General features: G+C 53.3%; 51 protein-coding genes and 1 other RNA gene (1 of these 52 only partly in view). 33 read left to right on the top strand and 19 right to left on the bottom strand.

Annotated features, from left to right (window positions below; translation table 11 throughout):
- The first annotated feature begins 34 nt into the window (after positions 1-34).
- The 5 genes from ssrS (at position 35) to ABD035_RS08905 (ending at position 3,694) form a co-directional block, all read left to right on the top strand.
- A non-coding RNA gene (ssrS, locus tag ABD035_RS08925) (6S RNA) lies at positions 35-218 on the top strand.
- 119 nt (positions 219-337) lie between these two features.
- Positions 338-925, top strand: coding sequence for a 5-formyltetrahydrofolate cyclo-ligase (locus ABD035_RS08920; protein WP_343869470.1), 588 nt, complete (start codon positions 338-340; stop codon positions 923-925).
- A 256-nt stretch (positions 926-1,181) separates the two neighbouring features.
- Complete coding sequence (gene mscS / locus ABD035_RS08915; protein WP_212715124.1) at positions 1,182-2,051, top strand: small-conductance mechanosensitive channel MscS; 870 nt, start codon at positions 1,182-1,184, stop codon at positions 2,049-2,051.
- A gap of 147 nt (positions 2,052-2,198) precedes the next feature.
- Entirely contained in the window at positions 2,199-2,828 is a 630-nt protein-coding gene (locus ABD035_RS08910) for a LysE family transporter (protein ID WP_343869468.1), read from the top strand.
- Between the two features lie 98 nt (positions 2,829-2,926).
- Positions 2,927-3,694, top strand: coding sequence for an oxidative stress defense protein (locus tag ABD035_RS08905; RefSeq protein ID WP_343869466.1), 768 nt, complete (start codon positions 2,927-2,929; stop codon positions 3,692-3,694).
- A gap of 8 nt (positions 3,695-3,702) precedes the next feature.
- Here ABD035_RS08905 and ABD035_RS08900 read toward each other — a convergent pair whose 3' ends face one another.
- Positions 3,703-4,629, bottom strand: coding sequence for a LysR family transcriptional regulator ArgP (locus ABD035_RS08900; RefSeq protein WP_212715121.1), 927 nt, complete (start codon positions 4,627-4,629; stop codon positions 3,703-3,705).
- A gap of 188 nt (positions 4,630-4,817) precedes the next feature.
- Here ABD035_RS08900 and rpiA point away from each other — a divergent pair, with 188 nt between their 5' ends.
- The gene (rpiA, locus tag ABD035_RS08895; RefSeq protein ID WP_212715120.1) at positions 4,818-5,483 is read left to right on the top strand and encodes a ribose-5-phosphate isomerase RpiA; all 666 of its coding nucleotides are present in this window, start codon (positions 4,818-4,820) and stop codon (positions 5,481-5,483) included.
- 236 nt (positions 5,484-5,719) lie between these two features.
- Positions 5,720-6,958, top strand: a complete 1,239-nt coding sequence (gene serA / locus ABD035_RS08890; protein WP_212715119.1) for a phosphoglycerate dehydrogenase — start codon at positions 5,720-5,722, stop codon at positions 6,956-6,958.
- An 870-nt stretch (positions 6,959-7,828) separates the two neighbouring features.
- Here serA and fbaA read toward each other — a convergent pair.
- From fbaA to ABD035_RS08850, 8 genes are all read right to left on the bottom strand, one after another.
- On the bottom strand, positions 7,829-8,908 hold the full coding sequence (gene fbaA, locus ABD035_RS08885) for a class II fructose-bisphosphate aldolase (RefSeq protein WP_212715030.1): 1,080 nt from the start codon (positions 8,906-8,908) through the stop codon (positions 7,829-7,831).
- Between the two features lie 92 nt (positions 8,909-9,000).
- Positions 9,001-10,164 carry a phosphoglycerate kinase gene (gene pgk / locus ABD035_RS08880; RefSeq protein ID WP_212715031.1) on the bottom strand — a complete coding sequence of 388 codons (1,164 nt, stop codon included), beginning with the start codon at positions 10,162-10,164 and terminating at the stop codon, positions 9,001-9,003.
- Between the two features lie 49 nt (positions 10,165-10,213).
- Complete coding sequence (gene epd, locus ABD035_RS08875; protein ID WP_212715061.1) at positions 10,214-11,233, bottom strand: erythrose-4-phosphate dehydrogenase; 1,020 nt, start codon at positions 11,231-11,233, stop codon at positions 10,214-10,216.
- Between the two features lie 322 nt (positions 11,234-11,555).
- On the bottom strand, positions 11,556-13,547 hold the full coding sequence (tkt, locus tag ABD035_RS08870) for a transketolase (protein WP_343869461.1): 1,992 nt from the start codon (positions 13,545-13,547) through the stop codon (positions 11,556-11,558).
- Positions 13,548-13,907: 360 nt separating this feature from the next.
- A complete protein-coding gene (locus tag ABD035_RS08865) occupies positions 13,908-14,315 on the bottom strand; it encodes a YidB family protein (RefSeq protein WP_212715033.1) in 408 nt (135 codons plus the stop codon).
- 63 nt (positions 14,316-14,378) lie between these two features.
- Positions 14,379-15,299, bottom strand: a complete 921-nt coding sequence (gene speB / locus ABD035_RS08860; RefSeq protein WP_343869458.1) for an agmatinase — start codon at positions 15,297-15,299, stop codon at positions 14,379-14,381.
- Positions 15,300-15,495: 196 nt separating this feature from the next.
- Positions 15,496-17,472, bottom strand: coding sequence for a biosynthetic arginine decarboxylase (gene speA / locus ABD035_RS08855; RefSeq protein ID WP_212715035.1), 1,977 nt, complete (start codon positions 17,470-17,472; stop codon positions 15,496-15,498).
- Positions 17,465-17,686, bottom strand: a complete 222-nt coding sequence (locus ABD035_RS08850; protein ID WP_343869456.1) for a hypothetical protein — start codon at positions 17,684-17,686, stop codon at positions 17,465-17,467. The genes speA and ABD035_RS08850 overlap by 8 nt, the downstream gene beginning before the upstream one ends.
- A 612-nt stretch (positions 17,687-18,298) precedes the next feature.
- Here ABD035_RS08850 and metK point away from each other — a divergent pair.
- The 8 genes from metK (at position 18,299) to ABD035_RS08810 (ending at position 25,418) form a co-directional block, all read left to right on the top strand.
- Positions 18,299-19,450, top strand: a complete 1,152-nt coding sequence (gene metK, locus ABD035_RS08845; protein WP_025902738.1) for a methionine adenosyltransferase — start codon at positions 18,299-18,301, stop codon at positions 19,448-19,450.
- Positions 19,451-19,888: 438 nt separating this feature from the next.
- Positions 19,889-21,286: a sugar porter family MFS transporter gene (locus tag ABD035_RS08840; protein WP_343869451.1), complete on the top strand. Its 1,398-nt coding sequence runs from the start codon at positions 19,889-19,891 to the stop codon at positions 21,284-21,286.
- 102 nt (positions 21,287-21,388) lie between these two features.
- The gene (locus ABD035_RS08835) at positions 21,389-21,886 is read left to right on the top strand and encodes a SprT family zinc-dependent metalloprotease (RefSeq protein ID WP_343869449.1); all 498 of its coding nucleotides are present in this window, start codon (positions 21,389-21,391) and stop codon (positions 21,884-21,886) included.
- A gap of 189 nt (positions 21,887-22,075) precedes the next feature.
- On the top strand, positions 22,076-22,807 hold the full coding sequence (gene rsmE, locus ABD035_RS08830; protein ID WP_212715038.1) for a 16S rRNA (uracil(1498)-N(3))-methyltransferase: 732 nt from the start codon (positions 22,076-22,078) through the stop codon (positions 22,805-22,807).
- 101 nt (positions 22,808-22,908) lie between these two features.
- Positions 22,909-23,856 carry a glutathione synthase gene (gene gshB, locus ABD035_RS08825; protein ID WP_212715039.1) on the top strand — a complete coding sequence of 316 codons (948 nt, stop codon included), beginning with the start codon at positions 22,909-22,911 and terminating at the stop codon, positions 23,854-23,856.
- Between the two features lie 70 nt (positions 23,857-23,926).
- The gene (locus tag ABD035_RS08820; protein WP_343869446.1) at positions 23,927-24,490 is read left to right on the top strand and encodes a YqgE/AlgH family protein; all 564 of its coding nucleotides are present in this window, start codon (positions 23,927-23,929) and stop codon (positions 24,488-24,490) included.
- Complete coding sequence (gene ruvX / locus ABD035_RS08815) at positions 24,490-24,912, top strand: Holliday junction resolvase RuvX (RefSeq protein WP_212715041.1); 423 nt, start codon at positions 24,490-24,492, stop codon at positions 24,910-24,912. Before ABD035_RS08820 ends, ruvX begins: the two co-directional genes overlap by 1 nt.
- Before the next feature lie 122 nt (positions 24,913-25,034).
- Positions 25,035-25,418 (top strand): protease inhibitor I42 family protein, encoded by a 384-nt coding sequence (locus ABD035_RS08810; protein WP_343869442.1) that lies wholly within the window; start codon positions 25,035-25,037, stop codon positions 25,416-25,418.
- Between the two features lie 51 nt (positions 25,419-25,469).
- Here ABD035_RS08810 and ABD035_RS08805 read toward each other — a convergent pair whose 3' ends face one another.
- Positions 25,470-26,468: a type IV pilus twitching motility protein PilT gene (locus tag ABD035_RS08805; RefSeq protein ID WP_343869439.1), complete on the bottom strand. Its 999-nt coding sequence runs from the start codon at positions 26,466-26,468 to the stop codon at positions 25,470-25,472.
- 13 nt (positions 26,469-26,481) lie between these two features.
- On the opposite strand from ABD035_RS08805, the gene ABD035_RS08800 reads away from it, so the two are divergent.
- Genes ABD035_RS08800 through hemW form a run of 4 tightly spaced genes read left to right on the top strand, consistent with a single transcriptional unit; the run spans position 26,482 to position 29,500 of the window.
- Complete coding sequence (locus tag ABD035_RS08800; protein WP_212715044.1) at positions 26,482-27,186, top strand: YggS family pyridoxal phosphate-dependent enzyme; 705 nt, start codon at positions 26,482-26,484, stop codon at positions 27,184-27,186.
- 12 nt (positions 27,187-27,198) lie between these two features.
- Positions 27,199-27,753, top strand: coding sequence for a YggT family protein (locus ABD035_RS08795; RefSeq protein WP_212715045.1), 555 nt, complete (start codon positions 27,199-27,201; stop codon positions 27,751-27,753).
- Between the two features lie 21 nt (positions 27,754-27,774).
- On the top strand, positions 27,775-28,368 hold the full coding sequence (gene rdgB, locus ABD035_RS08790; protein WP_343869436.1) for an RdgB/HAM1 family non-canonical purine NTP pyrophosphatase: 594 nt from the start codon (positions 27,775-27,777) through the stop codon (positions 28,366-28,368).
- Entirely contained in the window at positions 28,361-29,500 is a 1,140-nt protein-coding gene (gene hemW / locus ABD035_RS08785) for a radical SAM family heme chaperone HemW (RefSeq protein ID WP_343869434.1), read from the top strand. Before rdgB ends, hemW begins: the two co-directional genes overlap by 8 nt.
- A 49-nt stretch (positions 29,501-29,549) precedes the next feature.
- Here hemW and ABD035_RS08780 read toward each other — a convergent pair whose 3' ends face one another.
- The 3 genes from ABD035_RS08780 to trmB form a co-directional block, all read right to left on the bottom strand.
- On the bottom strand, positions 29,550-30,275 hold the full coding sequence (locus tag ABD035_RS08780) for a DUF2884 family protein (protein WP_212715048.1): 726 nt from the start codon (positions 30,273-30,275) through the stop codon (positions 29,550-29,552).
- 69 nt (positions 30,276-30,344) lie between these two features.
- The gene (locus ABD035_RS08775) at positions 30,345-30,689 is read right to left on the bottom strand and encodes a YggL family protein (protein WP_343869431.1); all 345 of its coding nucleotides are present in this window, start codon (positions 30,687-30,689) and stop codon (positions 30,345-30,347) included.
- Complete coding sequence (gene trmB, locus ABD035_RS08770; RefSeq protein WP_212715050.1) at positions 30,689-31,408, bottom strand: tRNA (guanosine(46)-N7)-methyltransferase TrmB; 720 nt, start codon at positions 31,406-31,408, stop codon at positions 30,689-30,691. Before trmB ends, ABD035_RS08775 begins: the two co-directional genes overlap by 1 nt.
- 159 nt (positions 31,409-31,567) lie before the next feature.
- Between trmB and mutY the strand changes: the two genes are divergently transcribed.
- From mutY to mltC, 3 genes are read left to right on the top strand one after another with little or no spacing between them, the layout of a single operon-like run.
- Positions 31,568-32,656: an A/G-specific adenine glycosylase gene (gene mutY, locus ABD035_RS08765; RefSeq protein ID WP_343869428.1), complete on the top strand. Its 1,089-nt coding sequence runs from the start codon at positions 31,568-31,570 to the stop codon at positions 32,654-32,656.
- Positions 32,653-32,925, top strand: a complete 273-nt coding sequence (locus ABD035_RS08760; RefSeq protein ID WP_343869426.1) for an oxidative damage protection protein — start codon at positions 32,653-32,655, stop codon at positions 32,923-32,925. The genes mutY and ABD035_RS08760 overlap by 4 nt, the downstream gene beginning before the upstream one ends.
- 53 nt (positions 32,926-32,978) lie before the next feature.
- Positions 32,979-34,055, top strand: a complete 1,077-nt coding sequence (mltC, locus tag ABD035_RS08755; RefSeq protein ID WP_343869424.1) for a membrane-bound lytic murein transglycosylase MltC — start codon at positions 32,979-32,981, stop codon at positions 34,053-34,055.
- A gap of 39 nt (positions 34,056-34,094) precedes the next feature.
- On the opposite strand, the gene ABD035_RS08750 is transcribed toward mltC, so the two are convergent.
- Together ABD035_RS08750 and ABD035_RS08745 are read right to left on the bottom strand one after the other, a co-directional pair.
- Positions 34,095-36,254, bottom strand: coding sequence for an ornithine decarboxylase (locus ABD035_RS08750; protein WP_343869422.1), 2,160 nt, complete (start codon positions 36,252-36,254; stop codon positions 34,095-34,097).
- Between the two features lie 575 nt (positions 36,255-36,829).
- Positions 36,830-38,242, bottom strand: coding sequence for an aminotransferase-like domain-containing protein (locus tag ABD035_RS08745; RefSeq protein WP_212715055.1), 1,413 nt, complete (start codon positions 38,240-38,242; stop codon positions 36,830-36,832).
- Between the two features lie 178 nt (positions 38,243-38,420).
- On the opposite strand from ABD035_RS08745, the gene ABD035_RS08740 reads away from it, so the two are divergent.
- The 3 genes from ABD035_RS08740 to ABD035_RS08730 all read left to right on the top strand — a co-directional run bounded on the left by ABD035_RS08740 (position 38,421) and on the right by ABD035_RS08730 (position 40,319).
- Positions 38,421-38,585, top strand: a complete 165-nt coding sequence (locus tag ABD035_RS08740) for a DUF1127 domain-containing protein (protein ID WP_249213662.1) — start codon at positions 38,421-38,423, stop codon at positions 38,583-38,585.
- Between the two features lie 402 nt (positions 38,586-38,987).
- Complete coding sequence (acuI, locus tag ABD035_RS08735; RefSeq protein ID WP_212715056.1) at positions 38,988-39,992, top strand: acrylyl-CoA reductase (NADPH); 1,005 nt, start codon at positions 38,988-38,990, stop codon at positions 39,990-39,992.
- Between the two features lie 30 nt (positions 39,993-40,022).
- Positions 40,023-40,319, top strand: a complete 297-nt coding sequence (locus ABD035_RS08730; RefSeq protein ID WP_212715057.1) for an Rdx family protein — start codon at positions 40,023-40,025, stop codon at positions 40,317-40,319.
- A gap of 16 nt (positions 40,320-40,335) precedes the next feature.
- On the opposite strand, the gene ABD035_RS08725 is transcribed toward ABD035_RS08730, so the two are convergent.
- The 3 genes from ABD035_RS08725 to ABD035_RS08715 form a co-directional block, all read right to left on the bottom strand.
- A complete protein-coding gene (locus ABD035_RS08725; protein ID WP_343869418.1) occupies positions 40,336-40,836 on the bottom strand; it encodes a PadR family transcriptional regulator in 501 nt (166 codons plus the stop codon).
- A 45-nt stretch (positions 40,837-40,881) separates the two neighbouring features.
- Complete coding sequence (locus tag ABD035_RS08720; RefSeq protein ID WP_212715058.1) at positions 40,882-41,679, bottom strand: siderophore-interacting protein; 798 nt, start codon at positions 41,677-41,679, stop codon at positions 40,882-40,884.
- 276 nt (positions 41,680-41,955) lie between these two features.
- Entirely contained in the window at positions 41,956-42,357 is a 402-nt protein-coding gene (locus ABD035_RS08715) for a winged helix-turn-helix transcriptional regulator (RefSeq protein ID WP_343869415.1), read from the bottom strand.
- Positions 42,358-42,450: 93 nt separating this feature from the next.
- On the opposite strand from ABD035_RS08715, the gene ABD035_RS08710 reads away from it, so the two are divergent.
- From ABD035_RS08710 to ABD035_RS08700, 3 genes are all read left to right on the top strand, one after another.
- Complete coding sequence (locus tag ABD035_RS08710; RefSeq protein ID WP_343869412.1) at positions 42,451-43,305, top strand: SDR family oxidoreductase; 855 nt, start codon at positions 42,451-42,453, stop codon at positions 43,303-43,305.
- Between the two features lie 188 nt (positions 43,306-43,493).
- The gene (gene treF / locus ABD035_RS08705) at positions 43,494-45,128 is read left to right on the top strand and encodes an alpha,alpha-trehalase TreF (protein ID WP_425579717.1); all 1,635 of its coding nucleotides are present in this window, start codon (positions 43,494-43,496) and stop codon (positions 45,126-45,128) included.
- A 1,409-nt stretch (positions 45,129-46,537) separates the two neighbouring features.
- Entirely contained in the window at positions 46,538-47,440 is a 903-nt protein-coding gene (locus tag ABD035_RS08700) for a pyridoxal-phosphate dependent enzyme (RefSeq protein WP_343869410.1), read from the top strand.
- A gap of 339 nt (positions 47,441-47,779) precedes the next feature.
- Here the strand turns inward: ABD035_RS08700 and ABD035_RS08695 are convergent, their stop codons facing one another.
- Complete coding sequence (locus tag ABD035_RS08695) at positions 47,780-48,214, bottom strand: hypothetical protein (protein WP_343869407.1); 435 nt, start codon at positions 48,212-48,214, stop codon at positions 47,780-47,782.
- Between the two features lie 311 nt (positions 48,215-48,525).
- Here ABD035_RS08695 and nirB point away from each other — a divergent pair, with 311 nt between their 5' ends.
- From nirB to ABD035_RS08675, 5 genes are all read left to right on the top strand, one after another.
- Complete coding sequence (nirB, locus tag ABD035_RS08690) at positions 48,526-51,066, top strand: nitrite reductase large subunit NirB (protein WP_343869405.1); 2,541 nt, start codon at positions 48,526-48,528, stop codon at positions 51,064-51,066.
- On the top strand, positions 51,066-51,440 hold the full coding sequence (nirD, locus tag ABD035_RS08685; RefSeq protein WP_343869402.1) for a nitrite reductase small subunit NirD: 375 nt from the start codon (positions 51,066-51,068) through the stop codon (positions 51,438-51,440). Before nirB ends, nirD begins: the two co-directional genes overlap by 1 nt.
- A 126-nt stretch (positions 51,441-51,566) precedes the next feature.
- Positions 51,567-51,962: an SAM-dependent methyltransferase gene (locus ABD035_RS17655; RefSeq protein ID WP_425579716.1), complete on the top strand. Its 396-nt coding sequence runs from the start codon at positions 51,567-51,569 to the stop codon at positions 51,960-51,962.
- A 605-nt stretch (positions 51,963-52,567) separates the two neighbouring features.
- Complete coding sequence (locus tag ABD035_RS08680) at positions 52,568-53,959, top strand: NarK family nitrate/nitrite MFS transporter (RefSeq protein WP_343869400.1); 1,392 nt, start codon at positions 52,568-52,570, stop codon at positions 53,957-53,959.
- 87 nt (positions 53,960-54,046) lie between these two features.
- Positions 54,047-57,671, top strand: partial view of a nitrate reductase subunit alpha gene (locus tag ABD035_RS08675; protein ID WP_343869398.1) — the 5' portion only. It continues 116 nt past the right edge of the window; 3,625 of the gene's 3,741 nt are visible here — the first part of the coding sequence; it begins with the start codon at positions 54,047-54,049; the stop codon falls past the right edge of the window.

The following is a 57,671-nucleotide window of genomic DNA, read 5'->3' as shown; positions in this document are numbered from 1 at the left end:
TATGGATCCTGTGCTACAATTTCCATGAAGTAAATTTTCTCTGGGATGTTTGCGAGCGGGCCAGTCCCCTGAGCCGATATTTCATACCAACAGAATGTGGCGCTTCATTTTTTGTGTGCATGCCCGGTTCGTCCGGGAAGCCTGATAATAATGACGGCATGTTCACCTTGAACCAAGGGTTCAAGGGTTACAGCCTGCAGCGGCATCCCGGAGATCTCCCCTTACGACGTTCCTGTCCTTCCGGACACTTCTTCCCTGAGTCATCCCGTTTCTGCCTTCCGGTATCCTCATCTTCTGTGTCAGAATATCCGTTATCCTTACTTTTTACGGAAATGCCGTGACTTACTCTCAGTCTGAACGACAACAGATCCGTGCACAGATACGCCGCCAGCGCCAGGCTCTCAGCCCGCAGCAACAGCAACTGGCCGCACAACAGGTGGCGGAACGCGCCCTTTCCTTTCCTTTATTAGCGCAGGCGAGGAACGTTGCTCTGTTTCTTTCTTTCGACGGCGAACTGGATACCCGGCCCCTGATCGCCCGGTTATGGCAACGCGGACAGCAGGTTTATCTGCCGGTATTGCATCCTTTTTCGCAGGGGCAGTTGCTGTTTATCCGTTATCTTCCCGATACACCACTGAAGCCTAATCGCTTCGGCATCCCTGAACCGTCATTAAACCTGACGGAGCTGGCACCGCTGGATACGCTGGATATGATTCTGGTGCCACTGGTCGCCTTTGATGCTCAGGGACAACGGCTGGGGATGGGCGGCGGCTTCTACGACCGGACGTTACAGCATTGGCAGCAGCATGGTGTACTGCCCGCAGGCCTGGCCCATTGCTGCCAGCAGGTCCCTGCCCTGCCTACGGAACAGTGGGATATACCGCTGCCGGTGATCATCACCCCGGAAAAGATCTGGCAGTGGTAAGCCACAGTCGTCCGGGCCTACGGCCCGGTCAGCATGCCTGATAATAAAAAACTTTAAACCGCACGGAAAACTCACCCGCCTGACCATAAAAACCTCAAACCGAACAGACAAAAAACCACAGATAAACAGATACTCCCAACACACTCCCGCCAATCCGCGTTTGGCATTTTACCATTTATTGTTTACCCTTGTGCTGAGCTGTCGGAGTGGCAGGCTCTGTTCGTTTCACTCAGGAATTTTATTACAGGATTATTAAATGCAAGACTTAAATGTTGTGGGAAGCCTCCACAATGCCGGCAGTTGGCTGGCACGCAATCAGGACCTATTGCTGAGTTATGCGGTAAACATTGCAGCAGCAATTGCCATTCTCTTTGTGGGTTTCATTGTCGCCCGTGTGGTGTCCAACGGGTTAAATAAAGTACTGCGCGCCCGTAGCATCGATCAGACCGTTGCCGACTTCCTGGCGGTACTTCTGCGTTATGTCATCATCGCATTTACCGTCATTGCCGCACTGAGCCGCGTCGGCGTTCAGACTGCCTCGGTGATCGCTGTATTAGGTGCTGTAGGTCTGGCCGTAGGTCTGGCGCTGCAGGGATCGCTGTCCAACTTTGCCGCCGGTGTACTGCTGGTAACATTACGTCCTTTCCGGGTCGGTGAGTTTGTGGATATCGGTGGCGCTTCCGGTACCGTACTGAGTGTTCAGATTTTCTCTACCACACTGAAAACCAGCGATGGCAATATGGTGGTGGTGCCTAACGGCAGCATTATCTCTGCTAAAATCACTAACTACAGTCGTGAGCCATTAAGCCGCAGCCAGTTTATTATCGGTGTCTCTTATGATTCTGATATTGATGAAGTGTTCTCTGTTCTGCGCAAGGTCGTTGAAGCGGAAAGTCGTGTGCTTCAGGATAAGCCTATTGTTGTCGCGCTGAACGAAATGGGGGCTTCCAGCCTGAATATCGTTGTGCGTTGCTGGACGACATACAATGACCAGACTCAGACCTACTGGGATCTGATGGCAGCCTTTAAACGTGCTCTGGATACCAACAAAATTGGTCTGCCGTATCCGCAGATGGATGTGCATCTGTACAATCAGGCGTCAGTAAAAGCCGAAACTGCAGAGTAATCCCTCCGCCTGTCTGTGCTCACCACAGACAGGCGTCTTCCGCCGCCCCCTCCGCATAAGTTTTACTAATTACCGATAAGTTCTTTCCATTTCCTTTTATCGTGGAAAATCGCCAGACTCTGCACATAAATTTGCGGAGATATAGTTATGTTATTCTATTTACAAGGAATTACCCTCGGGGCGGCACTTATCCTGCCGTTAGGCCCCCAGAATACGTTGATACTGAATCAGGGGATCTTACGTCAGTATGCGTTGATGGCGGCCAGCTTTTGTATGCTCAGTGATGTGGTATTAATCGGCGCCGGTATTTTTGGTGGCAGTGCGCTGTTACAGCATTCTGTGCTGGCATTACAGTGCATTACCTGGGCTGGTTGTGCATTTCTGCTCTGGTATGGCTGGGGGACGTTGCGGCAGGTGTTCAGACCGGCACCGGCAGAGAATGACCGGCAACCCTCCGGCCGTCAGCGTCTGAAATTACTGATGACATTATTCGCAGTCACCTGGCTGAACCCGCATGTCTACCTGGATACGTTTGTTGTACTGGGGAGCCTGGGGAGTCAGGTGCCGGCAACGGAACGCGGCTGGTTTGCCGCCGGAGCCATTACCGCCTCTGTCGTCTGGTTTTATGCGCTGGCACTGCTTGCCGGAACATTATCCCCCTGGTTACGGCGTCCGCGCACACGCCAGATCATCAATTTACTGGTGGCGCTAATGATGTTCTTTCTGGCATTCCGGCTATTTGAAGACGGGATCCGTATGCTCAGGGACGCTATGTAAAGCTTTGTCTGTCTGGCGAACTTTCCCCTGCCGTCTGAATCCAATGGGCTATAGTTCGATTACATACAGCCTGATGCTAACTTTCCGGGAGAGAATCTGTGAAACTTCACCCACTGGTGATATCTGTTGTACTGGCCGGCAGTCTGTCGGGGCTGCCTGTCATGGCGGCTGACGTACCGGACCAGCCACATATCAGTACCTCCGGCCACGCCTCGGTGGACGTAAAGCCGGATATGGCGACGCTGACGATTGTCGTAGAGCAAACGGCCAGGCAGGCGACAGAAGCGAAAAAACGTGTGGATGATCGGGTAGCACAATACTTTGATTACCTGCAACAGCAGGGGATCGCGAAAAAGGATATTGATGCCGCCAATATCAGTACACAGCCACAATACGATTACAGTAAGCAGGGTAAAGCCCAGCTGACCGGCTATCAGGCATTGCGTCAGGTCACGGTCACTGTCCGGCAGATAGATAAACTGAATACCTTGCTGGACGATGCATTAAAAGCAGGGCTTAATGAAATCCGTTCGGTCACTCCCGGGGTCAGTCAGCCGCAGCGCTATCAGCAGCAGGCCAGGGACGAAGCCATTAAAGATGCCATTTCGCAGGCAAATGCGCTGGCAAAAGGCTTTAATTCTCAGCTCGGGCCGGTATGGAGCATTCAGTACCACACCGAAGATGTCTCAGCCCGTCCGGCAATGCGGATGTACAGCCTGGCGAAAGCCAGTGCAGATACCACACCACAGCAGACCTATGAGCAGCAGAGCATCAGTTTTGATGATAACGTGAGTGTCGTCTTCGAACTGGCCCGGCCAGCGAAGCCTGCCGCCACACCTGCGACAGCACCGCAAAACCAGCCGTGAACCGGGGATTAGCCGCCGAACGTGCCCGGGTCTGACGGGTATTCTCCCTGTCGTAAAACCCGGTGCCCGTGTTCCAGCAGGGCATCGGTGACACGACGCATTAAACGACTCTCCGGCGCAAACCGGTGCCAGTACAGCATCCGGCGCTGGTAGAGGCCGGGAGTCAGGTCGACCAGTTCCCCTTTCGCCAGTTCGTTGCCAATCTGCAGATGCGGGATCATACAACAGACCGAACTCTGTCTGGCCAGCTGAACAAAGGCCTCGGAAGAGTTAACGATATGGCACGGTACACTGCCCGGAGGCAGATCAAAATACTGCTGCAGAAAGGCCTGATGCATATCATCCAGGTGGTCAAAGGCGACCGCCGGGGCTTTCAGTAATGCATTTCGTGTCACCCCGTTCGGGAAATAACGGCTGGCAAATTCGGGGGAGGCAACAAACAGATAATCCAGGGCACCTAACTGATCCACCAGACAGCTGGGTAATGCCTGCGGCTGGATACTTACCGCACCCACAACCTCACCCCGGCGTAGTCGCTCCTGGGTGCGGCTTTCATCTTCCACCTGCAGGTTTAGCCGAACCGGTGAGTCGGCCAGCACATCTTTCAATGCAGGCAGTAACCAGGTCGCCAGACTGTCGGCGTTAACGGCGATAGACAGCAGTAGCGGAGTACTGTTACCGGACTCATCAGCCAGCCACTGCTCTTCCAGCATCTCTACCTGATGCAATAGCGCCAGTAACTTCTGACCCTGTTCGGTCGGGCGGGGAGGAACAGTGCGGACCAGCAGGGGCTGGCCAAAAAGATTCTCCAGCTGTTTAATGCGCTGTGAAACAGCGGACTGAGTAATACATAACTTTTGTGCAGCGCGTTCAAAACCCCGCTCTCGTATCACTGCATCCAGGGCCTGAAGGGTTCGGTAATCCGGGCGTTTCATGGGTATTTTCTCCCGGTTGCAGGGAAAAGATATCCCCGGTTAAGTTCACTGACGCGCACTAAGATGGTCTCTCCGTATATTTGCTGACGGTTTTATAAAACATAGGAACTTGCCGGCAAGAGTAGGTTTTTTTTCTTTTGCTTGCTTTATACTACGCTGACGAACAGTGCGTACAGGTTTAACATATCATGAGCCGTGATGAATTAAAAAAAGCAGTGGGTCAGGCAGCGCTGAAGTATGTCCGTCCCGGAACGGTAGTAGGCGTGGGTACCGGCAGTACCGTTGCTCACTTTATTGATGCATTAGCCACTATGAAACATGACATCGAAGGAGCCGTCTCCAGCTCTGAAGATTCGACGGCAAAATTACTGGCCTGTGGGATCCCAGTCATCGACCTGAATAATGTCGACCAGCTCTCGGTGTATGTTGACGGTGCAGATGAAATCAATCCGCAAATGCAGATGATCAAGGGCGGTGGTGCGGCGCTCACCCGCGAGAAAATTATCGCCGCCGTCGCAGAGCAATTCATCTGTATTGCCGATGCCAGCAAACAGGTCGATGTGCTCGGGCATTTCCCGTTACCGGTCGAGGTGATCCCGATGGCCAGGGCGTATGTTGCCAGAGAACTGGTGAAAATGGGTGGATTACCCGAATACCGGCAGCATGTGGTGACAGATAACGGCAATATCATTCTCGATGTTTACAACCTCAGCATTGTGAATCCGGCTGAGCTTGAGCGTAAAATCAATGCATTACCCGGTGTAGTGACCGTCGGATTATTTGCGGCCAGGGGCGCAGATGTAGCGCTGATCGGTACGGAAGGCGGTGTGATCACCCTGAAGAAAGGCGTCTGAGAGGCGTCTTTTTTTTTAGTTAATTTTAGTGATTTATATCACATTTAAATAAGTAACTGATAAATTCTTCTTTCCTGCAGACGTAATCGTTTTCTTTTTATCGAAATCTGCTGAAACCGCAGTGCGGGCAGACTGAAACCGGGAACGGGTTTCTGTTGCCCGTCGCGGAAATTTTGTTATGTTGACAGAAGAAATGCTTATATTCGTCTCAATATCGTCAACCATAAGGTCGGGCAATGGCAAAGGTATCACTGGAAAAAGACAAAATTAAGTTTCTGCTGGTGGAAGGTGTTCATCAGACAGCGCTGGATAATCTTCGTGCAGCGGGCTATACCAATATTGAATTTCATAAGGGTGCACTGGATAGCGAATCTCTGAAAGAATCGATTCGCGATGCACACTTTGTCGGGATCCGCTCCCGTACCCACCTGACCGAAGACGTATTTGCGGCCGCAGAAAAATTAGTGGCGGTCGGTTGCTTCTGTATCGGGACTAATCAGGTTGATCTGGATGCCGCGGCAAAACGTGGTATCCCGGTCTTCAATGCGCCATTCTCTAACACCCGTTCGGTGGCTGAGCTGGTCATTGGTGAACTGCTGCTGCTGTTACGCGGTATTCCTGAAGCCAATGCCAAGGCTCATCGGGGGATCTGGAACAAGAATGCCAAAGGCTCGTTTGAAGCCCGTGGCAAAAAGCTGGGGATCATCGGTTACGGTCATATCGGTATGCAGCTGGGTGTGCTGGCCGAAAGCCTGGGTATGCATGTGTTCTTCTACGATGTGGAAGATAAGCTGCCATTAGGTAATGCGACGCAGGTAAAACATCTGAATGATCTGCTGGGGATGAGTGATGTGGTTACTCTGCATGTTCCTGAAACCCCGAACACACAAAATATGATCGGCACTGAGCAACTGGCGGCAATGAAAAAAGGCGGCCTGCTGATCAATGCCTCCCGCGGAACGGTCATTGATATTCCGGCGCTGTGTGAAGCGCTGGCAAGCAAGCATCTGAGTGGTGCCGCTATCGACGTTTATCCGCAGGAACCGGCCAGCAACAGTGATCCTTTTGTCTCGCCACTGTGTGAGTTCGATAATGTGATCCTGACGCCGCATATCGGTGGTTCTACCGAAGAAGCGCAGGAGAATATTGGCGTGGAAGTATCCGGTAAGCTGATTAAATACTCTGATAACGGTTCAACGTTGTCAGCAGTAAACTTCCCTGAAGTTTCCCTGCCAGGCCATGCCGCCAGCGCCAGCCGTTTGCTGCATATCCATGAGAACCGGCCGGGCGTACTGACCGCAATCAACCAGATTTTTGCCGAGCAGGGCATCAATATTATGGGGCAGTATCTGCAGACGACGCCGTATATGGGCTATGTGGTTATCGATATTGACGCCCCGCAGGATGTCGCCGACAAAGCGCTGCAACTAATGAAAGGTATTCAGGGTACGCTGCGTGCCCGTCTGCTGTACTAAGATGCCAGATGCAGTATCCAAAAGGCGGGGAAACCCGCCTTTTTTGTCGCTGTAATCCGGTATCGGGCGCGACGTCGACTGGCATTAACAGGACCGGGCAAAGGGCGCATGGCCGCGCCCTCTGCACTCCGGGCCTTGCGACAAGCCTGCCCGCCGCTGCGCGGTACCTTCGCTTACTTATATGTCCTTTACGGACCGGTCATGATTCGCTCCTGCTCAGCATGATCTCTCGCCGCGTCCCTGCGGCTCGTCCTGGACACATTCGCTCGCTCAGCGGTGCGATGTCGCGGTAAGTCTCCGGGTGTGGGTCCGGTGAAAACCGGAGGATTTTTTTCTCAGGCCTGTGGCTAGTGAGTTCGGCTGTGGGTTTTTATGGTCAGACCGTGAATATTCCGTTCGGCTGTGGTCTTTTATAATCAGGTCGTGAGTGTTCCGTTCGCTTTATGTTAAGGCAGGCTGCCTTAGCCCCGCCGGGGGCGACCGGGCAAAGGGCGCATGGCCGCGCCCTCTGCACTCCGGGCCTGGCGACAAGCCTGCCCGCCGCTGCGCGGTACCTTCGCTTACTTATATGTCCTTTACGGACCGGTCATGATTCGCTCCTACTCAGCATGACCTCTCGCCGCATCCATGCGCCTCGTCCTGGACATATTCGCTCGCTCAGCGGTGCGATGCCGCCCTACCTGTGGTGCAGGCATCCGCGGAAAAGTGAGTGTATTTTTTGCAGTAAAAGAGAGGCTGGCAGGTTATAGATATCTGATATTTTTGTCGGGACGGTGAGTCTTCCGTTCGCCTTGCTGCAAGGCAGCTCAACCTGACACCACGGCAATAAAAAAGGCCCGCATCGCGGGCCTTTGTTTCCCTCAATGAGGGTTACAGACGATCGATCGCATTCAGCTCATGGAATGCCTGTTCCAGGCGAACCACCATTGAGCTCTGCGCTGCACGCAGCCAGGCACGTGGATCATAGAATTTCTTGTTCGGTTTATCGTCACCCTCAGGGTTGCCCAGCTGAGACTGCAGATAACCTTCGTTCTTTTTGTAGTACTGCAGAATACCGTCCCAGGTCGCCCATTGGGTATCGGTATCGATATTCATTTTAATCACGCCATAGCCGATAGCTTCTTTGATCTCTTCCGCAGAAGAACCGGAGCCGCCATGGAAAACAAAGTTCAGCGCGTTGTGCGGCAGACCATGTTTTTCGCTGACATAATCCTGTGAGTTACGCAGAATTTTTGGTGTCAGCTGAACGTTACCCGGTTTGTATACACCGTGTACGTTACCAAAAGAGGCAGCGATGGTGAAATTAGGGCTGACTTCATTCAGTTTACGGTAGGCGTAATCAACATCTTCAGGCTGGGTATACAGGGCTGAGTTATCGAGGTGAGAGTTATCAACACCGTCTTCTTCACCGCCGGTACAACCCAGTTCGATTTCCAGGGTCATCCCCATTTTTGCCATGCGAGCCAGATATTTGCTGCTGATTTCGATGTTTTCTTCCAGTGACTCTTCAGACAGGTCGATCATGTGAGAAGAGAACAGAGGCTTACCGGTTTTGGCGAAATGCGCTTCACCGGCATCCAGCAGACCATCAATCCACGGCAGCAGTTTTTTGGCACAGTGGTCGGTGTGCAGGATCACCGGCACGCCGTACGCTTCAGCCATCAGATGCACATGGTGTGCACCTGCGATGGCTCCCATGATGGCCGCCGCCTGTGGCTTGTCAGACTTATATCCTTTACCGGCAATAAAGGCAGCACCGCCGTTAGAAAACTGAACAATCACCGGCGCTTTCACTTTAGCCGCAGTTTCCAGTACCGCATTGATGGAGTCGCTGCCCACGCAGTTTACTGCAGGCAGTGCAAAATGATTCTCTTTAGCGACCTGGAAGATTTTCTGAACATCTTCGCCAGTAACTACACCAGGTTTTACGAAATCAAAAATTTTAGACATAACATTGTCCTGTTTCGTTGGCCGTAAACGGATGCCCGTTAGCCGGGCTAAACTCGATGCGCCCGGCCCCTGCCGGGTACACCGTTGCAGAATTACTGTTTTGCACGCTCTTCAAGCATGGCAACTGCCGGTAGTTTTTTACCTTCAACAAACTCGAGGAAAGCCCCGCCGCCGGTAGAGATATAAGAAATTTTATCTTCGATACCGAACAGGTCGATGGCCGCCAGCGTATCACCGCCACCGGCAACGGAGAATGCATCGCTGTCTGCAATGGCATTAGCAACGATTTCGGTCCCTTTACGGAAGTTAGGGAACTCAAACACCCCTACCGGACCATTCCACAGAATAGTCTTCGCGCCTTTCAGGATGGCGGCCATAGCCTGTGCTGTCTCATCGCCGAAGTCCATGATCTCTTCATCATCACGGATGTCAGTGACTTTTTTCACCGTTGCCGGTGCAGTTTCAGAAAACTCTGTACCTACGCGGGAGTCCGTCGGTACCGGGATCCCATGCTGATCACGCAGTTTTTTCGCAGCTTCCACGAAGTCCGGCTCATACAGTGATTTACCGACATTGTTGTCGATAGCAACGAAGGTATTTGCGATACCCCCGCCGACAATCACGGTATCAGCAATGCCCACCAGTGACTGCAGCACATCAAACTTCGTCGAAACTTTAGACCCCCCCACGACAGCCACCATCGGACGCGCAGGGTTGCTCATCGCTTTACCTAACGCTTCCAGTTCCGCGGATAACAGCGGGCCGGCACAGGCGATAGGCGCGAATTTACCGACGCCGTGGGTAGATGCCTGGGCGCGGTGTGCGGTACCGAAGGCATCCATCACAAAGACATCACAGAGTGCGGCATATTTCTTCGCCAGCACTTCGTCATCCTTTTTCTCACCTTTGTTGAAACGGACGTTTTCCAGTACCACCAGTTGGCCGTTTTCCACGGAGACACCGTCCAGATAGTCTTTTGCCAGCTTGACCGGGGTTCCGTTCAGTTTATCTTTCAGGTAATTCACTACCGGCAATAAAGAGAACTCTTCATTGTATTCGCCTTCCACCGGGCGACCGAGGTGAGAGGTCACCATGACTTTAGCACCCTGCTTCAGTGCAGATTCGATGGTCGGTAATGATGCACGAATACGGGCATCTGACGTAACTTTTCCGTCTTTTACCGGCACGTTCAAGTCAGCACGAATCAGTACACGTTTACCTGCAAGATCCAGATCGGTCATTTTAATTACAGACATGGTGAATCCTCTTATTGATTCTCGTAAGTTTGTCAGGCGTTATCACGCCTTACCTGAAATTACCTGCAGACATTGCTAAGGTGGTGTCCAGCATCCGGTTAGCAAAGCCCCATTCGTTATCGCACCATACCAGGGTTTTCACCAGGTGCTGACCACTGACCCGTGTCTGGGTACCATCGACGATGGCACTGTGCGGATCGTGGTTAAAATCAACAGAAACTAAGGGTAGTTCGGTATAGTCGACTATACCACGAAATATTCCCTGTGCTCCGTTTTGCAAAATCTCGTTAACTTTGGCCGCCGTCACCGGTATTTCCAGGGTAACACTGAGGTCGATGGCCGTCACATTGATCACCGGTACCCTTACGGCGATAGCTTCAAACCGATCCGCAAACTGAGGGAATATCCGCGTGATCCCGGCCGCCAGTTTGGTATCTACCGGAATGATCGACTGACTGGCTGCCCGGGTCCGCCGCAGATCGGTATGATAGGCATCCAGAACCTGCTGATCGTGCATCGATGAATGGATAGTCGTGACCGTACCCGACACAATCCTGAACGCATCATCCAGTAGTTTAATCACCGGGATGATACAATTTGTGGTACAGGACGCATTTGAGACTATCCGGTCACTTGCTTTCAGTTCATGGTGGTTCACACCATACACCACGGTCGCATCCAGAGAGTTTCCGCCCGGGTGTGAAAACAGCACTTTTTTAGCGCCGGCAGCCAGGTGTGCTTCACCATCCGCACGGCTGCCATAGTGCCCGGTACAATCCAGAACGATATCAATATCCAGTTCCCGCCAGGGGAGAGACGCTATCCGGGGCTGATGTAATAAACGAATAGGATCCCGCCCTACCCGAAGCACATCCTCTTCCAGCCGGACCTCATAAGCAAAGCGACCATGAGTGGTGTCATATTTCAGCAGATGGGCAATCCCTTCGTTGTCGGCCAGTTCATTAATGGCCACGACTGAAATATCCGTATGCCGGCCGCTTTCATACAGTGCGCGCAATACGCTACGGCCAATACGTCCAAAACCATTAATCGCAATTCTCAGGGTCATGTCACTACCATTTTCTTTGTGCCGGGTGTTATGGAAGACGATGTTCGCCGTCATCACAACCCGTTAGCGTAACGGCAGACCGGACATTAATGCCGTTACAGAACCCCAACTGAAACGCTTCAGCTGAGAATAAATCATGCTATGCCACACGGGAATGACTGAGATCAACTGCAATTCTAATTATTCGATCAAACTCACATTTTCAACCGCTAACTGTGCATAAAAAACACATCTGCGGTCACCCTTCCCGTCCCGTGACCTGAAAAAAAAGCATGGCAGTTTCCCGCCATGCTGTTCATTTAAAACCTGTCAAAAGACCGGATTACAGCAGAGCGTTAGCTTTCGCCACCACGTTCTCTACGGTAAACCCGAACTCTTTAAACAGCAGATCTGCCGGGGCTGACTCGCCGAAGCTGGTCATACCGACAATCGCACCGTTCAGGCCGGTATATTTGTACCAGAAGTCAGCGATAGCTGCCTCGATAGCCACACGGGCGGTGACCGCCGCCGGCAGTACCGATTCACGGTACGCCGCATCCTGCTTATCGAAGGCATCCGTTGACGGCATAGAAACGACACGGACCTTACGGCCCTGGCCGCTCAGCTGCTCTGCGGCCGCCACGGCCAGAGAGACTTCTGAACCGGTCGCAATCAGGATCAGTTCCGGCTGACCGTCACAATCCTTCAGTACGTATCCGCCGCGGGCGACGTTCGCCAGCTGCTCCGCGCTGCGTGGCTGCTGCGCCAGGTTCTGGCGGGAGAAGATCAGCGCGGTCGGGCCGTCCTGACGTTCGATAGCGTATTTCCATGCCACCGCAGATTCCACCTGGTCACACGGACGCCAGGTACTCATGTTCGGGGTGGTGCGCAGGCTGGCCAGCTGCTCGACCGGCTGGTGAGTCGGGCCGTCTTCACCCAGACCGATAGAGTCATGGGTGTAGACCAGCACCTGACGGATTTTCATCAGGGCTGCCATACGGGTTGCGTTACGCGCATATTCCACAAACATCAGGAAGGTTGCGGTATAAGGCAGGAAGCCGCCATGCAGGGAGATACCGTTCGCCACCGCGGTCATACCGAACTCGCGCACACCGTAATGGATATAGTTACCGGCGGCATCTTCGTTGATCGGTTTAGAGCCGGACCACATGGTCAGGTTGCTCGGTGCCAGGTCGGCTGAACCGCCCAGATATTCCGGCAGCAGTTTACCGAACGCTTCAATGGCATTCTGTGAGGCTTTACGGCTGGCGATGTTCGCCGGGTTTGCCTGCAGCTGTTCGATGTATTTCTGTGACTCTTCCTGCCAGTTTTCCGGCAGTTTATCCGTGGTACGACGGATGAATTCCTCAGCCAGCGCCGGGAAAGCCTGCTGATAAGCAGCAAATTTCTTATCCCACGCCTGCTCTTTCTCAGTACCGGCGTTTTTGGCATCCCAGGCCGCATAAATATCGTCAGGGATTTCAAACGGTGCGTAGTTCCAGCCCAGCTGTTTACGGGTCAGTGCGATTTCCTCGTCACCCAGCGGGGCGCCGTGAGAATCGTGGGTGCCGGCTTTGTTCGGCGAACCGAAACCGATGACCGTTTTGCAAATCAGCAATGACGGTTTGTCGGTCACACTGCGTGCTTCTTCCACCGCGCGGCGGATAGCGTCATGGTCGTGACCGTCGATACCGCGGATCACATGCCAGTTATAGGCTTCGAAACGCATACCGGTATCGTCGGTAAACCAGCCATCGGTATGACCATCGATGGAGATCCCGTTGTCGTCATAGAAAGCGATCAGTTTACCCAGTTTCAGGGTACCGGCCAGTGAACAGGCTTCGTGAGAGATCCCTTCCATCATGCAGCCATCACCCATAAACGCGTAGGTGTAGTGGTCGACGATATCGTGGCCCGGACGGTTAAACTGGGCAGCCAGCGTACGCTCAGCAATGGCAAAACCGACGGCATTGGCAATGCCCTGACCCAGCGGACCGGTGGTGGTTTCCACGCCCGGGGTGTAGCCGTATTCCGGGTGACCCGGGGTACGGGAGTGCAGCTGGCGGAAGTTTTCCAGCTCCTGAATCGGCAGATCATATCCGGTGAGGTGCAGCAGGCTGTAAATCAGCATCGAACCGTGGCCGTTAGACAGCACAAAGCGGTCACGATCGGCCCAGGACGGGTTCTGCGGGTTATGATTCAGGAAATCACGCCATAACACTTCGGCAATATCAGCCATGCCCATCGGGGCGCCCGGGTGACCGGATTTGGCTTTTTGTACGGCATCCATACTGAGGGCACGAATAGCATTCGCGAGTTCTTTATGAGAGGGCATGCTTAAACTCCAGATCGGATAATGGCCTTCCCTTTACCAATGCATTGAAAATCAACAATTAACAGGCAAGGCGGAAAAACAGTCGTCCTTCAATGTACATGAAAAGCGGGGCAAAAGTATATGCTATGGCGGGCGAATTGTGCGACCCGGAAGGCTGGCAGGCAGGGATAAACCCTCAGAGTGTTTACCGGAAGCGGAGATCACAAAAGATTATGCTGCCCCCCGGTGAGGGAAGACAGTTTTACCGGCCCGGGAGCATAGTTTTTCAGAGGGAATCCCGGCGGGTGCTTTTTATACAGAAAGGCTGATTTACCGGCAGAACCTGACGTTCTGCCGGCAGTCCTGAGCGCGTGTCAGAGATCAGCTTTTGAAGATGCTGGCGACCAGAGAGCCCAGATCCGGCGAACTGTTAGTGCCTGTGGCTTCCGGATGAACTTCTCCCTGCGGAGAAATTTTATCCATCAGTTCCGGCAGAATTTTCGACAGAACACCGGAGGCACCGTCAACGTCGGTCCCCAGCTTGCCGGCCAGAGACTCTAAGTCCTGGCTGCTGAGTGCTGACTTAATGTCATCACTGCTGACAGACTGATTCGCGCCATTGCTCAGCCAGCTGGAGAGGATTTCGCCCAATCCGCCCTGCTGAAATTTCTGGATCAGAACTTCCACACCGCCCTGCTCCTGAACCCAGTTCCAGACAGCCTGTAACTGTCCCAGATTATTTTGCTGCCCGCCGGTCAGTGAACCGACCAGATCATCCAGTAAACCCATGATATTCTCCTGTTAAAACCGTATCCGGTAACTTACCCCTGATACGGTCTCCGATACAAGTGATTACGCTTTGTTAGCGGCCTGAACATGTAACATATCTAATGCCAGCGTAGCCGCGGCCAGTGACGTCAGGTCAGCATGATCATACCCGGGCGCAACTTCCACCAGGTCCATACCGACGATATTCATGCCCTGAAGTCCGCGAATTAATTTCGTCGCCTTGTCGGACGTCAGCCCGCCAATCACCGGCGTCCCGGTGCCCGGTGCGTGTGCCGGGTCCAGACAATCGATATCAAAGGTCAGATATACCGGCAGATCACCGACGGTTTTTTTGATTTCGGCCAGAATGGCTTCCACCGACTGATCATTGACCCAGGCCGCATCCAGCACATTGAAGCCCAGGTTTTTGTCATATTCGGTACGGATACCAATCTGTACCGAGTGATCCGGGTCAATCAGTCCTTCATTCGGGGCGTGGTAGAACATGGTCCCGTGATCGAATGTCGGGCCGTTGGAATAGGTATCGGTATGCGCATCAAAATGGACCAGGGCCATCTTACCGAAATGCTTCGCATGGGCGCGCAGCAGTGGCAGAGAGATATAGTGGTCGCCACCGAAGGTCAGCATACGTTTACCGTTAGCCAGTAACTTTTCGGCGTGCTCCTGCAACCGGGTCGACATGTCCCGGGAATCACCAAAGGCATAGACCAGGTCACCGCAATCGACGACGTTCAGACGCTCACGCAGATCGAAATCCCACGGCCAGCGGCACCCTTCCCAGGCCAGGTTGGTCGATATCTGACGAATGGCGCCGGGACCTAAACGGCTGCCGGGACGGCCGGACGTCGCCGCATCGAAAGGAACCCCCGTGATCACCCACTCGGCATCGCTGTCATAGGGCTGAAAATTCAGCGGGAAGCGCATAAAGCCAAAGGCATTGGACACCAGGGAGTTGTCATACTGATTACCCAGGGTATGGTACATATCTTTTCCTCTTTCATTCCGGTGAACGGATCACCGGCATCAGACAGTCAGCTATCCGTTCAGGTATAGACGAAAAAAAACCCTTGTGTGTCGTTAAACCCGACGCACAAGAGTATTTGCGGATTATGATAGTTCGTTGCCCCCTCTGCAATGATTATCCGTGCGTACTGATAATCGTCAGACAGGGCAGACGCTATTACTCGTCTTCCAGGTAGGTGTACCCGTAGAGACCGCTTTCAAATTCCGACAGGAACTGGTCACGCAATTCTTCTTCGATGTCGCTGGCTTTCACCTGTTTCTGGAACAGTTCCAGCAATTCACGCGGATTCAGCTGTACGTATTCCAGCATGTCAGCCACGGTATCGCCCGTATCGGACAATTCCACATCCACCGAGCCATCATCGAAGGCATATACGTTAACCGCTTCAGTATCACCGAACAGGTTATGCATATTGCCCAGAATTTCCTGATATGCACCGACCATAAAGAAGCCCAGCATCGGCGGATTTTCCGGATCATATTCCGGCATAGGCATGGTGGTAGCAATACCGTCACCGTCGACGTAGTGATCGATGGTGCCATCGGAGTCACAGGTAATATCCAGCAGGACGGCACGACGCTCCGGCGACTTGTTCAGCCCTTCCAGCGGCAGTACCGGGAACAACTGGTCGATGCCCCAGGCATCCGGCATGGACTGGAACAATGAGAAGTTGACGTAGATCTTATCTGCCATCCGCTCCTGTAACTCGTCAATGATCGGACGATGTGCACGGTTGCTAGGGTCCAGATGCTGGCGGGTATAATGGCAGATGCTCAGGTACAACTGCTCAGCCCAGGCTCGCTGGGTCAGGCTGTAGGTGCCGGCCGAATATCCGGTGTGGATATCAGACAGGTCCATCTGACTGTCATGCAACCATTCACGCAGGGAGCGGCGAACATTCGGTTCATGCATCTCCTGCCAGGTTTCCCACAGGCTGATAATCGGACGAGGTGAGTCTTCCGCCGGGGCCTGAGGGGTCGTAAATTCATTACGCTCCACACCGATGATATTAGACACCAGAACCGTATGGTGTGCGGTTACCGCACGCCCTGATTCCGTGATCACGGTCGGATGCTCCAGCCCATGTTCGTCGCAGGCATCACCGATCGCCCAGATAACATTATTGGCGTATTCATTCAGGCCATAGTTCACCGAACAATCTGACTGGGAACGGGTGCCTTCGTAATCGACCCCCAGACCTCCGCCGACATCGAAGCACTTGATATTCACGCCCAGTTTCGCCAGTTCAACATAGAAGCGTGCCGACTCACGCACCCCGGTAGAAATATCACGGATGTTTGCCATCTGTGAGCCAAGATGGAAATGCAGCAGTTGCAGGCTGTCCAGCCGGCCGGCATTACGCATGATGTCCACCAGCTGCAGCACCTGAGTCGCCGACAGACCAAACTTCGATTTCTCGCCGCCACTGGACTGCCATTTGCCCGACCCCTGAGAGGCCAGACGCGCACGGATCCCCAGGCGCGGCGTGACGTTCAGGCGCTCGGCCTCTTCCAGCACCAGGCGGACTTCGGTCATTTTTTCAATAACCAGGTACACTTTATGGCCCAGCTTTTCGCCGATTAACGCCAGACGAATGTATTCGCGGTCTTTATAGCCGTTACAGACAATCACCGAGCGTGTCTGACCCGCATGCGCCAGTACCGCCATCAGCTCGGCTTTAGAGCCGGCTTCCAGCCCCAGCGGTTCACCGGAATTGATCAGCGACTCAATAACGCGCTTATGCTGATTGACCTTGATGGGATACACGAGGAAATAATCCCCCCGGTAGCCAAACGATTCACGGGCGCGACGGAAGGCTTCGTTGATGGAGCGCAGGCGGTGTTGCAGGATCTGCGGGAAACAGAACAGCGCCGGCAGACGCTGCCCCTGAGCTTCACGCTCTTTGACCAGCTTCGCCAGATCTACCCTGACTTCCGGTTTTTCCGGATTCGGACACACACTGATATGACCCAGTTCATTGACGTCATAATAGTTATTGCCCCACCAGGCGATGTTATAGGTTTTTAACATCCGGCTGGCTTCAGAATTATTGATTGCGACTTCCTGCATTGAGCGCAATTCCCCATGTTCGCCTGCTGACGAACCCTTAATAGTCTTCATGTCGTCAGACATTGCGAACCTCTATTTTAGATAGAAAAGTGAAACGGCTGATTTCCCGCATGGAGAAACGTCCCCTGATCGGATTGGCAATTTCATCCCTCAGGTATAGCACAGAGTCAGGATGAACGATGGCATTAATAGGATTACCGGCCTGAGTGATGCCGCCAGGGACACCCCCGGCAAGGCAGATAGCAGAATCCCCCTGCAGGCAGCCTTCAGACGGCACAGGGATCCGTATTAACCGGGTAAAAAGAATCACTTCGTCGGGACAGTGTGGAGGTAAGTGTATGACTCGCGGAAAAAACTGAGTGAGAACTCAGCGCATCAGAACAGAGCGAAGAACCATCAAAAAATGTACAGGTCCGGTTCATTAGTCTTGTCACCTCCACATATGCTGTCTGCATACGGAAAACGGTCAGAGGGTGAAGGTCAGAAAGCAGTATTCCTGACACAAATGCCACGTCAGGGACGCGCCACCGCAGTGTGGTATTCCCGGGGGAACAGCAGCCGCTGTTTATACCGCCCGCCGCCCGAAAAAGCAAAGAAATTATCCCAAAATCAGCAGGCTGTCCGCATAAGTTTACACGCCGTAACGCCTTAATAATAAAAAAGGGCTGGAATTTACACGGAGGTGTGACCTAAAATAGACGTCCGGATGGTTTTCCGTCTAATAAATCTCCATCTGCACTCATTAGTTAGTCACCAGGCAGTGTCACACCAGCCTGTGCCGTAAGGCACACCCTGTACCGCTCACGGCTTTGTCTTAAGAAGCGAAACTGAGCACTGCTGATGTTCGCTATGCTGTAGAATTGAAACCATAGAGTAAGGTAAAGAACAAATGGCAAAACACTTATTTACATCCGAGTCCGTATCAGAAGGGCATCCCGATAAAATTGCTGATCAGATCTCTGATGCAGTGCTGGATGCCATCCTTGAACAAGATCCTAAAGCACGCGTAGCCTGCGAAACCTATGTCAAAACAGGCATGGTGCTGGTCGGTGGTGAAGTGACGACCAGTGCATGGGTCGATATCGAAGATATCACCCGTCAGACCGTCCGTGATATCGGTTATGTTCATTCCGATATGGGTTTTGATGCGAACTCCTGTGCAGTACTGAGTGCAATTGGTAAACAATCTCCGGATATCAACCAGGGGGTTGACCGTGCCGATCCTCTGGAACAGGGTGCCGGTGACCAGGGCCTGATGTTCGGTTATGCCACCAACGAAACCGATGTACTGATGCCAGCCCCGGTGACCTACGCACACCGTCTGGTACAGCGTCAGTCCGAAGTCCGTAAAGATGGCACGCTGCCATGGTTACGCCCGGATGCAAAAAGCCAGGTAACCTTCCAGTACGACGACGGTAAAATTGTCGGTATCGATGCCGTGGTGCTGTCCACTCAGCACGCTGAAGACATTGGCCAGAAAGAGCTGCAGGAAGCGGTGATGGAAACCATCATCAAGCCTGTACTGCCGGAAGAGTGGCTGACCAGCGCGACCAAATATTTTATCAACCCGACCGGTCGTTTTGTTATCGGCGGCCCGATGGGTGACTGTGGTTTAACCGGTCGTAAAATTATCGTTGATACTTACGGCGGTATGGCTCGTCACGGTGGCGGTGCGTTTTCAGGTAAAGATCCGTCAAAAGTTGACCGTTCTGCGGCCTATGCTGCACGCTATGTGGCGAAAAATATCGTCGCTGCCGGCCTGGCTGACCGTTGTGAAATTCAGGTGTCTTACGCTATCGGCGTCGCTGAGCCGACCTCCATCATGGTTGAAACCTTTGGTACCGGCAAAGTCCCTACCGAACAACTGACCCTGCTGGTGCGTGAGTTCTTCGATCTGCGTCCATACGGTCTGATTCAGATGCTGGATCTGCTGCACCCGATTTACCGTGAGACGGCAGCTTATGGTCACTTTGGCCGTGAGCACTTCCCATGGGAAAAAACCGACAAAGCTGAAGCCCTGCGAGAGGCTGCCGGTCTGTAATTCATCTGTCAGACAGGGCAGAACTCTGCCCTGTCTGTTCTGACTTCCGTCCACTTTTCCCCCTGACCTCCCCACTGCGTGCGATTTGTTGTCACTCCTCATCCATCGAACCGGGCAAAATATTTGTTAAAAATCCTTTGTGGTAACGGTTACATTTGAAAGCGACTATCAATCTCAGATTTTTCAGGCTATAACAATTGATATTCATCGGGAAAAATAGCTTGCTTTGGGTTCCGCCAGCGGGACTATAATCCGGAAATTTTTTTCTGTCCGGGTTTAATCCATCCCTGGTGCAGAAAGTGGGTTTTCCGAATTAAATATTGCTTTCAGTAGGTTATGCTGTGTAATCGATTACATCATTGTGATCTTGCTCACTGACAAATCCGGAAGTTTTTTTTAACATTACTAAAATGATGATAGTTAACAGCGGAGGCTAAAATGCCTGGCAACACACACAAACGCAGAACGTCAAATAAGATGATGACTTTCTTCGTCTGCTTTCTTGCGGCACTGGCAGGATTATTGTTCGGGCTGGATATCGGTGTTATTGCCGGTGCCCTGCCTTTCATTGCGAAAGATTTCAATGTCACTCCTCATCAGCAGGAGTGGATTGTCAGCTCAATGATGTTCGGCGCAGCTATCGGAGCCATCGGCAGCGGCTGGATGTCTTCGCAACTGGGTCGTAAAAAGAGCCTGATGGCCGGGGCGATTTTATTTGTCGCCGGTTCATTGTGCTCTGCGTTTGCTGCGAACCCGGAAATTCTGATTGCGGCCCGCGTACTGCTGGGTCTGGCGGTCGGGATTGCCTCTTATACCGCACCGCTGTATCTGTCGGAAATCGCTCCTGAAAAAATCAGGGGAAGTATGATTTCACTGTATCAGCTGATGATCACCATCGGTATTCTGGGGGCTTATCTGTCCGATACCGCGCTGAGTTACAGTGGGGCATGGCGCTGGATGCTGGGTGTGATCACTATCCCTGCCTTGTTGCTGCTGGTCGGTGTGATGTTCCTGCCAAACAGCCCGCGCTGGCTGGCGGCCAAAGGTAACTTCCACGATGCCAAACGGGTGCTGGATCGCCTGCGTGATACCAGTGAGCAGGCGAAGCGTGAGCTGGATGAGATCCGTGAAAGTCTGAAAGTTAAACAGACCGGCTGGGCGTTGTTTAAAACTAACAGCAACTTCCGCCGGGCGGTGTATCTGGGCATCCTGTTACAGGTAATGCAGCAGTTCACCGGTATGAACGTTATCATGTACTACGCGCCTAAAATCTTTGAAATTGCCGGGTTTACCAACACCAATCAACAGATGTGGGGCACCGTGATTGTCGGCCTGATTAACGTTCTGTCGACCTTTATTGCCATCGGCCTGGTTGACCGCTGGGGTCGTAAACCGACGCTGATCCTTGGGTTTATCGTGATGGCTGCCGGTATGGGGATCCTTGGAGGTATGCTGCACTTCGGTATTCATTCTGTCGGTGCGCAGTACTTCGCGATTGCTATGCTGCTGATGTTTATCATTGGTTTCGCCATGAGCGCCGGTCCGTTGATTTGGGTACTGTGTTCTGAAATTCAGCCGCTGAAAGGCCGCGATTTCGGGATCACCGTCTCGACCACAACGAACTGGATTGCCAATATGATTGTTGGTGCGACCTTCCTGACCCTGCTTAACTCGCTGGGTAATGCACCGACCTTTGGCCTCTATGCGTTACTGAACCTGTTCTTCATTGTGCTGACACTGTGGCTTATCCCGGAAACCAAAAATGTTTCTCTGGAACACATTGAACGCAACCTGATGCAGGGTAAAAAACTGCGCAGCATCGGTCAGAAAGACTAATCTGTCCAGCTCCCCCCACAGGCAGCGTCTGCATTGCCTGTGGGGATTCCTCTCCCCCTCCCGCCGATTGTAATCTCCCTGAACAGCGATTATGCTGCCGCTATGAAAACTCCCCGTCTGCCTATTGCCCTTCAGCAAGCTGTAATGCGCTCTTTGCGTGAAAATCTGGCGCTCGCCAACCGCACGCTTGAGAAAAACTATACCGAACCTGCGGTCCTCTATCAGCAACGCGGAACGGTCGCCGGAACCGCCTGGCTGCAGCAATGGGAGATCCGTTTAAATCCGGTACTGCTGCTGGAAAACCAGCAGACTTTTATCGATGATGTGGTGCCCCATGAACTGGCCCATCTGCTGGTCTGGAAGGAGTTCGGCCGTGTTCCCCCTCATGGTAAAGAGTGGAAATGGATGATGGAAACTGTGCTGGGTGTCAGCGCACGGCGGACACATCAGTTTAATACCGCAACGCTTCAGAAAACCTTCACCTATTATTGCCCCTGCCGACAGCACCAGCTGACCGTACGCCGCCATAACCGGGTACTGCGCGGAGAAACACGTTACCGGTGTACGCACTGCGGCAGTGATCTGCGCCCGGAGAAATAACGGAAGTGTCACTCTTTTGCCCCGTGACCGTGGAGGCTATGGCATAATCCTGGCTGTCTTTCCTGAACTGTGGTTGCACTAAAAAATAGCCGACAGCAGTTGACGTTATCTTCACAGGCAGAGACACTGACTATTATTTTTTATTACTGGCTGTCCGCCCGGTGACAGCCCTGAACTGGCAGATTTTTCATGCGCGTACCCCGCATCTATCACCCTGAACATGTAGTAAGTCATAGCGAAATAGAATTAAGCGAAGAAGCCGCAAACCATGTCGGCCGTGTACTGCGGATGACCTCCGGTCAGTTACTGGATATTTTTGACGGCAGCAACCAGGTCTTCAGCGCCACCATTACACATGCCGATAAGAAAAGAGTCAGAGTACAACTGGCAGACGGTGTCACCGATGACCGCGAATCTCCGCTTTCTCTGCATCTCGGGCAGGTGATTTCCCGTGGTGAAAAGATGGAGTTCACCATCCAGAAATCGATTGAACTGGGGGTGAACTGCATTACTCCGTTGATCTCCGAACGCTGCGGTGTCCGGCTGGATGCAGAGCGTCTGGAGAAAAAGCGCCAGCAGTGGCAAAAAATTGCCATTGCTGCCTGCGAACAGTCAGGCAGAAACCGGTTACCTGAGATCCGTCCGGTGATGTCACTGAGTGACTGGTGTGCAGAACAGGACGACGGACTGAAACTGAACCTTCATCCGCGAGCCAGCCAGAGTATTAATACCCTGCCGGTGCCGGTCAGCCGGGTTCGTCTGCTGATAGGGCCAGAGGGCGGGCTCAGTGCGGATGAAATCGCGATGGCGGCCGACCAGGGATTTACCGATATACTGCTCGGACCGCGTGTTCTGCGGACCGAGACCGCCGCCTTAAGTGTGATCACGGCGCTGCAGGTCCGGTTTGGCGATCTGGGTTAAGACAACGCTGTCCCGGCACCTGCGGTAAAACCCCCGGCAGCCTGAACCGGTAATATCCGTTAATGATAAGGTAGTCACCGCTGCCTTCCGAGGAGAGAAGAATGATTAAGCTTGGCATAGTGATGGACCCTATTGCGGACATCAATATTAAAAAAGATACCAGCTTCGCAATGCTGCTGGAAGCACAGCGCCGGGGTTACGAAATTCATTATATGGAGATGAATGACCTGCATCTGCGCGGTGGCGTGGCTTCTGCACGGACCCGCCTGTTAACGGTGGAGCAGAACTATGACGGCTGGTATCAGTTTGGCAGTGAGCAGGACGTCCCGCTGGCGGATCTGGATGTGATCCTGATGCGTAAGGATCCACCGTTCGATACCGAATTTATCTATGCCACTTATATCCTGGAAAGAGCGGAAGAACTGGGCACTCTGGTGGTCAATAAACCCGGCAGCCTGCGCGATTGCAACGAAAAACTGTTCACCGCCTGGTTCGCCGAACTGACACCGGATACGCTGGTCACCCGCAGCCAGGAAAAACTGCGTGAATTCTGGCAGGAACATGGCGATATCATCATGAAACCTCTGGATGGTATGGGCGGGACTTCTATTTTCCGGGTAAAACAGGATGATCCTAACTTTTCAGTGATCTGTGAGGCGCTCACGCATAACGCCACCACCTTCTGTATGGCTCAGAACTATTTGCCTGCCATAAAAGACGGGGATAAGCGTGTGCTGGTGGTCGATGGTGAGCCGGTGCCTTACTGCCTGGCCCGTATCCCGAAATCCGGTGAAACGCGTGGCAACCTGGCCGCCGGGGGACGTGGCGAAGCCCGGCCGTTAAGTGAAAGCGACTGGGCGATTGCCCGAAAAGTGGCCCCGGTCCTGAAAGAGAAAGGGCTGATTTTTGTCGGCCTGGATATTATCGGTGATCGTCTTACCGAAATTAATGTAACCAGCCCGACCTGTGTGCGTGAAATTGAGGCCGCGTTCCCGATTTCTGTCACCGGTATGCTGATGGATGCCATTGAAAAACGTCTGGCACGCTGATTTACCGCCACACGCTTACCGGCAGCCAGGGCTGCCGGATACTTGTTAAAAATAAACTGATCAGGCCCGTATGAATTTAGAGCACCATTTCCTTATCGCGATGCCTTCGCTACAGGACACGTTATTTAAACGTTCCGTCGTCTATATCTGTGAGCATAATGATGAAGGCGCTATGGGCTTAATCGTTAATAAGCCAATGGAAAACCTGACGATTGAAGGTATCCTGAAAAAATTAGAGATTACCCCGGCTGCCACCCATGGCAGTAAAGTGCTGGACTTGCCGGTCTACAATGGCGGTCCGGTCGCCGAAGATCGCGGGTTCATCCTGCATACCCCTTCGCACAATTTTTCTTCCAGTATTACGATTTCTGAAGAAACCGTGCTGACCACATCAAAAGATGTTCTCGAGTCTCTGGGCCGCGAACAGCAGCCTGAAAATGTGATTGTCGCACTGGGCTATTGCACATGGGAACAGCAGCAACTGGAAAATGAAATTCTGGAAAACTCGTGGCTGACCGTACCGGCGACCCCGGAGATCCTGTTCCATACCCCGGCCTCTGAACGCTGGCGCAATTCTGCCAGACTGCTCGGTGTGGATATTTGCCAGATAGCCAGTGAAGCGGGGCATGCCTGATGTCGGTTAAAACATTGCTCGGTTTCGATTTCGGGACGAAAAGTATCGGTATCGCTGTCGGTCAGCAACTGACCGGCACAGCCCGTCCTCTGACCGCGATTAAAGCGCAGGACGGTATTCCTGACTGGTCGCAGATCGAAAAACTGCTGAAAGAGTGGCAGCCGGATTTAGTCGTCGTTGGCCTGCCACTGAATATGGACGGGACTGAACAGCCCTTGACCGCCCGTGCCCGTAAATTTGCCAACCGGCTGCATGGCCGCTTCGGTATTGCGGTGGAATTGCAGGACGAACGGTTAAGTACGGTGGAAGCCCGTGCAGATCTGTTTGAACATGGCGGCTATAAAGCGCTGAGTAAGGGGAATGTGGATTCAGGCTCCGCTGTGATCATCCTGGAAAGCTGGTTCGATCACCACCCATCCTGATCATGATCCCGTTCTGATCAAAAACAGCAGCGATTACAGCAGTAAATTTCACTATTTTATGCGGCTACGTGGTCATTTACGCTAGTATTGAACTCCATTTCAGCATAAACGGAGATTCACCGATGAAACAGAGTATCAGAGGCCTGCTGTGCAGTGCGCTGAGTTGTTTTGCATTATCTGCCGTGGCAGCGCCATTTCCGGCCAGCCTGCAGGGTGTTACCGGCACACAGGTTGCCCTGACGCTGGATGTCAGTCCCTCCACCGGCTACCAATGGATGGTCAGCGAATTGCCGCAGGGTTTATTGCTGATCCCGGGGGGCTATCAGCCGTCGGCTAAATGTAAACCGAAAATGGTCGGATGTGGCGGAGAGCAGACTTTTTATCTGCTGGCAGAAAAGCCCGGCATTTCCACGCTGAAACTGATCTACGGCCGCACGTTTGATAAAGCCAGCTGGCAGGAAAAGAGTCTCCGGGTGGAAATCAGCCCCGCTCCGGCGAAAAAGTGATCCTCCTCCTCCGCGATGATCCGTACCCCGGATAAGGTCACTGCCGGCCGGTCAGGATGATGGCTGAGGAGGGTTCTGCCGCAGGGCTTGTGAGAAGCTTTGCATCCCCGACTGAATACCGGTCTCTATCAGGCCCGGCAACTGGTGCGTTTTCCCCTCACGGATCACATTAGCGACCGCCGGTGTATTTACCAGCACCTCAAAAACCGCCCGCAGCTCTGTTCCCGGGCCCCCCGGACTGATCAGCCGCTGACTGATCACGGCCGCAAGGCTCTGTGCCAGCTGGGTTCTGACCAGGGCCTGATCCCCGACGGGGGCACTCTCCAGAAGTCTTTCCACCGATTGTGCCGCATTCGCCGTATGGAGTGTCGCCAGCACCAGATGGCCGGTTTCTGCTGCCGTCAGCGCCAGCCGCAAGGTCCGGCTGTCACGTAATTCCCCCAGCATAATGATATCCGGATCCTGCCGTAACGCTGCCGTCAGCCCTTCACCAAAGGTCGAAAAATGAATACCGGCCTCCCGTTGCTGAATCAGTGAATGATGGCTGTGGTGAAGATATTCGACCGGGTCTTCCAGCGTGATAATATGCCGCGCCGCACAGGTATTGACCTGGCGGATCATGGCCGCCAGCGATGTCGATTTTCCGCAGCCTGTCGCACCGGTTACCAGCAGCAGGCCAGCGTGTCTTTCCAGTAACCGGTAACTGATGGCGGGGAGCCCCAGGGTCTGCATATCCGGCACCTCAGCACGCAGAATACGCAGTGACAGTGATAATCCGCACTGTTGCCGGAACAGTGAGGCCCGCAGCCGCGTCCCGTCTGCTGTTGTTATCGCCAGATCACAGTGACCGTGCCGGGAAAGCTGTTGCTGTTGCAGGCGTCCCAGCCAGCGTTCACAGAACCCGCTGAGCTGTTGCCCGGTCACCGGGGCCACGTGATTGATGGCTTTTAATTGTCCGTGGCATCGCCACCAGGGGAAATGTCCACAGCAGAGATGCAGATCGGAGGCATTATGCTTTACACTAAGGGCTACGATTTCATCCAACTCCATAAAATAGTCCGTTATGACTCTCATCCAGCATAATTTACAGCAAGTCCGGCAGCGTCTCAGTGCTGCTGCCGAAAACTGCGGCCGGGATCCACAGCAAATTACGTTGCTGGCCGTCAGTAAAACCAAACCTGTGAGCGCTATCCGGGAAGCATGGCAGGCAGGCCAGCGGTGTTTCGGCGAGAATTACGTGCAGGAAGGGGTCGATAAGATTGCGCAGACCCGGGATTTGGCGGAAGCCGAATGGCACTTTATCGGTCCGTTGCAATCCAATAAAAGCCGGCTGGTGGCTGAGAATTTTTCCTGGTGTCATACCCTTGACCGGCTGAAACTGGCGCAGCGTCTGAATGACCAGCGTCCGGCTCATCTGCCGCCACTGAATGTACTGATACAGGTCAATATCAGCGACGAGCAGAGTAAATCCGGTATTTCTCCGCAAGAGATCCCGGCACTGGCTGAGCAGATTGCCCGGTTGCCGCAACTGAAGCTCCGGGGCCTGATGGCTATTCCTGCCCCGGAGACCGGGTATCAGGCACAACTCACAGTGTGTCGCCGGATGGCTGAGGCCTTCCGGACACTAAGTGCCGCATACGACACTATTGATACGCTATCGCTGGGAATGAGCGATGATATGGAAGCTGCCATTGAAGCCGGCAGCACGATGGTTCGTGTCGGTTCGGCCATTTTCGGTGCCCGTCACTATCCGCCCTCTTCACAATAACTGAGGACACTCATGTACACGCTGACTTTTCTGGTCAAAACAATTATCGATCTTTACGTCATGGTGCTGTTATTACGCATCTGGATGCAATGGGCCCGTTGTGATTTCTATAACCCGCTGGCCCAGTTTATCGTCAAACTGACTCAGCCGGTTATCCGCCCCCTGCGCCGGATTATTCCTGCCATCGGGCCTATCGACACGGCCTCACTGGTGCTGGCGCTGGTGCTGACGACCATCAAATTCCCGGTACTGATGCTTATACAGTCCGGTGGATTTGCTATCGGCCCTTACAATATTCTGATAGGGGTCCTGTCACTGCTGAAAGCCGCCGGTAACCTGGTCTTCTGGGTGATCCTGGTACGCTCATTGATGAGCTGGGTAAGCCAGGGTCGCGGCCCCATGGATTATGTTTTGTTGCAGCTGACCGAACCGCTGATGTCCCCTATCCGCCGTTTTCTGCCGGCAATGGGCGGCATCGACTTCTCAGCCATGATTGTGGTGCTGATCCTGTATGCACTGAATTTCCTGGGAATGGATCTCTTCCCCGGGCTCTGGTACCTGCTGTAACCCTGAATTGTTGGAAAAATTATGCAAAAAGTAGTTCTGGCGACCGGTAATGCTGGAAAAGTACGTGAGCTGGCCGAACCGCTGGCGGCTTTCGGCCTGGATATCGTCGCCCAGACCGATCTCGGCGTGGATGCGCCGGAAGAAACCGGTCTGACCTTTATTGAAAACGCGCTGTTAAAAGCACGTCATGCGGCACAGGTCACAGGATTACCGGCCATTGCCGATGATTCCGGACTGGCTGTGGAGGCGCTGAACGGCGCCCCCGGTATCTGGTCTGCCCGCTATGCCGGCGAAGAAGCCAGCGATGCACAGAACCTGGATAAATTACTGGTTGCGATGAAAGACGTGCCGGAAGATCAACGCCATGCCGCATTTCATTGCGTACTGGTCTATCTTCGTCATGCCAATGACCCTACCCCGCTGGTTTTCCACGGTCGCTGGCCGGGTGTCATTACCCGTGAAGCCCATGGCGAAGGCGGATTTGGTTATGATCCGGTGTTTTTGCTGCCGGAGTCAGGTAAGACAGCGGCAGAGATGACCAAAGCCGAAAAGCTGGCGGTATCTCATCGCGGTCAGGCACTGAAGCAATTACTGGATGCACTGGGTAATGGGTAATCTGCCACCGCTGAGTCTGTATATCCATATTCCATGGTGTGTACAGAAATGTCCCTACTGCGACTTTAACTCACATGCGCTGAAAGGTGATGTTCCGCATATGGAATACGTCGGCCATCTGCTGGCTGACCTGGATAATGACATCGCCCTGACCTCCGGCCGTGAAGTCTCGACCATTTTTATTGGCGGAGGCACCCCCAGCCTGTTGAGCAGTGAGGCGATGCAGGCACTGCTTGATGGCGTACGCCAGCGTGTGCCTGTCGCCGCCGGTGCCGAGATCACCATGGAAGCGAACCCGGGAACGGTTGAAGCCGACCGTTTCAGCGGTTATCAGCGGGCCGGGGTTAACCGGATCTCGATAGGGGTGCAGAGTTTTAGTCAGCAGAAACTGGAACGTCTTGGGCGTATCCACGGGCCGGAAGAAGCCAAACGCGCAGCAAATTTAGCCGCCGGACTGGGTCTCAGAAGCTTTAACCTTGACCTGATGCACGGCTTGCCGGACCAGTCACTGGACGAAGCGCTGGACGATTTACGTCAGGCTATCGCGCTGGCTCCTCCGCACCTGTCGTGGTATCAGCTGACTATCGAGCCTAATACCCTGTTTGCCTCACGGCCCCCGGTGCTGCCGGATGATGATGACCTGTGGGATATCTTCGAACAGGGCCACCAGCTACTGACCGCCGCAGGTTATCAGCAATATGAAACCTCCGCCTACGCTAAGCCGGGTCTGCAATGTCAGCATAACCTGAATTACTGGCGCTTTGGCGACTATCTGGGCATCGGATGTGGTTCCCACGGCAAATTAACCCAGCCGGACGGTGAGATTATCCGTAGCGTGAAAACCCGTCATCCCCGTGGCTTTATGCGGGGCGACTATCTGGATAAGCGCTATACGGTTACCGATAATGAAAAGCCGTTTGAGTATTTCATGAATCGTTTCCGGCTGTGGGAGCCTTGCCCGCGTGAGGAATTTGTCCGGTATACCGGGCTTGGTGAGCAGCACATCCGGCCGGCGCTGGATAAAGCGATTGCTGCGGGCTATCTGAATGAAACAGAGAATACCTGGCAGGTGAGTGAAAAAGGCAGACTGTTTCTGAACAGCCTGCTGGAGATTTTTCTGGAACAGGAATAATGCCGGCGTTACCGCCCGTCACAAAACTGTGGCGGGCGGTGCGTCACCGTTACTGACTTAGCTGGTGATAGAGTGCAGTACGTTGCTTTTCCAGTGATCCGACCTTTTCACAGACCGCGTTACCAAACTGCTGAAAGTCAGCTTCCTGCTTGCTGACTTCGCTGCGCACAGACTGTTGCAGCCCCCCGAGGTTCCCCATCAGGGCCTGCAGCGGATTACTGCCATTCCCCCCGGCACCGGAACTGCTGCCCAGTTCGTTGAGACTGTCCTGCAGAATGCCACCCATGGTGCTCTGTACCAGCTTATCGCCTTCTGCACGCACCTGATCGATGGCCGCATGATGGAACATCAGCCCGTCATTTCGGTGTTCGATGATCCGGTTCATCTGCGCTTTCAGCTGAGTATCCAGCGTTGTCAGCCGGGTGCGGACATGGCTGCCACTGCCCAGCTTTTCGACGATGATTTTATCCAGCGCAACGCGACTGTTTTCCAGACGCTGATGCGCGCCCTGGTCTATCCAGGGCAGATCCCGGCGTACGGCCGCCTGATAAGCAATGGCTTGCTGACGCAGTGTCTGGTCCGGCGTTACCGCTTTACCGTTAAACGTCATCTCCCCCTGTGGGGTGATAGTCAGATTGCCATTACTGCCACTGACCGCAACCTGCTGCGCTGTGACAGTAATATCATCCTGTGGCTTCACAGGACATTGATAATCGGCCCGGGCAACCTGAGCGGTTGCCAGCAATACTCCGGCTGCGATCACTTTACGTAGCATGCACACTCCTTTCTGTCTGAACATCGGATACTGATACCGCATTACTGCACTGACAGCGAAGGACCGCTATCAGAGTTCAGCGGCTTCTTCGTCCCACCAGACATCAAACAGTTCAGTCACTTTAATGTCGGACAACTGACGGGCTTCCAGCCACTCTCGTACCGCTTTACGGTGCTCTTCGGTACATTTACCGGTCTGCTGCAGGCAAACCAGCCCTTCCCATTGCAGATATCCACTGCCATCGTAGGCCAGACCGTTCGGCTCGATAACCTCATCGACAAAAGCATCCAGGGTGGCATCGATATCGGTTTCAGAGGTGCCTGCTGCGAATGTCCAGCTAACAGAAAAGCCCAGTTCCTGGAATTCCGCCAGGTGCATTTTTTTACGTAAACGACGACTGCGTTGTACTGCCATTATTTGATCCTCTCAAACATTAAGTCCCACACACCATGGCCAAGACGCTGACCACGCTGTTCAAATTTGGTTACCGGACGCGTGTCAGGACGCGGCACAAAAGTCCCGTCCGCAGACTGGTTCTGAAAGCCCGGAATGCTTTGCATCACTTCCAGCATATGCTCCGCATAGTTTTCCCAGTCGGTCGCCATATGGAACACGCCACCGAGTTTCAGCTTGCGTAATATCAGTTCAGCAAAAGGGACCTGCACAATACGGCGCTTATTATGACGGGCTTTATGCCACGGGTCAGGGAAAAACAGCTGCACCATACGTAGTGAATTATCCGGGATCATCGTTTCCAGCACTTCCATGGCATCATGACACATGACACGCAGATTGCTGACCCCGGCTTCGTGGGCTGACCCAAGGCAGGCACCGACACCTGGCGCATGCACTTCGATACCCAGGAAGTCCTGGTGCGGGTTCTGCTCCGCCATGGTCACCAGCGATGCTCCCATACCGAAGCCGATTTCCAGCACGACCGGAGATTCACGGCCGAATAGCGCTGCAAAATTAACCGGCTGCGGAGTAAACTCGACACCCATCTGTGGCCAGTAGTGATCCAGCGCGTGTTGCTGTCCTTTCGTCAGCCGTCCCTGACGGCGGACAAAGCTGCGAATACGTCGCAGCGGACGGCCTTCTTCATCAAATTCCGGCGTGATGACATCATTGATCATAGGAATGCCTGTTGGTTTACCTTTTCGGGAAAAACGGGAATTATGCAAAGTTCGGCCACGGAAGCAAGCCTTTGCAATCTTCATGTTTACAGTCAGGCAGGTCTGTGCTGGAATTCCTGCCCTGATCTTAGCTTAGCTTCTGTGGAAATATTTGCTGTTATGATGCAATCGTCGCTCTTTGCGCAACAAACCCTGGACTGGTATCACCAGTACGGGCGTAAAACCCTGCCATGGCAGCAGGAAAAAACTCCCTATAAGGTCTGGCTGTCTGAAGTCATGCTGCAGCAGACCCAGGTAGCGACGGTGATCCCTTACTTTCAGCGGTTTATGTCACGCTTTCCGACCGTGACTGACCTGGCGGCGGCACCTCTGGATGAGGTTCTGCACCTGTGGACAGGACTGGGGTACTACGCCAGGGCCCGTAACCTGCACAAAGCTGCCTGCCAGATAACAGAAAAGCATGGGGGTATTTTCCCACAAAACTTTGACGATGTCGCTGCCCTGCCGGGTGTCGGACGCTCTACGGCTGGCGCGATCCTTTCATTATCTCTCGGGCAGCATTATCCCATCCTCGACGGGAATGTAAAACGGGTGCTGGCCCGTTGCTATGCCGTTGAGGGATGGCCCGGGAAAAGCGAGGTGGAAAAACGGCTCTGGAAGATCAGTGAGGATGTCACCCCGGCCCGGGGCGTCAGTCAGTTTAACCAGGCGATGATGGATTTGGGCGCCATGGTCTGTACCCGTTCCCGGCCCAGGTGCGAAATCTGCCCGCTGCAATCGGGCTGCATTGCCTTTGCTCATCATTCCTGGGAGAAATATCCCGGGAAAAAACCGAAAAAGACGCTGCCGGTGAAAACAGCCTGGTTTTTATTGGTCAGACAGGGTGACAATGTGCTGTTGCAGCAGCGCCCTCCGGTCGGTATCTGGGGCGGATTATACTGTTTCCCGCAATTCGACAGCGAGCAGGCGATGTTCAGCTGGTTAAGCGCGAACAATATCGGCGGTGAGCCCCGGCCAATGACGGCGTTTCGTCATACCTTCAGCCATTTCCATCTGGAAATTGTGCCCTGGTTACTGACCTCACCGGAATTTGGCGCGTTAATGGATGAAAGTGGCAGTCTCTGGTATAACTTAGCCCGAGCTCCCGCGGTCGGACTGGCAGCCCCGGTTGAGCGACTGTTACATGAACTGAAACACCCGCAACAGATGGCATTACATTCGCGTAAGCCTAATGAGGAAGAATTATGAGTCGCACTATTTTTTGTACCTATCTGCAACGCGAAGCCGAAGGCCAGGATTTTCAGCTGTATCCGGGTGAGATCGGTGCCCGTATTTTCCGGGAAATTTCAAAACCGGCATGGCAGGAATGGATGGCAAAACAGACGATGCTGATCAATGAAAAAAAACTCAGCATGATGAATCCTGAAGACAGAAAAGTGCTGGAGCAGGAAATGATCAACTTCCTGTTTGAGGGTAAAGACGTTCATATTGAAGGCTATACGCCACCGGCACAGTAACCGGCCGGTCCTCATCCGAAACCTTACATCCTACAATCAGCCAAACAAAAAAAATGAAAAAACTGTACCCGTTTCTGGTGATTGCCCCCTTACTGGTTTCCTGCTCCAGTCATAAGCCTCCGGCTTTTAATGAAAACTGGGTAAAGGATACGAATGGTTTCGATATTCTGATGGGACAGTTTGCCCATAACATAGAGAATATCTGGGGGATCAATGAGGTCCTGATTGCCGGTCCGAAAGACTATGTGAAGTACAGCGACAACTACTACACCCGCAGTCACATTAACTTCGAAAGCGGTAAAATAACCATCGAGACCATTTCCGGAACGGATCCGATGGCCAGCCTGCGGCAGGCAATCATCACCACTTTGCTGATTGGCGAAAACCCTGGCAACGTCGACCTGTACTCCGATGCGAATGATATCAAACTTAGCCAGCAACCCTTGCTGTACGGTGAGGTGCTGGATAATACCGGCCACTCTATTCGCTGGGAAGGCAGAGCAGCAAGCTTTGCCGATTACTTACTGAAACATCGCCTGCAGCGCCGTATGTCAGGGCTGCACGTGATCTGGTCCGTGACCATCCCGATGGTGCCTAACCATCTGAATAAACGTGCCCATAAATATCTGCCGCTGGTTCGTCAGGCTTCGGAGCAGTATGGTGTCGATGCCTCGCTTATCCTGGCGATTATGCAGATTGAGTCCAGCTTTAACCCCTACGCGGTCAGTAACTCCGATGCGCTGGGACTGATGCAGGTGGTACAGCATACGGCCGGTGTGGATGTCTTCCGCATGAAAGGAAAATGGGGTAAACCCAGCCGGAGTTACCTGCTGGACCCGGAAAATAATATTGATGCCGGAACCGCGTATCTCTCACTGCTGCAGAAAAGTTATCTGGCAGGGATCATTAACCCGGTCTCCCGGCGTTATGCGGTGATCACCGCTTATAACGGCGGCGCAGGCAGTGTACTGCGGGTATTCTCCGGCAACAAAGATAAGGCACTGGATATGATTAATGCCATGTCGCCGGATGAAGTGTACCAGACACTGATCAACAACCATCCGGCCATGGAATCCCGCCGTTATCTGTATAAAGTGAATAACGCTGAACGCAGTTATTACCGCTATTAACCCCGCCCCCGGAGCCATTCAGGCTCCGGGGGCGGTGGTTCAGGCCGGTAAAGCCTCTGGCAGAATAACCCAGCCATACAGCCGCTCATTCTGCTGTTCATCTTCGCGGATATATACGCCCTGCAGTTCCGGTGAAAAGCCTGGCAACTGATTGATCCCTTCTTCCAGTGCCAGGAAGTAATCCCGCACCGCCCCGCCCCAGACTTCACCGGGAACGACACACAGCACGCCCGGCGGGTAAGGCAAAGCCCCTTCCGCCGCTATCCGGCCAGTGGCTTCCGCCAGCGGGACCAGTTCAACTTCACCCCGCAGATAAAGATGATGGGCACGCTGCGCCTCCATAGCGACCGGAGGCAGGCTCTTTTCACGGAACATAGCTTTTTGCAGATCTTTGACCCGGTAGCTGACATAAAGATTATGCATTTCCTGACACAGACGACGCAGAGTGTAGCCCCGGTAACGCTGTTCATACTTACGGTAAACCGTCGGCAGTACCTCTTCCAGCAACGCATCCTGTTGGACATGCTCTTCAAACTGCGCCAGCATCGACACCAGATGTGCCATTTTGTCTGCACTTTCCGCCGGAGTGAGCAGGAAAAGAATCGAGTTCAGGTCACATTTTTCCGGCACGATGCCATTTTCCCGCAGGTAATGCGCGAGGATCGTCGCCGGGATCCCGAAATCACTGTATTCTCCGGTGGCCGCATCGATACCTGGCGTGGTCAGCAGTAATTTGCAAGGGTCAACCAGATATTGTCCGCGGGCATAACCGGCAAAACCGTGCCAGCGGGCGTCCGGCTCAAAGCTGAAATAACGACGATTACTCGCCAGTATGCCGGTCGGAATATCTTCCCAGCGTTGCCCGTCGACCGTTTCCGGCAGGAATGGCCGGATCATCCGGCAGCGGGACAGTATGGCTTTACGCGCCTCAATCCCCAGGATGACACAGTCCTGCCACATTTTCCGTCCGGCCCGGCCCTGATGAATTTTTGCGTTCACATCCAGCGCGGCAAACAGCGGATAAAACGGGCTGGTGGAAGCATGCAGCATAAACGCATTGTTCAGACGCTTATGCGGGCAGAAGCGCCGCTGTCCCCGGATATGGTTATCCTTTTTGTGGATCTGCGATGTCTGGGAAAATCCTGCCAGTTGTTTATGAACCGACTGCGTCACAAAGATCCCGGGGTCCTCGGGGGTAAGCTCGAGTAACAGCGGCGAACAGTCCGCCATCATAGGAATAAACTGTTCATAGCCAAGCCAGGCTGAGTCGAACAGAATATAGTCACAGAGATGACCGATTTTATCCACCACCTGCCGGGCATTATAAACCGTACCGTCATAGGTACCGAGCTGGATGATAGCCAGCCGGAACGGACGTTTATCGGCCGCCCGGTGGGGAGCGACCTTCTGCAATTGCTTCCGCAGATAGTCTTCTTCAAAACAATGGGCATCGATTCCGCCGATAAACCCGAACGGATTCCTGGCCGCTTCCAGATAAACCGGCGTCGCACCGGCCTGAATTAACGCACCATGGTGGTTAGACTTATGGTTGTTACGGTCAAACAGCACCAGATCGCCCGGGGTCAGCAAGGCATTGGTCACGACCTTATTCGCACTCGATGTGCCGTTAAGGACAAAGTAGGTTTTATCCGCATTGAAGACGCGGGCAGCAAATTTCTGCGCATCTTTGGCGGAACCTTCATGGATAAGCAGATCGCCCAGCCGGACATCTGCATTACACATGTCAGAACGGAACACATTCTCACCAAAAAAATCATAAAACTGCCGGCCGGCCGGATGCCTGCGGAAGAACTCGCCTCCCTGATGGCCCGGACAGGCAAACGTGCTGTTCTTCATCGCCACATAGCGGGTTAAGGTATCGAAAAACGGTGGCAGCAGCGTTTCCTGATATTCACAGGCTGCTTCTTCCAGAGCCTGATAACCGGCTTCATCGGGCTGATAGACGCCACAAACGCCCTTCTGCTGAAGCTCCGGCGATAACGGGCCACCGGCAACAAACACCGGTAAATTAAAGCCACTGTGGTTCAGCAGAGACAGCATCCCCATCGATGCATCCGCATGGGTCAGTACGACGGCGGCAATATCGGTAAAATCGGTATTTTCCAGTGATACCAGCGCTCGCGGTGAAGTGATCTGTGGGATCAGTGCGGCACTGGCCGCAATTTTTAATGGTGTCATGACACAAATCCCCAAAGGTCAAGGATGAGTGGGTGCACATAGGCACGGCAATGAGGATAGTTCCCCGGCGAATAATGTCAGATATCTGGCTGTGAACCGGATCAGGGTTCAGGATGATAGACATCAGTAAAATCAGAACAGTCTCTGTTTTTACTCATGCCCAACAACCAGCCAATGGCTGGCTTCACCGCATGGTGACAGAGTGGGTTTTCCGGCAGGTGCCCGTTAACCGCGGGTTAAGGATCCGCAGCAGGGGGAATAGATTACGAGCAGAGCAACGCGTCTTTTGCACCGTAATAACCTCTCAGGGCAGTGAAAAACGTCAGAAAATAAACGGCGCTCATAATGTCACCTTTAACAGGGACAGGCAAGCAATAATTAATCAAACTACCCGGCCGGGAAATTAATTAACCATTTGTTTATTATAGAATAATAATATTTACCCGGAATGAAAAAACGTATTTACTGATTTTATATTCATGACAAAACGTAACACAGCCCGCCCCTGCTCATATTTATAAATGCGCGACCCTGCCCGTTCCTGGTTAATCATCGCGCATTGTGCAACTGCAGCGTTATTCCATGGCCATTTTAACGGCTTCTCCCAGCTTCACCATTACCTGCCGGTGTTTCTCAATCGGCGGCAGAGCACAATTGATCCTCAGGCAATTTCTGTATTTACCGGAAGCAGAAAATAAGGAGCCGGGCGCGACATGAATTTTCAGACGACATAACTGGCGGGAAACACACACCATATCGACCTGCGCGGGCAACTCAACCCACAACATAAATCCCCCTTTCGGCCGCGTCACGCAGATGCCACAGGGAAAATATTCGCGCAGCCAGCCGGTATAAGTCTCCATATTGTGCTGATAAATCTGCCGCATACGGCGCAGATGGCGGTGATAAAATCCTTCACGTATAAAAGCAGAAACCGCCAGCTGAGTTGACGGAACATTGGTGCCGCTGACAGCATATTTTTTCTGCAGCAGACGATCGTAATTACGGCCAGGGATAATCCAGCCAACTCTCAGGCCGGGCGCGATGGTTTTAGTAAATGAGCTGCACAGCATCACCCGCCCGTCGATATCCATAGAATGAATGGTCTGCGGCCGCGGATAATCGGTAGCCAGATCACCATAAATATCATCTTCGAAAATCACAATATCATGGCTCTGGGCCAGCGCCAGCACCGCCCGTTTACGCGGGTCAGGCATGATAAACCCCAGCGGATTATTGCAGTTTGGGACCAGGATCACCCCTTTCACCGGCCACTGCTCCAGTGCCAGTTCCAGAGCTTCAACACTGATCCCGTTAACAGGGTCAGTAGGAATTTCGATGGCTTTAAAACCTAAGCCACGCAATAACTGCATTGTGCCGTAATAAGTCGGTGATTCGACCGCAATAATATCCCCGGGCTCGCATACTGCCAGCAGGGCCAGAGACAATGCATTATGGCAACCACTGGTGATCACCACATCATCGGCAGTCACCACCGATCCGGCATCCAGCATCAGGCGTGCGATTTGTTCCCGCAGCTCCCGCTGCCCGGTCAGTTCATCATATTTCAGGATATCGCCGCTATCATGGCGGATCACCCGGCTCAGTTCACGCCACAGAGGTTTCAGGCCGGGCTGGCTCATATCCGGTGACCCGCCGCCAAACGTAATCACTTCTTTATCATTACGCACATTCAGCACACTCAGTACCTGTTCCCACTGGGTAATCTCCACCGGCCGCTGGATCGGCCGGGACATCGGCGGAACCGGTGCCTGTAACGGGTGCGGTGCCACAAAGTAACCGGAACGGGGCTGCGCGGTGATCAGTCGCTGCTGTTCAAGCAACTGATAGCTCTGCTGGACGGTACTGATGCTAACACCGTGTTCCTGGCTAAGGCTGCGTACCGAAGGCAGTTTTTCTCCTTCCCGGTAGAATCCCTGCTCAATACGCTGCGCCAGCAGATTAGCCAGATGCTGATAACGTGTCATGCTGTATCCTTAATTTTCACCATACAGATTAATAAACCAGTACAGATAAGCCAATAACCTGCGAATCAGTCACCTTTTTAGCCAATCTGTATGCTGAATAAAAGTATTTTTTGCATCTGTATTCTTTATGCAGGGATCGGTGAAGATAAAGCCTCTGATTACACGCGGGGGCAGCAGAATGGAATTTCATGAAAACAGACCTCATCAGCCATTTATAGGCTACGTCTTACTGGCCAGGTCACTGAAAAGAGCCTGGCAGCGCAGAAAGTACCGTCGGGTACTGCAGCAGACAAATGATGAGCCAGCGAACGCCGGCGCAAAGCGACAGAATGATTCGGATTAAGCGCAGCAGATAACCCTGCCACACGGTGTGCTGGCAGGATTCAGGATTCAGGATTCAGGGTTCAGGGTTCAGGGTTCAGGGTTCAGGGTTCAGGGTTCAGGGTTCAGGGTTCAGGGTTACGGGTTCAGGGTTCAGGGTTACGGGTTACGGGTTACGGGTTCAGATTTCGGTCAGCAAATTTAGTTCTTTCAGTTCTTTCAGTTCTTTCAGTAAAGTCAGTAAATAAATTACTTTATTTTATATCCGAATAACCGCAGATGTTTCCGCACATCCTCTGCCTGGAGATCTGTGGTTCCGTTAGTTTATCGCACCGTTTTGTTTTAATTTCCCGTCCTGATATGCTGAATGGCTGCGTATAACCGCACCTCTTTGCCACGCGCATTGTTTACCCGGGAGTGATTTATGTTTCAGGCCATAGTGATTGAAAACGACGAACAAGGTTACAGAAGCACACTAACCCGGCTGGACGATGCGCAATTACCCCCGGCATCCGTGTCACTCGATGTGTTGTTCTCCGGACTGAATTATAAGGATGCGTTAGCCATAGAGAATAAAGCGCCGGTTATCCGTCAGTTCCCGATGGTACCGGGGATCGACTTCGTCGGCCGGGTCACCTCCAGCCGTCATCCCCGATGGCGTCCCGGGGATCTTGCTATTCTCACCGGCTACGGTGTCGGTGAAAGTCGCTGGGGTGGGCTGGCCGGAAAAGCCTCTGCAGACGGAGACTGGCTGGTCGCACTCCCCGAAACACTCACACCCGCTGACGCCATGGCCATCGGGACTGCCGGACTGACTGCCATGCTGTGCCTGATGACCCTGGAAAAACAGGGAGTTACCCCACAGCAGGGAGAGGTACTGGTGACCGGTGCCAGCGGAGGCGTCGGGAGCTTTGCCGTCTGGCTGCTGGCAAAAGCGGGGTACCGCGTGATTGCCAGCACAGGAAGGCCGAATGACAGTGAGTATCTGCTGAATACCCTCGGGGCATCGCGCATTATTCCGCGTGAAACGCTGAATCAGCCGGCTAAACCTCTGGCAAAAGAACAATGGGTCGCGGCCATAGATACCGTCGGCAGCCATACGCTAAGTAACGTACTGGCAGGCACCGCCCGTTATGGTGTAGTGGCTGCCTGTGGTATGGCTCAGGGACTGGACCTGCCTGCCAGTGTGGCCCCCTTTATCTTACGGGCCGTCACTCTGGCCGGGGTCGATAGTGTGATGTGCCCGATGCACAGCCGCCAGCAGGCCTGGGAGAGGCTGGCTTCTCTCTGCGACAGTGAACATCTGAGAAAAATGACCACAATGATACCGCTGGCATCCGCCATCAGTCATGCGGATGACTTACTTCGCGGGCAGGTTCGTGGCAGACTGGTGGTGGATTGTCACTCTTCTGCGGAACCGTCGGTCTGACATCACGCGGAACTCTTGCTCAGGAAAAAAATGAATACTCGCCCGGTGATCACCATACATTATTGCAGCCAGTGCCAGTGGCTGCTTCGTTCTTCCTGGATGGCACAGGAATTATTAAGTACTTTTGCCGATGATCTGGCGGCCGTGACACTGAAACCCGGTCGTGGCGGGATCTTTGAAATCTACGCCGACGACCATTTGTTATGGGAAAGAAAGCGTGACGGAGGTTTCCCGGACGCTGTCCGTCTGAAACAACGGGTCAGGGACTACTGTTTCCCGGAAAAAGCGCTGGGGCACATCGATAATCACGGGAAATCCGGTGACTGAGTCGCCCTTCCCTTAATCAGCCCCGTTCAATCCGCTTTGCAGCGTCGTCCAGTGCATCGATAATCGCATACAGCGTTTCCTGCGAGATTTCCGGTTCAGCAAGACGGGTATTCAGCGCCGACCTCAGGTTATGTACCGCCCTTTCAATCTGCGGGATACGCCGATTTTTACCGGCCACGGCCAGCGTTTTTAGCCGGGCCGTAATTTCCTGTAATTGCTGCTCACCGTCTTTTAGAAATTGTTCGCCGTACCCCGTCAGCTGGTAGCTTTTGCGCCCGGCTTCCGGGTTTTGCGGCACAATGGCATCCATCTCTTCCAGCAGCATCAGCGCAGGATAAATTATTCCGGGACTGGGGCTGTATTCTCCCTGCGCCAGAGTTTCTATCGACTTTATCAGCTCATAACCATGAGCCGGTTGCTGTTGCAGAAAGCTTAAGATCAGTAATCTCATTTCTGCAGCGTCCAGCATCTTTTCGCGCCGGCGACGCTGATGGCCTCCGGGTTGGATGATATTCATAATCTCGTTCCTTTTCCCTGCACCGGGACCGCCCGGCGGACAGAATTATTTTCCTTTGCGATGCCAGTAAGCCACGCTCCGTACCAGCGCCGGATGGCAATCCCGCTGGCCGGTAAAGTAATCACTTAACATTTTGACTGATTCCCCTTCCCCGGTCAGCCAGATGAAATAGTCATCTTCCGGTAATTCCAGTGCCGCCAGTTGTTGCAGACAGCGCCGGACCCCTTCAGCATTCATCGTGCCCGCCCCGGAACATGTCAGCTCAGCATTGTCCGGTAGCGATGGCAGATAGCTTTTTACCAGCGATTCATCGGTAAAGGCCAGCAGGATAAGCTTTTCAGCGCGGGTTTCTGCCAGGCGGCGCTGTAACGCAGGCAGACCGGTTTCGTCAAAGGCGAACAACTGAACCCGGTAATCTGCCGGCACGATCAGTGATCCACGAGGCCCGCCGACCGCCAGCGTATCCCCGGCTTTGGCGTTTTCTGCCCAGTCGCTGGCGATACCTTTTTCATGGCGATAAAAATCCAGTGTCAGCCGCGATTTCCCGTCGAAAAACAGCGGGGTATAGTCCCTGGCTGCCGGGCGTTCACCGCCCGGCCAGACGATCCCCTCTTCGGTGATTTCCGGTAAGCGTAACTGCCCGGTTTCCGGATCAGGGAAGAAAATCTTACTATGGTCATCAAACCCCGGGGAGTGGTAACCCGCCAGTTCTTCGCTGGTAAATTCAATCCGCCAGAATTTTCCGGCAATCAGCCGCTTATCACTGACGGTAATCTGACGAAAACGTAATTCATTTTTTACCCGCTTTGGTAGCGCACGTCCTGAGGATAGTACATCAGACATATAAAGTTCTCCCGATTCAAAGGTCTTCAGCCTCTCCCGCAGACAGGCCTGGAAATGGAATGATTCTTATTTGCAATTTCAGTAATCTATCCATGATATATCTTTACTGCAAGAAAAAAATCGGTTTCCGGCCAATAAGCAGACGTCACACCTGCAGAAAAATAAAAAATTACTCTATTGAATCAATGTGATAAATAATAACTTTCCCGGCATACGCGATCGCATTTTTTGCCTGTCTTACTGAATCTGGTTATCACCCCGGGAAACGCGCCCTGATCAGTCCTGTTCCGGCACGCCATACTCACGGGAAAAATTATCCCGATGCTGCTGTATTACCGAAACATTCTCTTCCAGCCAGTCAGCCAGACCGATGACTTTTCTTTCGGCCTCATATCCCAGCGGGGTCAGCCAGTATTCAACATGCGGGGGGACGACATCATAGGCCTTACGCCGGATATAACCGTCCTGCTCCATATGGCGTAGTGTCTGAGCCAGCATTCGTTCGCTGACGCCGCCTATCTTACGTCTGAGTTCACTAAAGCGCAGTGTGTCCTGTTTAAGGGCCAGCAGCACCAGCACGCTCCAGCGACTGGTTACCCGTTTCAGCATATCGCGGGACGGACAGTTAGCATTCAGTAACTCTCCGCGGACATATTTCTGTTGCAGCGTATTGGCCATTTTTCCACTAACCTTTTTGTAAGTACTTACCAAAAGTAAGTTTAAATTTTATAGTGACCCTCTGTCATCCTTATTATTACTCAGTGAGGTCTTATGATTGCTATCAGCGGAGCAACCGGTCAGTTAGGCCGTAAAGTGATTCATCAGTTACTGAAAGAAAATACAGCCGGAGATATCATTGCTCTGGTTCGCCAGCCCTCCGTGGCTGCAGAGAAACTTCCCCGCGAGGTTACCTTACGGGAAGCCGACTATAACCGTCCGGAAACACTGCTCCCGGCATTACAGGGCGTCGAAAAACTATTGCTGATCTCGTCCAGTGAGGTAGGTCAACGGGAGGCTCAGCATGCCGCAGTGATAGAGGCTGCGGTGAAAGCCGGAGTAAAATTTATCGCTTATACCAGCCTGTTGCATGCGGATACATCTCCGCTGGGTCTTGCGGCTGAACACCGTGCAACGGAAGCCCGACTGGCAGACTCCGGTATCGGTTATGCGCTGCTGCGTAATGGCTGGTATACCGAAAACTATGCTGCCAGTATCGCTCCTGCACTCACCCATCACGCCTTTATCGGTGCTGCCGGAGACGGGAAAATTGCCTCAGCCTCCCGCCAGGATTACGCAGAGGCGGCAGTCAGAGTCATTACCGCCGATGACCAGGCAGGAAAAATATACGAACTGGCCGGGGACAGTGCTTATACACTGGCTCAGTTCAGTGCAGAAATTACCCGCCAGACGGGTGAAAAGGTCGACTACGTTAATCTCTCACCCACGGCCTTTGCTGATGCGCTTAAACAGGCCGGATTACCCGCGCCACTTGCGGAGATGCTGGCAGATTCTGATGCCGGGGCAGCCGCCGGAGGGCTCTATGATTCCGGAAAAACCCTCAGCCACCTGATTGGCCGCCCCACTACGCCTTTTGCTCACACCATTACTGAATCGCTGACCGTCTGATATTCACAGGCGCCGTCCGGGGCGGTGCCTGTCTTTCATCACCTTTATTTACGTAATTTACGTACTTTTTCGTGCTTCGCGCTGTGCCTTTTCAGGATTGTCTATACTTAGTGTTTATGAATTGACCAGTTTTCCCGGGCAAAGGCGAGGAGGCAATTATCACTTTATCAAATAAACAACAGCAAACCCTGCCGGAATTCCCGGAGACCGGGTGCACCGGAATCCATGACGACCCTTACGAACTCTGGCTGGAGGGGATGGATGATTACGAACCCGAACCCGGGATCATCGAAGGGCTGCCTGCCGCCGATGCCCTGACGCCTTCGGATCGTTATCTTGAGCTATTTGAGCATGTGCAAAATGCCCATATCTTTCCGGACAGTAAGACCTTTGCCGACTGCTCACCGAAAGGTGATCCGTTGGATATTCTTATTCTCTACCGCAAGTTGCGCCGGAGCGGGAAAAAGTTCGACCTTGCGGATTTTGTCACAGAGCATTTTACTCCGCCCCCCGACCACGGTGTGTATCACCACCAGCAGACGGATAAGCCCATCAGCCAGCATATCGACGATCTGTGGCCGGTACTGGTTCGGGAACCCCGTCAGCATCAGCCATTTTCATCGTTGCTGCCGTTGCCTAAACCTTACCTTGTTCCGGGGGGGCGTTTTGGTGAAGTTTATTATTGGGATTCCTACTTCACGATGCTGGGCTTACCGGTAAGCGGCAGAACAGATCTGCTCAGGGATATGGCTGATAACTTCGCCTGGCTGATCGAGAATTATGGCCATATCCCCAACGGTAACCGGACATATTATCTGAGCCGTTCCCAGCCGCCAGTATTTGCGCTGATGGTCGAATTATTTGAAGAAGCAGGATTACCCGGCAGTACCCATTACCTGCAGCATTTAATTCGTGAACATGAATACTGGATGGATGGTGCCGGTGCCCTGCTGCCACACCAGGCCTACCGGCATGTGGTACGGATGCCCGATGGTTCGTTACTCAACCGCTACTGGGACGACAGGGACACACCAAGGGATGAGTCCTGGCGGGAAGATATAGCAACGGCAAAATTTTCAGGCCGCCCGCCTGGTGAGGTCTACCGGGATTTACGGGCCGGTGCGGCTTCCGGCTGGGATTATTCATCACGCTGGCTCAGGGATCCCAACCGGCTGGCCAGTATCCGTACCACCCAGTTTATTCCCGTCGATCTGAATGCGTTACTGTATAAACTCGAAACGACCATCGTTCGTCTGGCCGAAGATGAAGGGGAAATACTCACCTCGCGCGCCTGGCAGTTAAAAGCAGATGCCCGGCGTAAGGCGATGGATCGTTATCTCTGGGATGATATTGACGGGGTTTATCGTGACTATGACTGGCGACGCAGTACCTTTGGCTCCTTTTCAGCGGCGGCTGTTGTACCGCTGTTCACGGGTATGGCCAGTCCGGCTCAGGCGAAGCGGGTGTCGGCTGAACTACGCAGATTATTACTGACCAAAGGCGGTCTGGTTTCATCGACCATAGATAGCGGAGAGCAATGGGATAAACCTAATGGCTGGGCCCCGCTGCAGTGGATGGCGATTGAGGGGCTGAATGCTTATGGCGAAAACGCACTCGCCCGTGATATTGCCGTGAACTGGCTGACAACCGTCACTCATTTTTATTCGCAGCATCACAAGCTGGTTGAAAAGTACGATATCAGCAGCGAACACTCCCGGCCTGGTGGCGGGGGGGAATATCCGTTGCAGGATGGTTTTGGCTGGACGAATGGTGTCACGCGTAAACTGATGACAGTCTATGGGCGTTTTCTGCCAAAAGGGTAAGGGATCCGGGGAAAACCGGATCAGGTTTTTTATCTCAGGGTGGTGAGTATTCCGTTTATCTGTGGTTTTTTATTCTTAGCATGGTGAATATTCCGTTCGCTTTCTTGTCGGGCAGGCTGCCCAAGCCCCGCCGGGGGCGACCGGGCAAAGGGCGCATGGCCGCGCCCTCTGCACTCCGGGCCTGGCGACAAGCCTGCCCGCCGCTGCGCGGTACCTTCACTCACTCATTTGTCCTTTACGGACCGGTCATGATTCGCTCCTGCTCAGCATGACCTCTCGCCGCGTCCCTGCGGCTCGTCCTGGACATATTCGCTCGCTCAGCGGTGCGATGTCGCGGTAAGTCACCGGGTGTGGGTCCGGTGAAAAACCGGAATCGCTTTTTATTATCAGCACGGTGAGTGTTCCGTTCGCTTTATCTTAAGGCAGGCTGCCTTAGCCCCGCCGGGGGCGACCGGGCAAAGGGCGCAGGGCCGCGCCCTCTGCACTCCGGGCCTGGCGACAAACCTGCCCGCCGCTGCGCGGTACCTTCGCTCACTCATGTGTCCTTCACGGACCGATCACGATTCGCTCCTGCTCAGCGTGACCTCTCGCCGCGTCCCTGCGGCTCGTCCTGGACGCATTCATTCGCTCAGCGGTGCGATGTCGCGGTAATTCACCGGGTGTGGGTCCGGTGAAAACCGGGGGATTTTTTTCTCAGGTTTGTGGGTAATGAGTTCGGCTGTTGTTTTTTTATTCTCGGCACGATGAATATTCCGTTCGCTTTATGTTAAGGCAGACTGCCTTAGCCCCGCCGGGGGCGACCGTGCAAAGGGCGCAGGGCCGCGCCCTCTGCACTCCGGGCCTGGCGACAAGCCTGCCCGCCGCTGCGCGGTACCTTCGCTCACTCATGTGTCCTTCACGGACCGCTCACGATTCGCTCCTGCTCAGCGTGACCTCTCGCCGCGTCCATGCGGCTCGTCCTGGACGCATTCATTCGCTCAGCGGTGCGATGTCGCGGTAATTCACCGGGTGTGGGTCCGGTGAAAACCGGGGGACTTTTTTCCTCAGGTCTGTGGGTATGGAGTCTGGCTGTTATTTTTTATCTCAGGCAGGGAATATTTAGTTTGTTTATGGGTTTTAAGGGGTAGATCGTGAATATTCCGTTCGCTTTATATTAAGGCATGCTGCCTTAGCCCCGCCGGGGGCGACCGGGCAAAGGGCGCATGGCCGCGCCCTCTGCACTCCGGGCCTGGCGACAAACCTGCCCGCCGCTGCGCGGTACCTTCGCTCGCAGACACTCTCCACCGTCCCGGGATAATATCGCTTTGCCATCTCAGACCAGGTATGACAAGTTGGGTTAGCAGACACACTGAAATGCTATCAGCCATTTTTTCTTCATATGACTTATTTATTGAGGCAGGTATCCACGGATGAAAATAAGTATCAAAACTCCGCTTATAAATTCGCTTCCTCTGAGTGAATGCTTAAAAACGAATGTCTGGTTAAAAATGGAATCGGCTCAACCCACCGGTTCATTTAAACTCCGCAGTGCAGCCAATGCATGCCGGTATTATGCAGAGCAAGGTGCTACCGGTTTTGTCAGCTCATCCGGCGGCAATGCCGGAATATCGGTGGCACACAGTGGAAGAAAGCTGGGGCTGCCGGTAACGGTCGTCGTCCCTGAAACCACCTCGTTAATGGCAAGGCAGCTTATTCTCCGTGAAGGTGCAGAACTGATTGTCCACGGAAAAGTCTGGAGCGAAGCTAACGATTACGCATTATCACTCACCGGCGGTAACACGGTTTATATTCATCCGTTCGATGACCCGCATCTGTGGGAGGGGATCAGCACAATCATTGATGAAGTCATCGGGGAAGGGCTGAAGCCTGATGCGGTCGTTTTATCGGTCGGAGGAGGTAGTTTACTTTCAGGTGTCGTTCAGGGGCTGGTCAGACACCGGTTAGGGGATATCCCTGTCTATGCCGGTGAAACCTATGGTACCGCATCACTTAATGCTTCGGTGAATGCCGGCAAACTCGTCAGATTACCGGTTGTCAGTGGCATAGCCACAACACTCGCCGCAAGCCAGGTGTGCAGAAATGCATTCGATGTGGCCACCCGCCACAACGTTCACAGTATGCTGGTCTCCGATGAAGAAGCGGTGAGTGCCTGCCGGGCGTTTCTTGATGACCATCGGGTACTGACGGAACCTGCCTGCGGTGTTTCACTGTCACTGTTGTATGATCGGAAAATTCAGTTCGCTGCCGAAGATAACGTGCTGGTGATCGTTTGCGGTGGTGCATCGGTTACCGCCAGCGCCATACTGGCTTAACCGGAGCCCCGACTGACAGGCGCTTATACCTGCGGGGATCCCGGCGATGATAACGATGTATTGGGGGTGGCGGCAGGCATTGCAGCCTGCAACCCTCACATTCGCCCTGAAAGGGCTCCCCCGGACAATGGCCAGGTAGCCTGCACGCTGGCTTGCCAGGCCTTTATCCCCTTCCGTTCGATAGCTGCGACGTTCACCTGCGCGGTGACTATCGTGCTGCAATCAAAGTACTCCCAGCCTGGTTGTAAAATTCCGGAGACAAAAAAGCCCCCTGCGACTGCAGGAGGCCTGGTTCTGAGAAGCTAATCGACCTGTGAATATGCCTGACGGCCCGGGTGATCAGTTAACTTTTTCAGAGATAGCACTTTTGGTGTCAGATGCTGCATCTTTGGTTTTATTCCAAAGTTTGGTTGCACCTTCCTGAGTACCATTCACCGCTTTGTGAGTGGTTTCTTTTGTCTTATTCCAGCCTTTTTCAGTACCTTCTTTCGTACGGTTCCAGGCTTTCTGTGATTTTTCTTTCGCAGCATCAGTATTAGAGGTGTGACCACCATTTTTCAGCTTGTTCACTGTCTGCTCGTTTTTTTCCTGCAGACGGTGTTTGGTTTTGTTCACGATTTCCGCACTACGGTCTTTAGCCTGTTCGGTCGTCTCAGACGCGCTGTTTTTCAGCTGCTGAGTCTGTTCCTGAACCTGCTGTGAAGTTGTTTCTGCAAATACATGCGCTGTGAAGAAAGTCATCGAAATAGCAACAGCAGTTAATGTTTTTTTCATCTTCATTTCCCTTGTTTTAGGCTATGTAAAAAACCTAGCAGCCAATCTTTATTCTTACAAGGCGCGCTCTGAGAATACAGAATTCTCTTACAGCGACCGGTGATGCTGCCGATACCCGCATTATCACCTTTTGCCTGTGCGACCGGGTACCCGTCTGTGTATATGTTCCTGTCCGTGTGTCCGTGTGTCCGTGTGTCCGTGTGTCCGTGTGTCCGTGTGTCCGGCAGATTAAAGATGCATTTGACTTGCATCAATAAGTCTGACACGCCTTTATCGTAAGGTGGTATCTCTGTCATTCCCGTGAGGCCACAATGCGTAATACCCGACTCTGCGTGATTGGAAATGGTATGGTGGGACACCGTTTTATTGAAGAGCTGATCGATAAATCGCCCGCAGACCGCTACGAGATCACTGTATTCTGCGAAGAACCCCGCCAGGCGTATGACAGGGTCCATCTCTCATCTTATTTTTCACATCATACCGCTGAAGACCTGTCGCTGGTCCGTGAAGGTTTTTACGCAAAGCATCATATTCAGGTCTTTATTGCAGAGCGCGCACTGGCCATCGATCGTCAGCGCAAAGAGGTGAGCTCCGGAGCCGGCCGCACGGTCTGTTACGATAAGCTGGTGATTGCCACCGGTTCTTACCCCCGGGTCCCCCCGATTGAAGGCAGTAACGGCCCTGACTGCTTTGTCTACCGGACCATTGAAGATTTGAACGCCATCGAAGCCTGTGCACTGCGCAGTAAACGCGGGGTGGTTATTGGTGGCGGATTACTGGGGCTTGAAGCGGCCGGCGCACTGAAAAATCTCGGGATTGAAACCCACGTGGTCGAGTTTGCCAACGTATTGATGGCCGAACAGCTGGATACTACCGGCGGCGAACAATTACGTAAGAAAATAGAGCGTCTCGGGGTTCAGGTTCATACCGGAAAGAATACCCGCCAGATTATTCAGCAAGGCAGTGAATCGCGTAAAACTCTGTTATTTGCCGACGGTTCTTCGCTGGAGACCGATTTTGTGGTCTTCTCTACCGGTATTCGCCCGCAGGACAGTCTGGCCCATCAGTGCGGACTGGTGACCGCCGAACGCGGCGGGATTGCCATTAACCGGCAGTGCCAGACCAGCGATGCGGACATTTATGCTATCGGCGAATGTGCCAGCTACCAAAACCATGTCTACGGGCTGGTCGCTCCGGGATACAAAATGGCACGGGTAGTGGCCGCACACTTGTGTGATCAGTCAGCAGAATTCGATGGCGCCGATATGAGCGCCAAACTCAAATTACTCGGGGTCGATGTCGGTGGACTGGGCGATGCTCATGGCCGTACCCCGGGCTGCCGAAGCTATATTTATCTTAATGAAACTAAAGAAGTTTATAAGCGTCTGATCGTCAGTGCAGATAACAGGTTACTGCTGGGTGCCGTACTGGTCGGAGATACCACCGATTACGCTAATTTATTACAACTCATGCTGAACGGAATTGAACTGCCGGAAAATCCTGAGCAGCTGATCCTGCCTGCCTGCGCGGCAGGAGAGAGCCGGGTCATGGGTGTCGATAAACTGCCGGACAGTGCACAGATCTGTTCATGCTTTGATGTCAGTAAGGGCACCATCATTAAGGCGATTGCCGATGGATGTCATACGGTGGCAGCACTGAAAACCGCGACCCATGCCGGCACCGGTTGTGGCGGATGTATTCCGTTACTGACGCAGGTACTGAACAGTGAACTCTCACGACAGGGAATCGAGGTCACCCACCATCTGTGTGAACATTTCCCCTATTCCCGTCAGGAGCTGTTCCATCTGATCCGTGTCGGACAAATCAAAACCTTCGATGCATTACTCCGGCAATACGGAAAAGGCTATGGCTGCGAAGTCTGTAAACCTGCCATTGCCAGCCTGCTGGCCTCCGCGTGGAACGATTTTATCCTGCAACCGGCACTGGTGCCGTTACAGGATTCCAACGATAACTTTCTGGCCAATATCCAGAAAGATGGTACTTATTCGGTGATCCCCCGTAGTCCCGGAGGGGAGATTACCCCGCAGCAATTGCGTGTTATCGGTGAGATAGCGACCGACTTTTCCCTTTACAGCAAGATCACGGGGTCGCAGCGGATTGCTCTGTTTGGTGTTCAGAAAGATGATTTACCGGTGATATGGCAGAGGTTACTGGATGTCGGGTTTGAAACCGGTCATGCCTATGCCAAAGCGCTTCGCATGGCAAAAACCTGTGTCGGTAGTCGCTGGTGCCGTTATGGTGTCGGGGACAGCACCGGGCTCGGGGTCATGCTGGAAAACCGTTATAAAGGTATCCGTACCCCGCATAAAATGAAGTTCGGTGTCTCCGGATGCACCCGTGAATGTGCTGAAGCACAGAGCAAAGATATCGGCGTCATCGCGACAGAAAAAGGCTGGAATCTTTATGTTTGCGGTAATGGCGGCATGAAACCCCGCCATGCGGATTTGCTGGCTGCGGACCTCGATCAGACCACACTGGTTCGCTATATCGATCGCTTTATGATGTTCTATCTGCGTACCGCCGATAAATTACAACGCACTGCCGTCTGGCTGGAAAATCTGGAAGGTGGCATCGATTATCTGAGAAAAGTGATCATCGACGATAATTTAAATATTGCGGCGCAGGCGGAAGAGGATCTGCGTTTACTGCGGGAAAAATATCACTGTGAATGGCGTGAAACGCTGTCTGAACCGGATACACGCTTACGTTTCAATCATTTCGTTAACAGTCCGCAACGCGACATGCTGGTACAGATGGTCCCCGAAGGCCAGCAACACCGGCCGGCCCGGCCGGAAGAACGCATCCCGGTAGCCCTGCAGGAGGATAAGTGATGACTGAATGGGTCACTGTTTGTAAGGTCACCGATATTCTGCCGGGGACCGGCGTCTGCGCTTTGCTTGAAAATCAGCAAATCGCCCTGTTCCGCCCACGAGATGATGTGCAGGTCTATGCCATCAGTAATATTGACCCTTTTTTTCGGGCAAGCGTACTCAGCCGCGGCATTATCGCTGAACATCAGGGCGACCTTTGGGTTGCCAGCCCGCTAAAGAAACAACACTTCAGACTGCGTGATGGTTTGTGCATGGAGGACAACCGTTATTCTGTGGCCGCGTATCCGGTGAAGGTTTCTGAAGGGGCTGTGCAGGTCAGCACGATGCCGGTGCCGGTGCCGGACAGTCACGACGATACGGTGATCCGTGAATGACCTGCCCGGGGTAACTCCGGACCATATTTTCCGGCAGTGACCGGTCAGGCCATACTGACCGGCGCAGCCCCCGGGGACACGGAATCGCAGAGACTGAACGCCCTGCGATCCCTGCAGTAAGCGGAGGTGGTGGCTTTCCCCCCGCGGGTCTCTGACGGGATGCTGGTGCTGATCCCGCAGAGCGCTAAACGGATCGCTGCCGGGAAGCGATCTGGTCGCCCTGATCATTGCCGGGACGGGATTAACCGCCTCCTGATCCGTGAGGCAGGCTCCGGTCAACGGGTGGTCAGACTGAAAGGGGGTGACCCGCTCATTTTGGGTCGGGGCGGAAAAAGCCGGAAGCGCATCAGGCCGCAGGTATTCACTGCTCCGTGCTTTCCGGAATTACCGCCGCCAGTGGCTGCGCCGCCACATTTATTCCGCGGACACTCCGGGAACACGCCTCCGGCGTACGCTTTATTACCGGGCCCCGGTGTTATATCCGTTACTTATAGAGGTTCTGTACGGACGAAACGCTGGTGATTTACAGGGGGTTACTGCGGGCAGCAGATATCTGTACGCAACTCCAGGATACCGGTGCCGGGAAACCTACTGATGCCGGATGCCGGCTATCACTCTCAGTCCTGCCGGTCGCGGTAATTAAGAGCGGCCCCCGGCCACAACAGCGCGTCAGGGTCGGGAAACGGGATGAGCTGTCAGGGTGCTGTGACGATCTCCGCAACTCCGGTCTGATTCCTGTCGGGTTCGTCGTTCTTCTGTGTCGGGGATATCAGAAAGCCCCTGAAAAGTTTACTAATGAAATAATTTCAGAAACTAAGCATCCTGAATTTATCGTTAATGCTCAGGGCTGCGGAAAAATAAAATAAAATTAATTTATATTATTAATTAATTTTTAATATCAGAAAAGATCGTGTTATTGCGAAATTAATAGTCCCTGAAACCTGTCTGAGATCAATCATGGGAGACCATCTGCCGGGATATAGTAATCGCGCCGTAACAATACAATAAAAATATATCAACAGATAAGAAAGATAATCGTTAATTAGTATTTTTTAGTTCATCTGTTAACCCTGTCGTTACCTGACACCAGGTAATTTCTCTATCAACTATTAACACTGAGCTTAGCCATGTCGTTATCAAAGAGAAAAAACTCCGGACTGCTGCAGCAATGGGAGCCGGAAAATAGTCAGTTCTGGGAGCAAAGCGGGAAAAAAATAGCACGGAGAAACCTGTGGGTTTCGGTATTTGCGTTATTGCTCTCCTTTTGCGTCTGGATGTTGTTCAGCGCAGTTTCAATTAATCTGAACAAAGCCGGTTTTAATTTTACGACTGATCAACTATTTATGTTAACGGCCCTCCCCGCACTCTCAGGGGCTATCCTGCGCGTACCTTATTCCTTTATGGTGCCGTTAATCGGTGGCAGGAAATGGACAGCGATTTCTACGGTGATCCTGATTATCCCGTGTCTGTGGCTGGGTATCGCGGTACAGGATACCAGCACCCCCTACTCCACATTTATTATCATCTCGTTGTTGTGCGGTTTTGCCGGAGCCAACTTTGCGTCAAGCATGGGGAATATCAGCTTTTTCTTCCCGAAAGCCCGCCAGGGTAGCGCACTCGGTATCAACGGAGGTTTGGGGAATCTCGGCGTCAGCGTGATGCAGCTTGTCGCTCCGCTGGTCCTTGTCCTCCCGTTATTCAGCCTGATGGGAGGCAAAGGGGTAGCTCAGGCAAATGGCAGCCTGCTTTGGCTGGCAAACACCGCCTGGGTCTGGGTCCCCCTGCTGTTTATCGCGACGCTCGCCGCCTGGTTTGCCATGAACGATGTTCCGGGCACCCGGTTATCCATCCGCCAGCAGTTGCCGGTGCTGAAACGCGGTCATATGTGGTTACTTAGCCTGTTGTACCTGACCACGTTTGGTTCTTTTATTGGCTTCTCCGCCGGGTTTGCCATGCTGGCGAAAACACAGTTCCCGGGCGTCGATATTCTCAAACTGGCCTTCTTTGGTCCCTTCATCGGTGCGCTGGCCCGTTCATTCGGCGGCATGATCTCCGATAAGTTCGGCGGAGTTCGCGTCACACTGATTAATTATATCTTTATGGTGATCTTCACCGGGTTGCTGTTTTTCACTCTGCCGGTCGAAGGCGTGAGCAACGGTAATTTCAACGCGTTCTACGCGGTATTTATGGGGCTCTTCCTGACTGCCGGACTGGGGAGTGGCTCAACGTTTCAGATGATCGCCGTGATCTTTCGTCAGCTGACGATCAATAAGGCGCTGAAAGACGGAGTCAGCGAAAGCAAAGTTCAGCAACTTGCTGTCACTGAAACCGCCTCCGCGCTGGGCTTTATCTCTGCCATTGGGGCCTTCGGCGGATTCTTTATTCCTAAAGCCTTTGGTAGCTCACTGGATCTCACCGGTTCGCCGGTGGGGGCGATGAAGATCTTCCTGGTATTTTACATTGTCTGCTTACTGGTCACCGGACTGGTCTACGGTCGTAAAAAACCCGCGAAACAATAACAGAGTATGCCCGCTCTGCGGGCATTTTACCGGCCGGATACCTGACAGAGTCAATGGTGAAGCAACCTGCTCTGCACGGAGAACACTATGAGCAAATTACTGGATAAACTGCGCTACTTTAAGCAAAAAGGCAGCACGTTTTCGCAACAGCACGGCCAGACGATGGACAGTAACCGTGACTGGGAAGACAGTTACCGGCAACGCTGGCAACACGATAAAATTGTCCGTTCTACCCACGGCGTTAACTGTACCGGGTCCTGTAGCTGGAAGATCTATGTGAAAAATGGTCTGGTGACCTGGGAGACCCAGCAAACCGATTACCCGCGTACCCGTTCAGACTTACCTAATCACGAACCCCGCGGATGTCCGCGCGGAGCCAGTTACTCCTGGTACATCTACAGTGCAAACCGCCTGAAGTATCCCTTAGTCCGCAAGCAATTAATCCAGCTATGGCGCGAAGCCCGGCAGGAATTCAGCGACCCGGTCGATGCCTGGGACAGTATTGTCCGTGATGAGCAAAAAACTGCCCGCTATAAAAAAGCCCGCGGCAAAGGTGGCTTTGTCCGTTCAGACTGGAATGAACTGAACCAGCTGATTGCTGCCGCCAATATCTGGACCGTCAAACACTACGGTCCGGATCGGGTCGCCGGTTTCTCTCCGATCCCTGCCATGTCGATGGTTTCTTATGCCGCGGGTACACGCTACCTCTCCCTGATGGGAGGCACCTGCCTGAGCTTTTACGACTGGTATTGCGACCTGCCACCGGCATCCCCGATGACATGGGGGGAGCAGACGGATGTGCCTGAATCGGCAGACTGGTATAACTCTGCTTATATCATTGCCTGGGGTTCGAATGTACCGCAAACCCGTACGCCGGATGCGCACTTCTTCACTGAAGTCCGGTACAAAGGAACAAAAACAGTCGCCATCACCCCCGATTATGCTGAAGTCGCGAAGCTCAGTGATCAATGGCTGGCACCTAAACAGGGAACCGATGCGGCTCTGGCGATGGCAATGGGCCATGTCATTCTCCGGGAGTTTCATCTCGATAACCCCAGCGACTATTTTATTAATTACTGCCGGCGCTACACCGATATGCCCATGCTGGTCATGCTGGAAGAGACCGGTGAAGGTTATTACAGTGCGGGCCGTCTGTTAAGAGCCGCCGACCTGGCTGACAACCTGGGTGAAAGTAATAATCCGGACTGGAAAACCGTGGCAATTAACCATGACGGTCAGTTAGTGATCCCAAATGGTTCGGCCGGTTTCCGCTGGGGACAAAAAGGCGGGTGGAACCTGGAGGCCCGTGCAGGCGGGCAGGAAACTGAATTGCGCCTCAGTCTGGCGGAAGAGTATGATCAGCTGGCCGAAGTGGCCTTTCCTTATTTCGGTGGCCAGCAATCCCCCCATTTTCGCCACGTTGAACACTCTCCGGTGCGGGTCCACACCTTACCGGTGAAACTGCTGACTCTCGCTGACGGTACCCAGGCAAAAGTCGTGAGTGTGTATGATCTTACCTTAGGGAATTACGGGATCGATCGTGGCTGGGGCGATGCTCAGGCCGCCAGCGCCTACGATGAAATAAAAGCTTACTCCCCGGCATGGGCAGAACAAATCTGCGGCGTGCCCCGCGACCAGATTATCCGGATTGCACGGGAGTTTGCGGATACCGCACACAGGACCCACGGTCGTTCCATGATCATCGTCGGGGCCGGTATGAACCACTGGTATCACATGGATATGAACTACCGCGGCCTGATGAATATGCTGATCTTTTGCGGCTGTGTAGGACAAAGCGGGGGTGGCTGGGCGCATTATGTGGGGCAGGAAAAACTGCGCCCGCAAACCGGCTGGCAACCGCTGGCATTTGCGCTGGACTGGAGCCGTCCGCCACGCCATATGAACGGGACGTCCTTTTTCTATAATCACTCCAGCCAGTGGCGTTACGAAAAACTTTCACCCCGGGAACTGTTATCTCCGCTGGCAGATAAACAGGCCTTCAGCGGCCAGTTGATTGATTTTAACATCCGTGCTGAGCGCATGGGCTGGCTGCCCTCTTCGCCGCAACTGAATACCAACCCTCTGACCATTGCCGCAATGGCCCAAAAAGCCGGTATCTCTCCGGTGGATTATACCGTGTCGGCGCTGAAGCAAGGTGAGTTACGTTTTGCCTGCGAACAGCCGGACAGCGGTAATAACCATCCGCGAAATTTGTTTGTCTGGCGTTCGAATCTGCTGGGATCTTCGGCGAAAGGCCATGAGTATATGCTGCGTTATCTGTTAGGGATCGACAGCGGTATTCAGGGGGAGGAAACCGTGGCTGACCCGGAAATGTCCCCGCAGGAAGCAGACTGGCAGACACCGGCCCGGGAAGGGAAACTGGACCTGCTGGTCACCCTCGACTTCAGGATGTCCAGTACCTGTCTTTTCTCCGATATCGTTTTACCGACGGCGACCTGGTATGAAAAAGACGACATGAATACGTCAGATATGCATCCCTTTATCCATCCGCTGTCAGCCGCCGTCGACCCGGTATGGGAATCCCGCAGTGACTGGGAAATCTATAAAGAGCTTGCCAAAACCTTCTCTGAACTCTGCCCGGGTCACCTCGGGGTGGAAAACGATGTGGTGCTGTTACCCATCCAGCATGACTCCCCGGCGGAACTGTCCCAGCCTTACGATGTTAAACAGTGGCACAAAGGTGAATGCGAACTGCAGCCAGGCAAAACGGCTCCGCATATCATGGTGGTAGAACGTGATTACCCTGCCCTCAGTGAGCGCTTCACCTCTGTCGGTCCGTTACTGGAAAAGCTGGGCAACGGCGGTAAAGGGATCTCCTGGAACACAGAGAAGGAAGTCGAACTGCTGCGCCAGCTCAATCACACCCGGGCTGAAGGTGCAGGGAAAGGTCAGCCACAGCTTAATACGGCCATCGATGCCGCAGAAATGATCCTGGCGCTGGCCCCGGAAACCAACGGCCAGGTCGCCGTAAAAGCCTGGGAAGCTCTGGGCGAAATTACCGGACGGGACCATACCCATCTTGCCCTGCCAAAACAGGAAGAGAAAATTCGTTTTCGCGATATCCAGGCACAACCAAGAAAGATTATCTCCAGCCCGACCTGGTCAGGACTGGAGGATGAACACGTCTCTTATAACGCCTGTTATACCAATGTTCATGAACTGATCCCCTGGCGCACACTGACCGGCCGCCAGCAGCTTTACCAGGATCACCCCTGGATGCGTGCCTTCGGGGAAAGTCTGGTCAGCTACAGACCGCCGATTAATACGCGCAGTGTTGAGAAAATGCAGCATATTCCTTCCAATGGCTATCCGGAGAAGACACTGAATTTTCTGACCCCTCATCAGAAATGGGGGATCCACTCCACTTACAGCGAAAACCTGCTGATGCTGACGCTGTCGCGCGGCGGGCCGATCGTCTGGATGAGTGAGGAAGATGCCCGGGATTTGGAAATACGCGATAACGACTGGATCGAAGCTTTCAACAGTAACGGCGCACTGACTGCCAGAGCGGTGGTCAGTCAGCGCGTGCCTGCAGGGATGACCATGATGTACCACGCACAGGAACGCATCACGAATATCCCGGGCTCCGAGGTGACGGGAATGCGGGGAGGGATCCATAACTCAGTGACCCGTATCAGCCCTAAACCCACACATATGATCGGCGGTTATGTTCATCAGTGCTACGGGTTTA

This window comes from Tatumella terrea (assembly GCF_039523755.1).
GTDB lineage: Bacteria > Pseudomonadota > Gammaproteobacteria > Enterobacterales > Enterobacteriaceae > Tatumella > Tatumella terrea.
The sequence above is the reverse complement of the archived record's forward strand: the minus strand, read 5'-3'. Positions and strand labels throughout refer to the sequence as shown.

What these genes read in the sequence shown, in the direction of transcription:
- ABD035_RS08715 (WP_343869415.1), bottom strand. Translation starts at nt 42,357, where the DNA reads ATGGCCAATACGCTGCAACAGAAATATGTCCGCGGAGAGTTACTGAAT.
- ABD035_RS08745 (WP_212715055.1), bottom strand. Translation starts at nt 38,242, where the DNA reads ATGACACGTTATCAGCATCTGGCTAATCTGCTGGCGCAGCGTATTGAG.
- rsmE (WP_212715038.1), top strand. Translation starts at nt 22,076, where the DNA reads ATGCGCGTACCCCGCATCTATCACCCTGAACATGTAGTAAGTCATAGC.
- ABD035_RS08760 (WP_343869426.1), top strand. Translation starts at nt 32,653, where the DNA reads ATGAGTCGCACTATTTTTTGTACCTATCTGCAACGCGAAGCCGAAGGC.
- ABD035_RS08775 (WP_343869431.1), bottom strand. Translation starts at nt 30,689, where the DNA reads ATGGCAGTACAACGCAGTCGTCGTTTACGTAAAAAAATGCACCTGGCG.
- ABD035_RS08865 (WP_212715033.1), bottom strand. Translation starts at nt 14,315, where the DNA reads ATGGGTTTACTGGATGATCTGGTCGGTTCACTGACCGGCGGGCAGCAA.
- ABD035_RS08835 (WP_343869449.1), top strand. Translation starts at nt 21,389, where the DNA reads ATGAAAACTCCCCGTCTGCCTATTGCCCTTCAGCAAGCTGTAATGCGC.
- metK (WP_025902738.1), top strand. Translation starts at nt 18,299, where the DNA reads ATGGCAAAACACTTATTTACATCCGAGTCCGTATCAGAAGGGCATCCC.
- ABD035_RS08680 (WP_343869400.1), top strand. Translation starts at nt 52,568, where the DNA reads ATGTCGTTATCAAAGAGAAAAAACTCCGGACTGCTGCAGCAATGGGAG.
- nirB (WP_343869405.1), top strand. Translation starts at nt 48,526, where the DNA reads ATGCGTAATACCCGACTCTGCGTGATTGGAAATGGTATGGTGGGACAC.
- ABD035_RS08725 (WP_343869418.1), bottom strand. Translation starts at nt 40,836, where the DNA reads ATGAATATCATCCAACCCGGAGGCCATCAGCGTCGCCGGCGCGAAAAG.
- ABD035_RS08840 (WP_343869451.1), top strand. Translation starts at nt 19,889, where the DNA reads ATGCCTGGCAACACACACAAACGCAGAACGTCAAATAAGATGATGACT.
- fbaA (WP_212715030.1), bottom strand. Translation starts at nt 8,908, where the DNA reads ATGTCTAAAATTTTTGATTTCGTAAAACCTGGTGTAGTTACTGGCGAA.
- acuI (WP_212715056.1), top strand. Translation starts at nt 38,988, where the DNA reads ATGTTTCAGGCCATAGTGATTGAAAACGACGAACAAGGTTACAGAAGC.
- ABD035_RS08700 (WP_343869410.1), top strand. Translation starts at nt 46,538, where the DNA reads ATGAAAATAAGTATCAAAACTCCGCTTATAAATTCGCTTCCTCTGAGT.
- nirD (WP_343869402.1), top strand. Translation starts at nt 51,066, where the DNA reads ATGACTGAATGGGTCACTGTTTGTAAGGTCACCGATATTCTGCCGGGG.
- serA (WP_212715119.1), top strand. Translation starts at nt 5,720, where the DNA reads ATGGCAAAGGTATCACTGGAAAAAGACAAAATTAAGTTTCTGCTGGTG.
- hemW (WP_343869434.1), top strand. Translation starts at nt 28,361, where the DNA reads ATGGGTAATCTGCCACCGCTGAGTCTGTATATCCATATTCCATGGTGT.
- mltC (WP_343869424.1), top strand. Translation starts at nt 32,979, where the DNA reads ATGAAAAAACTGTACCCGTTTCTGGTGATTGCCCCCTTACTGGTTTCC.
- speB (WP_343869458.1), bottom strand. Translation starts at nt 15,299, where the DNA reads ATGTACCATACCCTGGGTAATCAGTATGACAACTCCCTGGTGTCCAAT.
- trmB (WP_212715050.1), bottom strand. Translation starts at nt 31,408, where the DNA reads ATGATCAATGATGTCATCACGCCGGAATTTGATGAAGAAGGCCGTCCG.
- mutY (WP_343869428.1), top strand. Translation starts at nt 31,568, where the DNA reads ATGATGCAATCGTCGCTCTTTGCGCAACAAACCCTGGACTGGTATCAC.
- mscS (WP_212715124.1), top strand. Translation starts at nt 1,182, where the DNA reads ATGCAAGACTTAAATGTTGTGGGAAGCCTCCACAATGCCGGCAGTTGG.
- ABD035_RS08910 (WP_343869468.1), top strand. Translation starts at nt 2,199, where the DNA reads ATGTTATTCTATTTACAAGGAATTACCCTCGGGGCGGCACTTATCCTG.
- gshB (WP_212715039.1), top strand. Translation starts at nt 22,909, where the DNA reads ATGATTAAGCTTGGCATAGTGATGGACCCTATTGCGGACATCAATATT.
- tkt (WP_343869461.1), bottom strand. Translation starts at nt 13,547, where the DNA reads ATGCCCTCTCATAAAGAACTCGCGAATGCTATTCGTGCCCTCAGTATG.
- ABD035_RS08810 (WP_343869442.1), top strand. Translation starts at nt 25,035, where the DNA reads ATGAAACAGAGTATCAGAGGCCTGCTGTGCAGTGCGCTGAGTTGTTTT.
- pgk (WP_212715031.1), bottom strand. Translation starts at nt 10,164, where the DNA reads ATGTCTGTAATTAAAATGACCGATCTGGATCTTGCAGGTAAACGTGTA.
- ruvX (WP_212715041.1), top strand. Translation starts at nt 24,490, where the DNA reads ATGTCGGTTAAAACATTGCTCGGTTTCGATTTCGGGACGAAAAGTATC.
- ABD035_RS08820 (WP_343869446.1), top strand. Translation starts at nt 23,927, where the DNA reads ATGAATTTAGAGCACCATTTCCTTATCGCGATGCCTTCGCTACAGGAC.
- ABD035_RS08750 (WP_343869422.1), bottom strand. Translation starts at nt 36,254, where the DNA reads ATGACACCATTAAAAATTGCGGCCAGTGCCGCACTGATCCCACAGATC.
- rdgB (WP_343869436.1), top strand. Translation starts at nt 27,775, where the DNA reads ATGCAAAAAGTAGTTCTGGCGACCGGTAATGCTGGAAAAGTACGTGAG.
- ABD035_RS08805 (WP_343869439.1), bottom strand. Translation starts at nt 26,468, where the DNA reads ATGGAGTTGGATGAAATCGTAGCCCTTAGTGTAAAGCATAATGCCTCC.
- ABD035_RS08800 (WP_212715044.1), top strand. Translation starts at nt 26,482, where the DNA reads ATGACTCTCATCCAGCATAATTTACAGCAAGTCCGGCAGCGTCTCAGT.
- speA (WP_212715035.1), bottom strand. Translation starts at nt 17,472, where the DNA reads ATGTCTGACGACATGAAGACTATTAAGGGTTCGTCAGCAGGCGAACAT.
- ABD035_RS08740 (WP_249213662.1), top strand. Translation starts at nt 38,421, where the DNA reads ATGGAATTTCATGAAAACAGACCTCATCAGCCATTTATAGGCTACGTC.
- ABD035_RS08780 (WP_212715048.1), bottom strand. Translation starts at nt 30,275, where the DNA reads ATGCTACGTAAAGTGATCGCAGCCGGAGTATTGCTGGCAACCGCTCAG.
- ABD035_RS08710 (WP_343869412.1), top strand. Translation starts at nt 42,451, where the DNA reads ATGATTGCTATCAGCGGAGCAACCGGTCAGTTAGGCCGTAAAGTGATT.
- ABD035_RS08695 (WP_343869407.1), bottom strand. Translation starts at nt 48,214, where the DNA reads ATGAAAAAAACATTAACTGCTGTTGCTATTTCGATGACTTTCTTCACA.
- ABD035_RS08720 (WP_212715058.1), bottom strand. Translation starts at nt 41,679, where the DNA reads ATGTCTGATGTACTATCCTCAGGACGTGCGCTACCAAAGCGGGTAAAA.
- rpiA (WP_212715120.1), top strand. Translation starts at nt 4,818, where the DNA reads ATGAGCCGTGATGAATTAAAAAAAGCAGTGGGTCAGGCAGCGCTGAAG.
- epd (WP_212715061.1), bottom strand. Translation starts at nt 11,233, where the DNA reads ATGACCCTGAGAATTGCGATTAATGGTTTTGGACGTATTGGCCGTAGC.
- ABD035_RS08900 (WP_212715121.1), bottom strand. Translation starts at nt 4,629, where the DNA reads ATGAAACGCCCGGATTACCGAACCCTTCAGGCCCTGGATGCAGTGATA.
- ABD035_RS08730 (WP_212715057.1), top strand. Translation starts at nt 40,023, where the DNA reads ATGAATACTCGCCCGGTGATCACCATACATTATTGCAGCCAGTGCCAG.
- ABD035_RS08795 (WP_212715045.1), top strand. Translation starts at nt 27,199, where the DNA reads ATGTACACGCTGACTTTTCTGGTCAAAACAATTATCGATCTTTACGTC.